Source organism: Sulfitobacter indolifex (genome assembly GCF_022788655.1).
Taxonomy (GTDB): Bacteria; Pseudomonadota; Alphaproteobacteria; order Rhodobacterales; family Rhodobacteraceae; genus Sulfitobacter; species Sulfitobacter indolifex.
The window spans coordinates 230,687-288,357 of sequence record NZ_CP084953.1 but is presented as its reverse complement, the minus strand read 5'-3'; the positions used below and the strand labels follow the sequence as shown (position 1 = coordinate 288,357).

The following is a 57,671-nucleotide window of genomic DNA, read 5'->3' as shown; positions in this document are numbered from 1 at the left end:
GCTTTGCTGGTTTTTCTCCATGCTCTATCATCGAGATTGTCGCCTGGCGTAGACCTGCCCGCTCGGCGAGCTTCATCTGTGTCCAGGCGCGCTTCTTGCGTGCCCGCTGGATAAGGGTGCCGACCTGTCTTGATGTGCGCGCTAAATCACTCATATGGTCATTATACGTCAAACCGCATAAAGCCTCAATATGCGTTATGTCGTATATTTTAGACTTATTCGCTCTGGCGTATATAAGATTTGACGCCCCCTCAGCTTGGTATCGATCGGGATGACGTGAAGGAGAGGTTGCGCCTATCCCATCCAGGGGTCTTTTATTGATATTAAGTAATCATCTGGACGTCCTAAGGTCGATATCCTGCTCGATGGGATGGGTGGTACTGGCGTCCGGAGCTGCGGCCGCCTGACATGTTTCCTAAAGGGGAGTGGCTATCTGACCCCTTCAGATGTCCTAAGTCTACACAAACCCCGTCAATTAGGAGGGTTGGTGTAGACTTGCGCTGCTGCTGTCGCCAAATGCTGCCTTCCGGGGCCGTCGCGAACAACTCAACGATTGGCCCAGACCCGACGGTGTAGGGCGCATCCCCCTTCAGTCGGGCATCTTGACTAATCTGAGATCACCGGGCTTTGGCGATGGCTTTAATATCAGCGCTGACCTGAGGGATAATGTCAGCGCTGATTGGGGCGGCCTCATGTCCCTTTCTGGGATTGGCCGCGGGCGTCCATGGGGAATGTCTGTACCTGTGCAACTAAGTTTGGCCGGGTGGGGTGTGTTGCTCAAATCTGTGTCTTCTATTGGCCTCGCAGCCAGCGCGTGGGGGAAGAGTTCATATCAGAAGCTTCGTCCAAACTGGCCAAGTGATTTCCGGCGAGAAAGACCGTGAGAGCCGAAAGCCCCCCTGAGAGGCCGATGCGCAGCTTGCGACCGAGATGCCCGTGCTGGCTCAATTTGCACCTATTTATCTCTGTGACCTGATCCATAATGTTCCTTTAACCAGAAAATATGAGAACTTTATGGCTGGCTGCGGGCGACAAGACTTTTTCGCTGGGAGCGAGCCGTACTGTCTTAGCCGAAGTCGAAACCTGTCTGCCTGGAATCACGTTTTGAAGCACGCGTGATTTTTTTGACGGGCTGTGCGGCGTCGAGGCGCGCAAAGGCCTGGGTCTGCGCCATGCGGTCGCGCCGCAGCTGCGCGCGGGTGGCAAGGAAGGATTTAACCGCAGCAAGGTCCTCTTTGGCGACCCAGTGGCTGATGCGCACCAACCCCTGTTCGCGTTTTTTCGCATCATGGCTGCGTGAGGTTGCAGCACATTCCTGGCGTTCGGCCTTTGTACGGCGGCGCTTGGGTTTGGTCTGGTCTGACATAGGCGTGTTCGGCATGCGCCGGCTCCTTATTGGGGTGTCTAAGAAGGAGCTACGCGCTGGTTTTGAGGTGGATAGGTGGGGAGGCGGCTTCTTATGTGGATAACCTTGCGGTCTGGCAGCGAGCAGCGCGGGTACGCTGGGGCAGGGGGCCTGCGGCAAACCCCGCTCTTCTTGACAGAGGAAGAACGGGGACAAGCGGCGCTGAAGGAAAATAAAACGCGCCCTGTTTACCGGGGCTGATGCATATGCGAGCGGCTGCCCGCAAAGGGGACCTGGATGTCCGCCGCGACCAGAAACGCCTTGTCCATCAAGGCATAATCGTACGGCGTGTGCGGAACGTCATCGTACTGTTTGTCGGTGATGTAGCCGTAAGGGGCTGCCTCTTCTTTAAAAGGCGATGTGCCTTCGATGCAAACCAACATTTTACCGTCCCCGGCACCAAAGACTTCAAGAGACTGGAGATCGTCGCCATAGCCGGCAATATCGGGGCGGCGCCAAATGAGGTCCTCATCTGTGATGCCCAACTCAAGGCGCCGCAGATTGCACACATCTGCAGCAGTCATCTTAAGCCAATCTGTGTCAAACCACCCCAACACATCCTCGATGAGGGCGGCCTGGGCGACGATGGCATCGGCCTTTGCCCCGGTCCCAAGGGCTTTTTCGAAGGCGTCCTTCTGACCCTTGTTCAGATCAAAGTTGGTGCCTTCATCAACCAAAACGAAGCTGACGTAGAGGTAGGGGGTGTCGTGCGTCGAAAGACTAACGTTCACGCTCCAAGTCTCATCGAGATCAATATCCGCGTCGAGATCAATAAGGGGGGAGTAGACCTGGATTTTGAAGTTGTCCCCCGGCATCTTGCAGGCTGCAGCCGCGCCGATATCCCCGTCCGCATCGAGCGACCAACTGCGGGATTTGAGGTTAGACCAAGTGGGCGCACCGTGTTTCGCGGCAGCTTCAGCAAGAGCTGCGGCCTTTGTTGTGAGGCCCTGTGCGGCCAGCTTTTTTGCTGCAGCTTTGATGTCAGAGATATTTTCGCCGGTGGTGAGCATTTTGAGGTTCGTCATTGTCGTTCTTCTTTTTGTCTGGCCGATCTGGCGTTTGGGTTTAAAGCGCTGCAAGGCGCCTCGGTGTAGGGATAAGATGCGAGCAAGGGTTTGCGGGGCAAACTTTTGGGCTCTAATAGATGTGGAAAACTTTGACGGCGTTACTGTAAGTGTATGATTATATGTGCGTATTTATTGTGCCCTTGAAGCCGGCGGCAAACGTGCGCGCCACGTCCCGTGTCATTCTTTAATAAAGAAATGTTGGATTTGAACCGCCGGGGAGGGGAGCGCAGGACCAGCCCGTCTGATTATGAGAGAGCCGCCGAGAGGGTACTTAGACAAACGGGGCGGGTATCTTCACGCCGTCACCGAGACGCCTAAAGCAGATCCGAGCTGGAGGCCAAGCAGGCGTGGGCACAGGTCTTGGCATGCGCCATCCATCCAATCGCCAAGGTTGACAGAAACAGAAGTTTCACGCCTGATTGTGCACAGGACGAGGAGAGATCCGATGCGTCTTCTTTTTGCAGCCCTTGCCTTCCTTGCCGGGACGTCCCTTTTGGCGGAAGATTTGGCTGACTATCAGTCACGAGATTTTGCCGCCGCTTCGCACAAAGCGCTCGCCGCGGGCGATCGTGCCAAAGCCATTGTCGCGGCGTTAAAGGGATTGCCAGCGGAGCCGGGAGAAGACGCGCTTGCGCGTTTCGATGAGGCCTATGATGCGCTTTTACGTGCGGCGGTATCTCGTTCTGTTCGTCTTGATTTACCCGTCCTGTCTGTGTTTGAGTTCGACGGGACGGGGACACGTCTTGCAAGTGTCGGGCTGTTTCCCTCGCCGGACGGCGAGCAGTCCCGCAGCGGACTGGCGCTTTGGGATCCGCGCAGCGCAAAGAAGCTGGCCGAGCTTCTTCCCATAGAGGCTCTGACCAGCGGTGCCTGGGGGGTACAGGCCCCTGCTTTTTCTCCGGACGGGCGCTTTCTTGTCCAGATGGCCCCGGTGGCGGGTGTGGCTGTGGTTTTTGATGCCTCAAAGGGGGAGGAGATCGCGCGCTTGCCGGGCCATGCGCCGGGCACACTCCCAAACTCGGGGGGCGCTGCTTTTTCACGTGATGGGTCATTGCTTTTGACACTCGGCGCATCGCCGACCGTTGCTCATTTGTGGGACACGACCGACTGGCAGCGCATCGCCAGCATGGAATTTGGAGAGTTCACGCTGCTCAGTCCCGTTGATGGCGGCCGAGACGGCGTTATGCATTTTGTCTCCGCCGATGTTGCGCAGGGCACCCCGCCCCCGGTGGCGCTTTGGAGCATCGCACGCGATGGCGCCAAGTTGGTACACCGCTTTCCAGATGAACCTTCGGGTCTGGGCGCCCATTGGGGGCGCCTTGCCACGGATGATAGAGATCAAGTGTTTGCGATGCCAAACGGCAATTTTGACTTGATCGTATTCGAGCGCGGGACGGGCGCCGAGGTGGCCAGATTGCCGGCCTCAGTTCTTGGTCAATCCGCTGTAACTGTTGCCCCATCCGGTAATGGGGTGCTTCTTTTATCTTCTATAGGCGCGATGCCTCGTCGCTTGATGTTTGATGGATCTGATGCGCCTCTCGAGCCCGCTGATAAACTCGTTGGCGTTCATGGGGTGTTCTCGCTGGGCGGCGAACTCATTGGGGGATCACCAGATATGTTGGGTTACCGCGGTGATGACATGCCTCGGGAGAAGGCGCTTTATCAGCGTATGATGTCCTCTTTGTCAGCGGATCTGCGGGCGGAGATTGCAGCTGAACAGGTGCAAACCGACTGAACAATGTGCCCGAGGGCCAAACTGATTGGGGGAATAGTATGATTAAACTTTTAGGGTTGGTCCTGGTTTCGTCTCTCCTGACAACGGGCGCCCGCGCAGAATGGACGCTTCGGCGCCCAAGCGCGGGCGATGATCAGGGCAGTGTTTTCGCCCTGAACGCGCAAGGTCATCGACTGACTATTGGATGTGGCAATGACGGGTTCATAGATATTTCACTCACACCCGATACCCGTCCTTCAGACCTGAAGTTCGTTGGGAAGGGGGCGGTCATCTATTTCCAAGTGGATGGAGCCCCAGCTCTGCAGATGCCTGCGACCTGCGGCGCGCAGGGGTGCTCTCAGGATTTTATGCTGGGGGGCGAGCCCTGGCCAGTCAGTCAAATGCGGGCAATCACATCCGCCCTGCGCAGCGGGTCTCGTGTAGACGTCTTGCTGGGTGGAAAAGTTATGTCGCGGTTTGATCTATCAGGCTCGTCAGCAGCTTTGGCGGAGCTTAAGTCTCGGACCCGATGTGAGGGCCTTTAACTGCCTTTTAGGGTTTGGAGTCTTTTGAGGGTTTCAATAGAGGACGCATCTAGGCCCGTTGCGCTGACACTGTTGTTGGGCGGCTTCGGAGAGTGAAGGTCAAGTTGCCTCCGCCTTGAGGCCGCCGGAGATGCGCTGGTTCCTGGCTTTGAGCGCTGTCATTGAGAGGGGAGGTTTGAGGCAGAATGCTCAACGGCGGCCGACCGAGGGGCTGATCTGCGTGCTCAAGCGGATTTGGGCGGTAATTATCCATTAAAAACAACGGTGTAACGCTGTAACGCCTGCGTAACACCTTAAGTAACGCCTGTAAGTCTTTGTAATAACTCTCATTTATAGATATATATCTATCTGTAACAGAAATATAGAAAAAGTGTACACATGAGACAGACAGGTCTATTTATCTCTATGTCTCCATATAAAGACATATATTTCTGTTACGCGTTACACTCCTTAAGTCATTGAAATCGTTCAATATGCTTGTAACAGAGGGTGTAAAATGACCATTTTGGCGGTTTTCGGTCAGAATAAATCTATTATTTACAACAGCTTGGACTGTAACGCCGGGCTGTTGCGGCCATGTTTGAAGTCCCGGCCGCCCGGTATGGTGGCTCTCTGATCGGCCCTTGGGATTCCAAACCGGCGGTCAAGTGAGGGCATTCTTGGGTTATCCACATAAAGGGCGGGGCTCTTGGCTATGCAGGCCCATGAGGGTGCCCTAACTTCTGTTGTGAAGAGGAAACTTTATGCACAGCACAGCGATCCAGATTGCCCAAGCCATCAATACCGACCCTTCGGTCTACATGCCGGCAGAGAGGCCCACGCCAAAGGGGACGGCACGCCAGCATCAGCTGAGGGCTGAGGCGCGTTTTGACGTTGGTGGCTATATGATGGAATTTGGCCGTGCGGCGGCTCTGTATTATCACAAAGACACTCGGGTAGGAGAGGCTGCGCGCTTGGCAAAGGCGGGGGATGCGCTGCTGGACTACCTCAAGTCCTACGCGGCTGAGGCGGATGAACCGCGCGACATCGGGTGGAAGGATCCGCGGCATGCTTGGTCCCGGTACCCGGTGGTGGCGGATGATACCAAAGCCCTAGCGCCTGTGCTGGCGCTGTTGGATATGCCAGGGGTGCGGTTTGTGTTCACGTCCCTTTATCTGGGGGCGGGCTTTGTCATGTCGTCCAAGCTGGCGCGGCTGCTGTCACCAGAAGAGCCCTTCGTTATCCTCTCGTCAGACCGCCGAGGCTGCAATGTGATCCAGAATGCGCTTGAGCAACTGCGGGGCAAGGGGGTCGATCTTGCGGCTTTCTTCAGGGAAATGGCGCAGCTGGCGGCGCTGGAGCAGAAGAGGGCTTAGAGGCCTTTAACCCAAAGCGGTCTTTGGTTGAGGAATGGGAGGGCGGACGACGGCACTTTCATGCCCTCATTGCTGCCAACTTCCGCCATAATTAGGGTGAACAATGAGCTCAGAAACACGCCATTGGAGCCAAAAATGACACGTTACTGGAAAAGCGATCTCATCCTCATGATCGGATATAGCTCAATTGCCGCAGTGCTCGTATTCGCCGTCCTATAAGCTTGGATGCGTGGACCGGACAAAGCGTGCGTTCAAGAGCGCGAGACGCGGGTCTCGTCCGGCATACCTCCTAAAAGGCGGGCGTCATGATCCGACTTGGTAAGTTCTATTTTGGTTGGGCAAAACCTGAGCGCGCGCTTCGGTATCTCCCGGAACTGATCATTTGTCTTAATGAGAAACAAGCACAGCGTATCCGTGGAACGCTCGCGCCGGACGCGCCTGTCCGCGTGGTGATCCCGCATATCTCTCAATTGAGAGGCAGGGTCTATGCGAAGGTCACGGTTTTGCCGGGCGTTGATCTGGATCAGGACGTCGGCGGCTCCGGCAGTCTGCGCAGCATTCTCGAGCACCGACAGTTAATGTGGGGGGACCGGGCCATTCTGATTGTGCTGTGATCCAAGCCTCGGGAGTGTCGAGAGGGAAGGCCTGAAGGGCAAGGACCTTTGCGGTCTTTTGCCCGGACAGTGTAGTTTGGCGCCATTCGCCATCCCCTCTCAGGAGGGGGAGATGTCTACGTGTTTTGGATCTTGCAAAAAGGGAGCCATCCCTACAGGAGAAAGCTGCCGTTGCGAAAACGGGCTTAGCCTGACGACAATATTGGGGTGTCTACATACTGTGTGGATTTGCCGCTGAGCCGTCTCACTTTTCAATTTGACAGTAAAGATCGTTCTTTAACCAAAGCCCAACAGATCCAGGTCCCTTACCAGAATCGCCCAACTTTGCTATGATCTGTGCCATTCAACAAATGGATGGGGGGAATTTCTGGTGAGATGTTTATTGGCTTTACCCTTTGTAGTGCTCGCCGGTTTGGAAGCTCAAGCTCAAGCCAGTTTCGATTGCAAACTTGCTGCAACGACCGTTGAAAAAACGATCTGCGCTGACGCTGCACTCTCGAAACTCGACCGACAAATGGCAGACGCATTCAGGAACGCCCGCAGATCTGCTTCAAAAAGCAAAAGTGCTTCAATCCTTGCAGATCAGAGATCCTGGATCGGCCAGAGGAACTCTTGCAGTTCGGATCGCAGCTGTCTCTTGGCCTCCATGCAGAACCGCATTGCAGATCTAAATGCGCCGAGGTCAGTTCAAACCGCTGGATTGACCGGCCTGTATTGTAACGATACCGGCATTATGGGCCTGCAAGAGCAGGGACAAAATCTACGCTTTGACTTCTTGTTTTTCTCAGGAAATTTCGCTTGTGGCACGCAAACCCTTACCGCGCAGCGAAGCGGTAGTGGCTGGTCCTCATCATATAATGGTTGCCGGATGACCCTTATGAAAGAAGGCGGGTCGATGGTCGTGCGCAGTGATACCGTCGATACCTGCAAAGCTCTTTACTGCGGAGCTGGGGCGGCAATATCAGTATTTCGCATGCCGCTGACCGGCAAGATACCAGGAGTGACAAATCCGTTCACCGATACGGTTGGAGAGCGCCAATGCTGATCGAAGATGCCGCGTGCGCCTCCTCAGCACTACATTTAGGACAAATGGCCACCCTTGGTTTTGGTCAACCGCTCCAAGGGCAGCATTCTGAGCTGTCAGGTCTTGCACTGATCGCATCAAAGGTCCCGCCTGATCAGGCGTGAGGCCCTGCAAGCGTCTGAGGATGCTTTCAAAGGTTTTCTGTTTCATGGGGCCCCTGCCTTTTGCGTGCAGAGTCCATACTGGCCTTTTTCTCAGAAACAGGATCAAACCAACACGCTAAGTAGACATCGATTTTGGAAAACCTTACTGCGCGAACGCTGCTGAGCGCAGCTTTGGTTCTGAAGCAACAAAGCTTTGTTTTTGCGGGCCCGTCACCCGGGCGATGGCCCGGTCGAAGGTTTTTTTGACGCGCTGTGTGGGGCTGGCATAGGGCTGAATGGGTTTGCCGACCGAAAGAGAAAATGCGATCTTGCCTTTGTGGCCAAACCGCAGGTCCATTTGCGTAATCTCGCGTTGGATGGCCTCTTCGACGGCCTCCCAGTTTGGAGGTTGCGCCGTGGTCATCACGCAAAGCAAGATCCCGCGGCCTTGGTGGGCCATCAGCAGCTGCGGGCAGTCAAGACTGCGGGCAATGATCTTCGTAGTGGCAACGATCGCTGTGCCCAGTTCTGCGGTGGAGCCATCGGCATAGAGCTGTGGGAAGGTATCGATTGTGGCTGCAAAAATATGACAGTCGTCCAGGCTGCTGCGAGACAGCTGGGAAAGATAGGCGCCGAGCGAAAAGGGCCCGATAAGCTGGGGGACATCTTTGATATGCAACGGCTGGTCTTCGTTGAACAAATGCACGCCTGGCAGTCCGATTTTTTGCAAGGCTCGGGCTGGGATCTGGGGGACGGCGTCAGACCTCTTCACCATCCGGTCTGCCACCCGCAGTCTCGATTTGAGATCGCCCAGCTCAAAGGGTTTTGTGACGTAGTCTGTCGCCCCGGCAACAAAGGCATGCCCCACGGAGAGGGCATCTGTCCTTCTTGTCAACATAAGGATGGGGGTGTCGAGATGGTCTGGCAGGGATCGGATCTGGCGGCATAGGGTAATGCCGTCAATGTCCGGCATCTCGATATCGAGCAGCAGGCAATCAAAATGCGCAGCACCTGCTGACAACAAATCCCAGGCCTCCAAGCTTGAGGATGACGTGGTGACTGTGATCTCTCGTAGGGGCTGCACTGTTGTCCGGATCAAATCTAGAATGATAGGATCGTCGTCGACAGCCAATATGTTCATTTGAAAAACCTCGGGTAATAAAACGTATTGAATATAAATCGCTCTCAATAGGCTAATGCAACCCTGAGGCGAAACTATGGCAGGAGTCCGAATTTTGAACACTTCTTCTAAAACAGGACAGTAAATCTGTGCACGCGATCTGGTCTTGTACATTGGACAGCTGGCAGATTGGCCTCGGCGATCCAGGCTGGGGCGGGTGGTTGATTGTGGCGCTTTACATAAGTACGGGGCTGCTGTCCTGGCGGGTGGCCCTCAAGGCTGCCTTTCCAGCCCCTTCGCGGGGGCGGGAGCGGGCGTTCTGGGGGCTTTTGGGGCTGATCTTGCTGCTCTTGGCGGTCAACAAACAATTGGACTTGCAGACCTTGCTGACCGATGCCGCCCGCTGCATGGCGCAGCTTCAAGGCTGGTATGAGACCCGGCGCCCTGTGCAGATCGGGTTCCTCTTGGGGGTATTCGTTCTGGTCCTGACCCTCTTTGCGGCGGTCTCTATCAGCCTGCGCGGCACGCTGCGGCGGAATGGACTGGCGCTCACCGGTCTGGTCTTTGTGCTGGGGTTCGTAGCGATGCGGGCGGCCGGGTTCCATCACATGGATCGGGTGATCAATATGTCGTTCCATTCCGTTCGGGTGAACTGGATGTTGGAGATGACGGGGCCTCTATTGATCCTGATGGGCGGGGTCTTGCGCTTGCGCCAGTCGGCAAAGCCAGAGGAAGCCGAACCCAGAACGTGGTCTGCACATTGATTTGTGAGCTGTAGCCGATTGCACCGCCCATATTTTCGACCAGCTCTTTTGAGATTGCCAGCCCCAGACCAGTGCCCTCTCGATCACGGGTCAGATGTTCGGCCTGTTGCGAAAAAGGCTCAAAAAGCCGTTTGCCGAACTCAGGGGAAATACCGCGACCCCTATTGGTTACGGAAATCAGGAATGCCTCTTCATCGATCCCTGCTTTGACGTCGACCGTCGTACCGCAGTCAGAGAATTTGGCCGCATTTGAGAGAAGGTTGGTGAGCACCTGCTTTAAACGTTGGGCGTCGGCATGGATGATGACGGGATGTTCCGGCGCATCCACCAAGACAGATACGCTGAACTTGTTCGCGAAGGGCTCATTGTCGACGACGGTTTGCTGGACGATATCTACGGCATCGACCTGTGTGATCTCGACCGAGAAATGCCCTGCCGTAAGCTTTTGGAAGTCGAGCAGATCATTGACCACTTGGGTCAACCGCTCGCTGTTTCTGCTGGCCATCCCCAAAAGCTTGTCCACCTGTTCGGGCGCGCCCTCTCCGATAACCCCGGCGAGCAGGCGCAGGGCACCATGAACCGAGGCGAGCGGGGTGCGCAATTCGTGACTGACCGTGGCCACGAAATCATTCTTCAGGGCCTCCAACCTCTTGGTCTCGGTGATGTCGACCATTTGAACGATGAGACGGCTGTCGCTGACTCGCTCCGGGCGATAGATCGATATTCTGATCGCAATATCAATAACTTCACCGTTGGGCCGTACGTATTTCTCCTCAACGCGGGAAATGCTGCTGTCTCCGTTGAAAAGCGCCTCAACTTCAGCCTTAAGGTTTTCCAGCGTCTTCTGCCCGGAAAGCTGCCAAAGGTTCTTTCGCTCAAGCTGCCCGGCGGCATAGCCGAACAGCGAATAACACGGATCGTTCAACAGCAAGAACGTCCCATCAAGAGACATGACGGCCATGGCAACCGGCGCGTTGGACACCAGCACCTCCAAGCCCGCCCTGCGGGCCTCCGCCAGCGCCAGTGCGGTTTCGAGCGGGGTGGTGTCAATCATCGTGCCGAGCACGCGCACTGGATCGCCCTGCTCATCTCGTTCCGTCACTCGAAGAATGGACCGCATCCAGCGCCAATCGTTGTCGCCAACGCGCATCCGAAACTTGGCTTCTGATCGTTCAACGCGCCCTGCGATGCATTCGGCGTCAAGTGCTTCCACCTCTTCCCGGTCGTCCGGATGGATCCGTTCGCGCCACTCGCGATCGGAATCTTTTCCGTTCGCATCGCATATGCCGAGCAGTTGATACCAAGCGTCAGATGCACGGCCCGCGCCTGTGCGAAGGTCCGACTCAAACACGCCAATTTGGCTTCCCTCAAGCGCCAGGTTCCAGCGTTCTTCCTGATCTCTCAACGCATACCAAGATTTGACGCGACTCGTGATTTCGTTGACGTTCACGATTGTAAATGGCCGACCCTCAGCGTCCTTAAACTGGCTCAGGTTTACTTCCCCGTAGCGCGCATCGTCATCCGATGGGAGGGAGATGATATTTTCGAAGTCCCCGATCTTAAGGTCGGTGATGGTCAGCCCGCCGTTAGACACCGACAAAGCCGGTAACAATTCAGCGATTTGTGCGCCGGTGGTTTTCGTCCATCTGTGCAGCAATAAGGCCTCTGCGCTTCGATTGCTAAAGACGACCAGGCCGTCCTGATCCACGACCCAAACGCCGAACGGACTGTTGTCGACGATTGATTGAAACATCGCTTCGGCATCATGGTGTTCTGTGCACACTACAGCTTGCCCATCAAAACAGTATCTATCCCCAAATAAGGTCGCAATCTTCGGACCCGAATGCTTCGGCCCAGTTTGACAGACCGCTGATGCAACCCGTGCCTATGCAGATGCATGCTAACTTCGATCCCGCATTCGTGCTACGTTTCCGATCCGCAGCGCGATGATCTTTGCACGGTGGGGAGATTGGGCATCACCGGCGCCGTATGAACATATTACCGCCGGGAACATGCGGCACCCTCAGTGAATAATGCCGCAAATGCCAAGATTTCCCATCTTGTTGGAGTTTAAGGAAACGACCCAGAGCGGTCCTTAAGACAACGCGCAGCTAAGGTTGGTCTTGAGCCCAAGCTGGCCGCGGGAGGGAGAGTAGACGCTGCATCGCAGCGTTCCGGAAGGTGCCATTGATGCTCTTTACCCAGGAGCCTACCTAACCGATACTAAACGGGGAATTTAGCAGGGTTCAGGAATAGATGTTCCACCGTAACAAGGTGAGCGATGAATAGGCGTAGGTTGCTTGTGACGCTACCCTGCATCGCCGTGGCTTCGTCTGGGTGGGGGCAAGATCGGCAGTTGGACACTTGGAGCGCCTGGAAAGCGGCGCACCTAAACGAGGCTGGCCGGGTCATCGACGAAGGCAACGACGATATCAGCCATTCCGAAGGGCAAGCATATGGCCTGCTTCTTGCGCAGGCCTTTGGGGATCGGGACGCGTTCAGACGTATCGAGGCATGGACCCAGAGTAAGCTCGCGACCCGGCCTGACGGGCTGATGGCATGGAAGTGGCAAGGCAACGAGGCCGATCTTAGAAACGCCACGGACGGTGACCTGCTGCGCGCTTGGGCGCTGCTGCGTGCCACGCGAGATTCCGGATGGGGCGAATATGAGGGTGAGGCCTCGCAAATCTGTCGCGGACTTATTGAGACCTGTCTCGCGCCTGACCCTCGGGTGCCGAGTGAGTTATTGCTCAAACCAGCCAGCCATACGACGGCAACCGACCAGTCGGTGATCGTGAACCCCTTTTATTACATGAGTCGTGCTCTGATCGAACTGGGGGAAGCTTTTGGACAGGTTGATCTGCTGCGCACTGCCGCGCATGGCGAACAGTTGTTGCGTGATCCCGCAGCCCTGCGGGATTGGATCGATGTCACCCCGAGCGGCATAAAAGCAGCAACAGACTTGTCCAACGCCTTTGGCTGGGACGCGCTGCGCATACCGCTCTATTTGTTCTGGTCAGGACGCCATGACCATCCGGCATTAGGGGCCGCCAGCACCCTTTTCGCGAGCGCGACCTTAGCCGAGCATGTCGCGACCGTTACCGCCCCATCGGGTCAGTTGTTAGCGCAAAGCGACGCGGCGGGTTTTCGTGCCGTGGCCGATATTGCCGCCGGAAAATCCCCGGCACAGCCACGCCCCGGTCAAGGCTATTACGCTGACACGCTTGCGCTTTTGGCGCAAATTGCATGGCGCGAAGGCATATAATCGCCACTTTCTCATCTTAAGATTCAATTTGCTGCGAGTTGGTCGAAGTCGCCTTGCGGCTGCAGCAAAAATACAATCCAACGTAGAATATTGGTTATACTGGAGATAACGCATGAAGTTGCTACGCCTGATCCTCAGCATCGTACTCATCGCGGTTGCACTATGGGTGATCATCGCCGAGCAAATGGCGGGGGCCAGTGCAAACGCCTTTGTCAATGCACCCGTTGTGACCATCCGGGCAAATACGGCCGGAGACCTTAGCCTGCCCGACACGCCCTTCGGTGCGCGTGTGCAAAAAGGGGAGACCATAGCCACCGTGGATGACCCGCTCGTCGACACGGTGCGTCTAAACGATCTGCGCATGGAACAAGGGTTCATTGAGGGAGAGATTGCCCGGCTTGAGGCTGACCTCGAAAGCACCCGTTCGTTGCGCGACAGCCTGATGAACCGCGCCGCGACCTTTCGTGAGGCCCGGGTGAAAGAACTGCGCACCCGGCTTGAACATGCCCGCTTTCGGTTAACCGTTTTAGAGGGAGGCGAACTGCCGGAGGAGGCAGATCAGGAAGTCTTGTCACTGGTTGGTGAACTGCCCAACCGCGTTCCAATGGAGCCGGGGCTGGCGCCGCTAATTCTCGACCACGCGCGGGAACGGGTCGAAGTGCTGGCGATCGCCCTTGAGACGGCAAAGGCCGGGGTTTTCCTCGGCGACGGCTACAACGACTCACCAAATGCAGAGCAGCGCGCGACCGAGTTAGAAACTGTGATCTCGCAGCTTGAGAACAGTCTTGGGGAAGCACAAGCGCGGCTTGAAACACTTACTGCACGCAGCCAGCGCGAAAATCTGCGGGTGAATGCCGCGGGCGGGGGAGAAATCGCCTCTCCGGTCAACGGGATCTATTGGGAGATCCTGCAAGCCGATGGGATCAACGTACAGCGGGGCGACCCGATCCTGCGACTGGTCAATTGCGATGCGACATTTGTGTCCCTGTCTGTCACGGAGCGGGTCTTCAACTCGCTGCAAATCGGCGATGCTGCCTCCTTTCGTCTGACCGGGCGTGAGAAAGTGATGGAGGGGACCGTGGCGCGTCTCGCCGGAGCCGGTGCGGCGACGATTTATCAGAATTTGGCCGTAGCGCCGTCGGAAAAACATTTGGAGCGCTACGACGTGGCGCTTTTGGTACCGGAACTAACCGCCGACCACGAACGCGGCTGCTCGATCGGACGCACCGGGCGCGCTTTCTTTGATGAGCGGCCCCTCAACTGGTTTCGGGCACTGCTGAACTGATGCTGCCCTTTCCGCATCTCGGCGAGATCGGCTCTGCCACCATGCATTTGCTGCTGGTGATCGGCGTGGGGTCACTGATGCCCTTGGTCGTTGATCCGCAACGACGTTGGCATCGGGCCGTACTGCTTAGCGTCGCGGGTGTTTTGGCGCTGCGCTACATGTGGTGGCGCGCCACGCAGACGCTTGCTCCAGCTGACTTCAGCCTCGATATGATGGGAAGCTGGCTCCTCTTCGGGTTGGAGACCTTTTCAGTGCTGGGCTCACTCAGCGCCTTTCTGATCCTCTCGCGCTACAAGCTGCGCAGCAAAGAGGCCGATGCCCATGCAGAATGGTGGGGCAATGAGGAGCCACGGGTTGCGATCCTGATTGCGACCTACAATGAGGACAAGGAAATCCTTGAGCGGACCATTGTCGGGGCAAAGTTCCTACGGCACCGAAGCAAGGAGATCATTGTTTGCGATGACAATCGCCGGGACTGGCTCCGGGAATTCTGCGCCGAACTGGAGGTGCGCTATATCCGGCGGCCTACCAATGAGGGACAAAAGGCAGGCAACATCAACCATGCGCTGGACCGTCTGGCGGAAGATACTGTGGCGCCTGATTTTGTCGCTGTGCTCGATGCGGACTTCGTGCCGCACCGGGGTTTTTTGTCGCGCTCCTTGGCCCTGTTCCACGATCCCGAGGTCGGTCTGGTTCAGACGCCGCAGCACTTTTTTAACCAAGACCCGATCCAGCATAACTTTAACCTCGGTCGGTCCTACCCGGACGAACAGAGGTTCTTCTTTGATCACATGCAGCCTTCCCGCGATGGCTGGGGCATTGCCTTTTGCTGTGGCACCTCTTCGGTTTGCCGCTGGACCGCGCTGCGCGAAATTGGCGGGTTTTACACCGAATCCGTGACCGAAGATTTCATGCTGACACTGGCGTTACAAAACGCGGGCTGGCGCTCTGTTTATCTGGCGGAACCCCTGTCCGAAGGGCTCGCGCCTGAGGGATTGAAGGAATATGTCACCCAACGCGCGCGCTGGTGCCTTGGACTGATGCAAATCGCACGCTCCTCGCTCGGGCCGCTGTCATCCAACAACCTGCGTCTGCGCGATCGGTGGAGCGTGCTGGACTCGATCCTGTTCTGGACCACCACTTATCCCTTCCGCATCGCCGCCATCATCTTTCCACTGCTCTATTGGTTCTTTGACATCATCGTGGTCGACGCGCGCCTGCCCGATGTCTTGAGCTATTTCGGCGCCTATTATTTTTGGATCTTGCTCACCCTGAACTTCTTGACCCGAGGCATGGTGGTGCCGATCCTAAACGACGTGAGCCAGCTTTTGGGGGCGATCCCGATCAGCCGTGCGGCCTTTACCGGGTTGGTCAAACCCCACGGGCACCCCTTTTCGGTGACGGCAAAGGGCGGTGACCGCTCGAAGGTCGTGGTGCAATGGCACCTGATGATGCCCTTCCTAATCGGGTTCATCCTGACGCTGGGGGGGCTGCTTTTCGGCATCGCCTTCGACCAATTCGCGACCTTTTCTGCCGGAGACGGCAAATGGGTCATCCTGTTCTGGAGCCTGTATAATCTGCTGGTGCTGGCGGTGACCTGTCTGGCTTGCATTGAACGCCCGCGCCGGGAGCTTCACGTCAGCGACAGGCCAGAGCGCGCGGTATTCTCGACTGACGGACGCCAGCATGAGCTTTGGATCACATCGCTGACGATGGACACAGTGCGCATTCGCGGTCTGCAAATCCCGCCCCAGACGCGGGGGCATCTGGTGATTGACGACATTCCGGGACGGATCGAAACCTATGCGATTGCCGAAGTCGCCGACGGACTGCGCCTACAGCTTTTACCGACAGAAGCTCAGCGCGAGGCCTTTTTCGTGAAATTCTACGCGGACGGCCTTGAGCCGGGGGTGACCGAGGTCAAACTGAGGAGTCTTGCCAGAGACATCTTCCGCAGCATCGGACCTCGGCGCGACTAAGTGGATCAGTAGGTGTTGACCGACATCCCGATAAAGACCTCCTGCGCGTCAAAGCGGTAGCCTCCGCGCAGGCTCGTCGGACCGTCATCCAAACGGTAGTTCACCGCGATGGACTGCTCAGAGTAAGTGTCGCTCCCACCCGCAGCTAGGTCGACAGACAAGCTCTTCCCATTGCCAATCTGGGCAAGGGCAAACCAGTCGTTCTCAATGGTGTTGAACTGACCGGACATGAAGACAAAGCCGAAGTCTGTCGGCTGATAACGCTCGACGATGAGTTTCGCACCAAAATCCAGACCGTTGGACGCATCACTGTTGCCTATGCTCGGACCAATCTTGATGGTCGCCACGTTTTCAATGGTGAAATCGCGGGTCGCATAAGCGCCCACGCTCCAGCCGCTCTCAAAAGTGGAATAGTTTGCACCGAAACTCATTTTGCCACGCGTCGCGCCCAGCACTGCGTCAGACGCATTTGGTGCCAGATCAAGTTGGAAAAACGTGCCATCCGCCCGAGCGCTGGTGGCGAAAAAGAAGAGTGTGCTGGTGATCAATAGCGTCTGGAGGGCCGGCTGCCTCGGGTTTGTCGTATCGCTCAAGATTTACGCCTCGTTGGGTTTTGCTTCCATGTTTGGTCCGAAGTCATATCACTCGGATCGCCATCTTTGATAGGCGTCACGTCTGCATTGTTCTCCAGCAATCGAAGCGAAGGGGGGCCGTCTGCCGTGGCTTGCTGGTTCAGGGCCAAGGTCGCTTGAATGCGGGCCAAGGCCCGCGACAAATCAACGGCTTCGCGCGAACTCCGGCTCTCCCGCGGGTAGCTAAACTCAGCTTCCGCCATCCCCGTTGCGGTGGTGACCAAATCTTCCAACGGGCGCAGCACCACCCGCGCGACGGTTAATGTCGCAATCAGGACAAAGATCGCGGCGATGGAAACCGCTATAACCGAGCTTTGCAGCAACTGCGGCACCCCATTGATCAACTTACTCGGATCCAGAACAGCAAAGACACGCCAACCGAAATCAGGCAGTTCATCGCTGACGAAGTTGGGCGAAAAGGCATAGAGCCCGTCGGCTTGGTCAAGCAATTGGAACGTTCCGGGCAAATCCTGTCCTAAACTTGCCTGCGCCACGGCAGCCTCGGGCAATTCGCGGGCCGTGTCGCGGGTATCCACGATTGTCTCACCTTCGCGGTTTTGCACCACCACGTCGATATTCAACCGCTCGCGGGCACGCGTCAGAAAGGACTGTACCCATGCCATACGCAGGCTGTAGGTGACGACGCCCGTCACCTCACCTGTCTGTTCATCGAAAACCGGCGTCGAAAGGTTGAGCAGCCGTTGCTTGCGGTCGTTGTCATCTGGTTCGAGCGAGCTGCTGGTAAAAACATTCCCGACGTTTGGCTGACGCAGACCTTCGCGGAACCAACGGCGCTCGTTCACATCTTGCCCTTCTCGCAGGCGGTTGGATCCCGATACGATCTTTCCCCCCAAATCGGCAAAACCCGACCAAGCGACCTGACCGCCGGTTTGGGCCACAGCATCCATGAACCCATCGATCTCGGGCTTAGAAGAATTGCTGATGTTACGCGCGACGGCGTGAAGACTGTCCCACTCACGCTTTAGCGCGGTATTGAAGCTCAAACCCATCGCGTCTGCACCGCGCAAAACGATGTCATGCCGCAACTGTTGCTGCGCTAAGTTACTGCGCTGCGTAACAGTATAAGCTACAAACAGCGCAGCGCAGAGCACCGAGACGATAAGAGTTGTCGCAATCCAGAAAAAAGCACGTGGCAAAGGCTTCTTTTGCAAACTACGCATTCTGCGTTCCTTTTTTACTTTCCGCCTTAGCAACCGGCGCTGACCTCCGTCTGAACGCAAATTCTTTGCGCCGCGGGGGCTCTATAGAATACCACTGCGTTTTGCCCTCCAAACATGGCATTTTGGTGGCGGCGAAAACATAAAACGGCAAACCTGCAGCGCAAAAAAGGCTGTTGGCGATTGTTCGCTGACAATGGACAGTTCGCTTCGAATAAATGGTCTTTCGAGAGCCAACTTCTCATCAAAAGACATCCATGGTGGGAAGTCTCACAAATGCTCGCTTTCGTCATTTATCTATATGGATCTCGCTCTTGCAGCGAATGACCGTCGCCCGCCGATTCTGTGGAAAAACTAACGTTTGCAAACGCAGAAATAGCTGTTCCAAATCCGGCGCGTGCGCCTTTCCTATCAGGCTTTGCGCGTTTGCTGCGGCGCAGGAAAGAACTTAGCCAGTTTCCGGAGGTTTTGGGCGGTTGCGGCGAGCAGGAATTCATCGTTTGCGCCCCATGGACCACGTAATCGGAGCCGCCCCAAGCCAAGGATGCGTTTGAGGTGCGCGAAGAGCATCTCGACTTTCTTTCGCAACCGCATCGAGATCGCATACTGCTTGGTCTTGGCAATATCACGGGGGACCTGCCGGGCATCTTCATGTTCTTCGCGGGTGATCTTGCGTGTATCGGCTTTCGGACAGCACTTCATCTTCGATGGGCAGGCCTGACGGGTGTGTTTCAAAGCCTGATACTTGGCGACGCCTTTGCCGGTGGGACCATGGTTTGGATCTGAGTAGTTGCGGCGGAATTGCTTGAGCGGCTGGCCTTCCGGGCAGATGTATTGGTTGTTCTCAGGGTCCCATTCAAAGTCGCCGCGAGACCAAGTGCCGTCAGTCCGTCCAGCTTTATCCAGCACTGGAATGTAGGGTTTGATGTTACGATCAACCAGCCATCCCAACATCGGCCCTGATCCATAAGCAGTGTCTGCGATCAGGCGTTCGGGATGCAGGTCGAACCTGGCCCTCACCCGACCCAGCATGGTTTTGGTCGAGCCGACCTCTGCTTGCCGGATTGATCTTGTCGCCTCGACATCGACGATCACGTCGTGATCCGTATCGATCAGGTAGTTGTCGGAATAGCTGAAGAATGCCGGTCCTTTGCGCGCCGCGGTCTATTGCCGGCAGTGCCTTGCGCAGTAAGGTCACGAGAGGTACTGGCTGGCTGGGTCGGAATGCGACGTGAACTTGGGCGTGACCTCTCTGGCTGCGCCGAAAGCGGCGCTCATCCAGCGTGTCGATACTCTCGAACCGCGCGGGGCGCATCGACCGGATTGATATGCCTCGCGTCTCAGTCCTCCTTCGGTGTCGAGTTCTGCTTGTTCGCATCTGCTTCTATGAGACTGGCATCTATTGCCATGCGTTGGCCGCTGACCAGGCCCTCTGCGATGCACCGCGCGACGGTCGTCTCGAACAGATGGCGCAGCAGTTCGCTGTCACGGAACCGGTCATGGCGGTTCTTGGAGAAGGTGGAGTGGATCGGGATCCTGTCGCTCAGATCAAGGCGACAGAACCAGCGATATGCCAAGTTTAGATGGACCTCCTCGCAAAGGCGCCGCTCGGACCGGATGCCAAAGCAATAGCCAACCAGCAGCATCCGGATCAGCAGTTCCGGATCGACCGACGGGCGGCCCGTGTGACTGTAGAAATCAGCAAGGTGGGCACGGATGCTGCTCAGCTCGACGAACCGGTCGATGGATCGAAGCAGGTGATCCGTGGGAATGTGATCCTTGAGTGAAAACTCGTAGAAGAGTGCCGGCTGAGCTTCCTGCCGCGGTCCCATCATCGCCAATCCTCCCCTCAATTACAGGAATTGAATCAGTAGTTCAGCTCTCGATCAAGAAAGAGTTATTCAACAAAATACGCCATCCTCGTAGCCCGCCGCTTCCGGTCCTAACCAGACCTTAATCCCGCTGTCGCATTGCTGCGATGCGGCCCGTTGATGCAGCCATCGGCGCATGGTGCAGCTTTTGGGTTACTCAGGTGTTTCTGGGCAGGCAAGGTGAGCCTCCGCAAAGATTTCACGAATGGCTGCTTGCAAGTCGGCGAAAACGATTCCTTTCGTTCTGAAAATTTGCACAAGCAGAGGACGTTCGCGGAGGCCTTCCCGAGGTATCGGGTGGGTTAACAGCAACTACGCATCAAGACACCGTCACGACTGATTTCCGTGCCGCTTTCTGCGATACGGAGGCACAGACAAGTAGCTGCGCCATATGGTACATCATAAGCGGCAAAACGATCGCAGCCAGGTCGGCAGGCGGAAAGAGCGCGGTCGCGATCGGCAGACCAGAGGCGAGGCTCTTTGTGGACCCGCAATAGAATAAGACCGCCCTGTCTTCGATCGCGAGGCCGCAGGCGCGTCCGGTCCAGACCATGAGGGACATGGTGATCGCGAGGAATGCCAGAACGGCGACTGCCAGCATCGCCAACGTCGTGAGCGGTAGTAAGGCCCATAGGCCCGAGACCGTGCCGGCGCTGAACGCGGAGAAGACAATCAGCAAAATCGCGCCGCGATCCACGATCAGTGTCAGGGTTTTGTGTTTGCGGACCGCTTCGCCGATCCAGGGCCTGGCGAGTTGTCCCAGTACGAAGGGGAACAGGATTTGCGTTCCGATCTTTATCACCGGGTCCAATCGGATTCCGCCCTCGCCGGTATGCAGGAATAATGCCACCAGCAGCGGCGTCAGCAAGACACCCACGAGGTTTGACACCGAAGCTGCACAGATCGCGCCCGGTACGTTGCCACCCGCCATCGCCGTAAAGGCGATGGAGCTTTGTACCGTTGACGGAAGAACGGCCAGGAAAAGGAACCCCAGTGTGACGGTGGCGCCAAGAAACGGCCCGCAGACGATGCTGAGCAACAGACCGACCAGTGGAAACATCACATAGGTCGCGGCGAGGGTCAGTCCCTGCAGCCGCCAATTGGTCAGGCCCGCCTTTACTGCGCCAGAGTCTAGCTTGGCACCGTAGAGGAAGAACAAGAGGGCCACGGCCCAGAATGTGATCTGTCCGAGCGCCAATGCCGCGAGACCCTCCGCCGGAGCCATAAGACCGAGTGCCATCGTGCAGAGGAGGAGGATCATGTAGCCGTCAATACCAACGCGATTGAGAAAGGTCATGTTGGGAAGGTCCTTAAAAGTTAACAGTTAAGTTTTAAAAGCCAGCGGTTTGGCTGTCCTTGCGCAGTTCCAAACCGGCGGCATATCCAACGTTCGGCAGGCGCCGCAGATGCGGGTCGCTCCAGAGATTGCAAAAGGCATCAGCGCCAAGCCCTTTAGTGGAGTCAGCAATGGCCAACGCCGCTGCGGCGGAAATCGCGGCGTCGACGGCGGTGCCCCTCCGCTGCAGGATGCTCAGTCCGGCATGCGGGGCCAACGGTTGTGCTGTGGAGACAATGTTTTCCACCCGCACTGGCGCGCGCCGCGAGACATCGACCGGATTATGCGTGAAATGCATGTTGAGCCCTTTTGGAGCGATGTGGTTTGGAACGGCGCGGACGGTAAGCGGTGGTGACGACTGCCCCCCGCCGGGCATGAGTTCTCTTACCCGGCCCTGCACGCAGCGAGGCGATCTAATATCCCTCAGGCCGCAGAGTACCTAACCGCACGCGCCTTTGGTTGATGCGCGCGGCGTAGGTATCCTGCAGCACCCCAAACCGATACCAACAGGGGAGACTCACGAAGGATCAGACCAGTTCGCCGACCTGCACGGTCAATTCTCCAAGCCCTTCAATGGCGCCCACCATGGTATTGCCAGGCACGACAGGCCCGACACCGTCGGGCGTTCCGGCCATGATGATGTCGCCGGGTTGCAGCGCGTAGTATTTGGACAAGGTCGCGATGATTTCAGGCGTCTTCCAGATCATCAACTCAAGATCGGAGTCCTGTCGTATCTCACCGTCGACCGTCAGCGAGATGCGGCCCGTGTCGCGATGGCCAACTTGGGACACAGGGTAGATCTCACTGCAGGGGGCCGAATGGTCGAAAGACTTTTTCAACTCCCAAGGCGCGTTCGGTCCCGTCTCGGTCTCCAGCAGACGGCGCCTTGTCATGTCGATGCAGACGCCATACCCAAAGATGTGGGACAGCGCCTCGTCTTCGGGGATGTTGTAGCCACCGGATTTCAACGCGACCATCAGTTCGATTTCAAAGTGGAAATCGTCGGTGCGCGGCGGATAGGGTACGACGCCACCGTTCTGAACGATGGAATCCGACGGTTTTTGAAAGATGATGGGGAAATCCCGCGAGGCTTCGCCACCCATTTCCAGTACATGTGCCACGTAGTTCTTGCCGATACAGTAGATACGGCGCACGGGAAAGCGGGCTGCGCTACCAACAACGGGAAGGGACACCTGTTCAGGAGCGGGAACGACGTAAGACTTTGAAATTTCCATGAGATTCCTCAATTGGTTGACTGGATTATGATCATCGATAGCGCATTAAATCTGATCTTACCAGAAAAAATGCATTATTCTTGACTGACGGAGTAAATAATGCACTCTGATCATTATCAAACAACAGAGAGGGACAAGACATGAGACGAACAGGATTAAAGCTGGCGACCGGCGTGGCCGCGATTTCCATGGCCGCGATGAGCTTTGCAGCACAGGCGCAAGACCTGACAGAAGTTACACTCGCCATTCCCAGCCCAAGCGGTCTGGGCTACTTCGCCCTCTACAACGCCATGGGCGAAGGCTACATGGAAGAAGAGGGCATCGAAGTTGAAGTTCAAAGCGTGAACGGCTCCGCGCAAGTGCTGCAGGTTCTCGCCGCAGGTCAGGCCGAGTTCGGACACCCCGGCCCCGGACCGCTTCTGAACGCGCGCGAGAATGGGGAAGATATCGTATATATCTACAACTACTTCTCAACGAGCCAGTTCAGCCTGGTTGCAGAAACCGGCTCTGGTTACACCCGCCCAGAAGACCTTCAAGGCAAGGTCGTGGGTGTTGGCACGGCAGACGGTGCCGAAGTGGCATTCGTTCGCTCGATCTTCGATGCTGCTGATATGCAGGAAGGTGAGGACTACAGTTTCATCACCATCGGCGAAGGCGGCATGGCGGTTGCGGGCTTTGCGCAAGACGCCATCGATGCCTATGCGTCTGACACGATCGGCATGGCGACGCTGCGCCTGCGCGGTGTCGATCTGGTCAACCTGACACCGGCGGAGTTCCAGACTTACTTTGGCAACGGCTATGCCGTGACCCGTGCGTATCTGGACGAAAACCGCGAGCTGATTGAAGGCTTTGGGCGGGCGCTGGTGCGCGGCGCGCGGTTCGGGGCGAATCCTGAAAACCTCGAAGCAACGCTGGACCACGCCAAGATCGGCAACCCCCAGCTTCTGGAAGACCGCGACTTCGCACGTGCGCTGCTGCAGACCTATATCATCCGGACGGCACCGGCCCATCCTGAGCACGGCTATGGCTACCAGCATCCGGACTCATGGCAGAACTGGCACGACGCGCTTGTAACATCGGGCGATCTTGAAGCGCCGATGGAAAATCTGGCAGATGCCTACACCAATGAATTCATTGACGTGTGGAACGCGGAATGATCGCGCAGAAAATACAACAGCCGGCCGGGGGTGAACCCCGGCCAGTTTACCAACTGAGCAATGTCTCGAGATACTTCAACAACAAAGAAATCACCGCCCTTGACGGCGTTGGCTTCGAAATTGCTCAAGGAGAATTTCATTCCGTGATCGGGTCGAGCGGCTGTGGCAAGACCACCCTGCTCAAGATCATGGCGGGCCTAATGCCGCCTTCGGAAGGTCGTATTATGCTGAACGGTAGGCCGGTGCTTGGTCCGCGCGACGATATCGGAATGATGTTCCAGCACGCCACGCTGTTTCCGTGGCGCACAACGATTGAGAATATCCTGCTGCCGATTGAAATTCGCAGCGGTCGCAAGGCGGCGATGGCAGCACGTTCGCACGCCGAGGAACTCTTGCGGGTGGTGGGCCTGGGCGGTTTCGAAGACATCTACCCCACCTCTTTGTCCGGCGGCATGGCCCAGCGGGCCGCAATCTGTCGCATGCTGATTTCGGAACCGGATATGTTGCTGCTGGACGAGCCGTTCAGCGCGCTTGATGAAATCACCCGCGATTTCATGAATATGGAGCTGCAAAAGGTTTGCATGGAGCGCAATGCGTCGGCCTTTCTCGTTACGCATTCGATTTCCGAAGCAGTGATTCTGTCGGATGTTGTGCATGTCATGTCTGCAAGGCCGGGCCGGGTCATCACATCGATCAAGATCGATCTGCCCCGCCCCCGTACGCTCGAGATGATAACCCTGCCCGAATTTGGCGCCTATGCCACCACGATCCGCAACCTCCTTGATAAGGGCGCATTCCTATGAGCACATCAGAAGTGGAACTGTCACAGGCAGTCGAAACCGATCTATATCCCGGGGATACCGTCTGGCAGGAAAAGGCATCATGGTCGGCCCGGGTGCCGCGCTGGCTCTCAATGGCGGTTATAATGGCAGTCTTTCTTGGGCTATGGCATCTGGTGACCTCATTGGGGATTGTTTCCCGTCTCATTCTGCCAACAGTGCCCGATACCTTCGCCGACATTTTCTTTGTGGGCAAAAGCCTATTGTCGGGAAATTACATGCTCGCGGCCTTTTGGGTGACCACGCAAGAAGTGCTCGTCGGCTTCGTGATCGCGGTTTCAATCGGCGTTAGCCTGGGTGTGCTTGTGGGTGAAACCACCATCGGCGAACGGGCCGTAATGCCTTATATCGTCGCCATCGACACGATGCCAAAGCTTGCGTTCGCACCGCTTTTCGTATCCTGGCTGGGCTTCGGCATCGGCTCCAAGGTCGCTTTGGCAGCCTTTATTTCTGTGTTTCCAATCGTGGTTGGCACTGCAGCGGGTCTGCATGCCGCCGATGCAAACAGCCGGATGCTGTTCCAAAGTATCGGTGCCTCGCGGATGCAGACTCTGATAAAGCTCAAGATCCCATCGGGCCTGCCCCAGTTCTTCACCGGTCTGAAAATTGCCTCGATCAGTGTCGTCGGCGGCGCGGTTGCGGGCGAGCTTCTGGGCGGCGGTCAGGGTTTCGGAGAGCTGATCCGGGCAGCGGCCGCACAATTGAGCACCGCGCGCGTCTTCTCGTTGATAATCTATCTCAGCCTGCTGGGTGTGTTGATGTTCGGATTTGTTTCATGGATGCAGCACAAGTTTGTTTTCTGGCACCGCAGCAGTACCACTCGGCCGCCTGAAAAGTGATACTCATGCCCGAACAGACTCCGAAAGGCCGATAAATGTCAGACACGGATCGCAAAACAACCCGCGCGACGCAGGTTTATGACCGTCTGCGCCGTGAAATCCTGACAGGGCATTTCCGGCCGTTGGAGAAACTGCGCATCGATGCCATCGCCGATGAATATGGTGCTGGCAACAATGCGGTCCGCGAGGCGCTCTCCCGCCTCGCGGCAGAGCGCCTTGTGGATCGCCAGGAACGGCGCGGCTTCACCGCGCCTGCGATGGACCTTGAAGCCTGGCAGACCCTGGCGCGGACGCGGTCTTTGGTGGAATCGCTTGCCCTGCGTGAATCGATGCTCAACCGCACCGATGCCTGGGAAGAACGCATTGTTCTCGCCTATCACCATTTGGCAAAGGCCGGCCGCGCCGAGGGCTTTCAGCAGGATCTGCCCAAATGGAATGTCGAACACCGCAATTTCCACCGAGCCTTGATCGCGAACTGCGGATCGCACTGGCTTCTGGATTTCTGCGCCCAGCTAACAGATCAGGCCCAGCGGTATATCTATGTCTCCAACCTTTACCGCGTGTCGCCGCGGGATGGTCTGGCAGAGCATCGCGAACTGATGGAAGTCGTTCTTGATGGCGAGATAGCGCGCGCAGAGGCCGCCCTCGTCGCCCATTACGAGAAGACACTCGTTGCACTGGAAGAACTTTTCCAGATTGAGGAATTCTTGACAACTTTGGTTGCGGACGCGCCGAGGTGACGGTCACGTCCGACTTGTTGATTTCCCCAGGTGCTTCCTGACCCCACCGGAATCTGTCAACAAACACTCCAGACAGGCACACTTCCAGTAGAAGGTTACAAAGCTCAACCAAATAAAGGCGAAACTCACCATAGCCTTGACGCGATCGGCCCAGAGCTGACCTTCATGATTGGTGCGACGAATGGCAGGTACGAGCATTCTGGATCGGTAAGTCAGCCAGCATTAACCCGCCCATACCGGCATTGCGGGTGACTATGGCGATATCCATTTCCGGTGGGAACCAACCATAATTCTGGAACGTAATGGATTCTGCGGGCAGCTATCTTTCGAGAAGCTTTTCAGATCAGAGAGAGCACGATATTCACCTTTAAACCGCCGCGATCTCTGTTCGAAAGCTTCAGTTCACCCCCATGATCTTCAACAATTACCTGGGCACTCCTGGGACGGTAAGGTCCGCATTCGGCCTGACTCCCGCGATAAAAGGGGCGAAGCACGAGTGCCATTTCTTCTTCCGGAATGCCAGGCCCTGTGTCCATCACTTGGATCACGACATTTCGCCCGTCCCCATAGGCACTCACACGAGCTTCGTTGCCGTATTTCAAAGCATTATCTCTCAGGTTGCTCAAAGCTCGTTTGATCGCGACCCGTTTTACCCTGATTACAAGCCCATCTTCGCAATCCCAATCGACCGGCGATCCGCCGTCAGCAAGATCAACCAGTGCCCTATATCGAGCGGCTCAAATGTGTTGAGCCAGTTTCTTCCGGCAAGCTCTTGCAAGAAGGGCATGAGACGGCCAAACCGAAGATGAGGCGAAGGCGACGTTGGCGCCTATATCGCGTCCGCAGACCGTTTGTGAATTAAGGGTATACGATGCACATCGAACAAACCGCCCTGGCTGGGGTCTTGATCCTCACCCCCGTTCGCCACGGCGACGCGCGCGGCTTTTTCAGCGAAAGCTGGAATGCCAAGACCTTGGCGGATGCTGGGCTTGATTATCATTTTGTGCAGGATAACCACTCTCTCTCTGAGGCGCCAAACACCCTGCGCGGCCTGCATTTTCAAACCCCGCCGCATGCGCAGGCAAAGCTCGTCCGCTGCGGGCGCGGCGCGCTTTTCGATGTGGCTGTGGATATCCGCCATGGCTCGCCAAGTTTTGGGCAATGGGTGGGCGTGGACCTCAGTTTTGAGAATGGACGTCAACTGTTGATCCCGGCAGGCTTCTTGCATGGATTTGTCACCCGGGTACCGATGACCGAAATCATCTACAAATGCACTGATACCTATGCCCCTGATTGCGATGCGGCGGTCCGCTGGGATGATCCTGAGATTGGCATTGACTGGGGGCTTCAAGGGCAAACGCCGATCCTGTCTAAGAAAGACGCCAGCGCGCCTCTTTTGTCCGAGATTGTCCCGCATTTTACCTATGAGAGCGCCGTATGAAGCTGCTTGTCACCGGCGGCGCCGGTTTTATTGGGTCTGCCGTGGTACGGCTCGCTCTGGCGCAAGGGCATGCGGTGGTGAATCTCGACGCGCTGACCTATGCGGCCTGTCTGGACAACCTCGCGGGGGTCTCGGATCGGCCTGGCTATGCCTTTGAGCATGCGGACATCCGAGACGCACAGGCTCTGGTCCGCATTTTCACCGATCATACCCCCGATGCGGTGCTTCACTTGGCGGCCGAAAGCCATGTTGATCGGTCCATCGATGGTCCGGGCGCGTTCATCGATACGAATGTGACCGGCACCTATACGCTGCTGCAGGCGGCGCGGGCCTATTGGGAGGGGCGTGGCCGCCCCGACGGGTTCCGGTTCCATCATGTCTCCACCGACGAAGTCTACGGCAGCCTCGGGGCTGAGGGGTATTTCACGGAAGAGACACCCTATGCGCCCAACAGCCCCTATTCGGCGTCCAAAGCCGCGTCTGATCATCTCGTCCGCGCTTGGGGAGAGACCTATGGCATGCCGGTGCTGCTGAGCAATTGCTCCAACAATTATGGGCCGTATCATTTCCCCGAGAAGCTGATTCCGGTGGTTATCCTCAACGCGCTCTCGGGCAAGCCAATTCCAATCTATGGTACGGGCGAGAACATACGCGACTGGCTCTACGTTGAAGACCATGCCGAAGCCCTGCTAACGGTTCTCACCAAAGGGGCCGTGGGGCGCAGCTATAATATTGGCGGCAACGCCGAGGCGCGCAACATCGATTTGGTGCGTCAGATCTGTGCTCTTTTGGATGAGTTGCGCCCCGCTAGACATGCCTATGCTGACCTCATTACCTTCGTCGAGGACCGACCCGGCCATGATGCACGCTATGCTATTGATGCCAGCCGCATCCGCACCGAACTGGGCTGGCAGCCTTCGGTCACGTTGGAGGAGGGGTTGCGCCACACGGTTGCATGGTACCTCGACAATCCCGCTTGGTGGCAGGCGCTGCAGGCGCGTGAAGGGGTCGGTAAAAGGCTGGGTCGGGTATGAGCTTGCTTGTCTTTGGGTCCACCGGGCAACTGGCTGTTGCGCTACGCAAACATTCAGATGATGCGCGATTTCTTGACCGCGCCGCAGCCGATCTAGCCCATCCCGAAGCCTGCGCTGCGGTGATCCGCGCGACACGGCCCTCTGCGGTGATCAACGCTGCGGCCTATACAGCCGTGGACCGTGCTGAAGAAGAAGAGGTTTTGGCCACACGCATCAACGCTGAGGCGCCCGGAGCCATGGCACGCGCCTGCGCTGAACTGGAAATTCCCTTTTTGCATGTCTCGACGGACTACGTCTTTAACGGCAGTGGACAAAGCCCCTGGCGCCCCGACGATCCAATCGCCCCGATCAACGCCTATGGGCGCAGTAAGGCCGCTGGCGAAGCGGCTGTGCGCGCGGCTGGCGGGTCCCATGCAATTTTGAGGACATCTTGGGTGTTTTCTGCGCCGGGCAAGAATTTTGTGACCACCATGCTGCAGCTGAGCGAACACCGCGATGCCCTGAAGGTGGTCGATGATCAGATCGGTGGGCCCACCCCGGCGCTGTCTATCGCCGAAACACTGCTGCAGATGGCGGGCGCGATGAAGGCAGGGCAGGCCGGCGGCACCTATCATTATGCAGGGGCGCCTGCGACCTCTTGGACATGTTTCGCGCGCGAAACATTTACCACGGCGGATCGGGCGGTTGACGTGGCGGGCATTCCGACCTCAAGTTACCCAACACCCGCAAAAAGGCCGCTGAACTCTCGTCTCGATTGCAGCACCTTGCAGAAGGATTTTGGGATCAGCCCCCCGGACTGGCGTTTGGCGCTGAAGGATATCGTGAAGGAACTGACATGAGCGCACGCAAGGGTATCCTGCTGGCAGGCGGGTCTGGTACGCGGCTGTACCCGATCACCTTAGGCATATCCAAGCAATTGCTCCCGATCTACGATAAACCAATGATCTATTATCCGCTGTCTGTGCTGATGCTGGCAGACATCCGAGAGATCGCCATTATCACCACGCCTCAGGATGCGGATCAGTTCAAACGCAGCTTGGGCGACGGCGCCCAATGGGGGCTGAACCTTACCTATATTGAACAATCCAGCCCAGATGGGCTGGCGCAAGCCTACATCTTGGCCGAAGACTTCTTGAACGGCGCAGCGTCGGCAATGGTTTTGGGTGACAATATATTTTTCGGCCACGGGTTGCCTGAAGTGCTGGCTGCAGCTGGTGCCCGGGAAGAGGGGGGCACGGTGTTTGGGTACCGTGTATCAGATCCGGGGCGCTATGGGGTTGTGGATTTCAATGCCGAAGGCCGCGTACAGGCGATTGTGGAAAAGCCCGCCGTACCGCCTTCCAATTACGCCGTAACGGGGCTCTACTTTCTGGATGGAACCGCCTCAAAACGCGCGCAAGCTGTAAAACCTTCAGCCAGGGGCGAGTTGGAGATCACCGCGCTCTTAGAGATGTATCTCAAAGACGACGCACTTTGCGTGCAGCAAATGGGCCGGGGTTTTGCTTGGTTGGATACAGGGACCCACGGCAGCCTATTGGATGCGGGTAATTTCGTGCGCACGCTCTCAGAGCGGCAAGGGCTTCAGATGGGCAGCCCGGAAGAAATCGCGTTCAACAAGGGGTGGATCGACGCCGAGCAGTTGCGCCACCGCGCGGAGAGTTTCGCCAAAAACAGCTATGGTGCCGATCTCCTTCAGTTGCTGAAGTAGTTCTGCCGTGGGCCCCAGGCTAGGCGTCTTATGTACTATCCTTGATAGGGCCAAATCATCGCGAGCCTTGAGCGCCTACCGGCAGTAAGAGATGTTCTGAGCGGACTTTCTTGATGGGGCGCGGGGGGCGGAGCTCTTCAGTTCATTGGCGCTGTGTGTATTGCGACTGTCCGACCCGGCGCTTGCCGCGCGGAGGTGCTGTCTCGGATTATGCGCAACAATCTCTTCGAGAAAGTTTCGGCAAATATCGCGGTTGATGTTAAGCTATCCGCGATACAGCACTGGAGTTTTGCTTATGCTCAAGTTCAGATACATCCTACCGGCGATTACTCTGATGATGGCGCAGACCGCCTTCGCCGAGCCAAATCTTGCCTCCTATTACACCACCATTGGTAGGGAAGACTTTTACAATTCGAACGGTGGACCGCTTAAAGATGTCGGTGCGGTCGTCCAGCAGGATCGCGTAAATTTCCACCGCTTTGGTCTGCGGCACTCAGGTGATGAAGCCGATCCCTACTTTGGTGACCAGACCATGCGCGCTAAGATCCCTGAACTGGTGCGGGCGGGCGGTGTCGACCAGTATCTTAAAAAATTGCTTGGAAGCGGTTGGCCGGGCCATAGCCAGACTTGGCTCATCCAGATCTGCGGGACGCCCGGCCGGGTCACCCACCTGCGGATTGATCCGGCGGATGGGGATGGCTATTCGGATTGCTGAAGTATCACGGAGGATGACATCCTCTACATTTTTTGATTGGGAGGGTCAGTTCGAGTTCGGCCAACATCTTCAATTATATCGATTTCTGGTTTACCCGCTTGGATAGCTCAGCGGCACTTTCCTTACGCTCGCTATAGCGGTCGAGCAGGCAATCCTTATTGTCGCGGGTGAGCAGCATGAACTTCATCAACTCTTCCATGACATCGACCATCCGGTCATAGAACGGCGAGGGTTTCATACGGCCCGCTTCGTCAAACTCCAAAAATGCCTTCGGGGTGGAGGACTGGTTTGGGATGGTCAGCAGACGCATCCAGCGGCCGAGGATGCGGAGCTGGTTCACGGCGTTGAAGCTTTGCGAGCCGCCGCTGACCTGCATGACAGCCAGCGTTTTACCCTGTGTGGGGCGCACGCCGCCAAGCGACAGCGGAATCCAGTCAATCTGCGTTTTCATGATGCCGGTCATCGCGCCGTGCCGTTCGGGCGAACGCCAGACCATGCCCTCGGACCAGGTGACAAGATCGCGCAGCTCTTTCACCTTTGGATGATCGGCCTCCGCGTCGTCTGGCAGGGGAAGGCCCGACGGGCTATAGGTGCGCGTTTCCGCCCCCAGTCGCGTCAGGATACGGGCGGCTTCCTCGGTCATCAGTCGGCTGAACGAGCGCTCTCGCAGCGATCCGTAGAGCAGTGCGATACGCGGAGCATGCGTTGCTCGCGCAGGTGCCAACAGCCGATCCGTGTCGATAGCTTGGAAATGGTCTTCTTCGAGGTTTGGTGTATCAACCAATGCGGCGTCCTTCCGTGTCAATCAGCAGCGTGCCGTCTTCTTTCGACAGCGGACCGGGTGGCGACCGGTCCAGAAGATCCAGAACCGTCTCGCTCGGGCGGCACAGACGCACGCCCTTGGGCGCGCATACAATCGGACGGTTGACCAGAACAGGGTGCTCCAGCATGGCCGCGTTCAGTGTCTCTTCGTCCACGGCGGGATCGAGCAGGCCGAGTTCCTCCGCCGGGGATTTTGTCGTCCGCAGGGCGGTGCGGGGCGTCAATCCAGCCGCGGCGAACAGCCCCAGAAGCTGCGGGCGGGTCCAGCCTGTTTCAAGGTATTCGATCACCATAGGCATCTCGCCTGACGCCTTGATGATCGCCAGTACATTGCGCGAGGTGCCGCAGTCGGGGTTGTGGTGGATAACGACGCTCACGAGGCACCGTCTTCCTTCGGAAACCAGTGCTGCGTCCGGTTAGCGAAGGCGACAAGCGACAGCATCACGGGCACCTCGACAAGGACGCCGACGACAGTTGCCAAGGCCGCGCCAGAGCCCAAACCAAACAGACTGATCGCGACGGCGACGGCCAGCTCAAAGAAGTTGGACGTGCCGATCATCGCGCAGGGCGCGGCGACGTTGAAGGGGATGCGCCATGCCCGCGCTGCAAGATAGGCCACAAAGAAGATCCCGTAAGACTGGATCAGCAGCGGCACGGCGATCAGCACGATAACGAGCGGGCGGTTGAGAATGACCTCGCCCTGAAACCCGAACAGCAGCACCACCGTCACCAGCAGCCCGAGTATCGAGAAAGGCTGCACACGGGATTTGAAGGCATCGACTGCCGCCTCTCCGCCCTTCGCAACCAGATTGCTGCGCGTCAGATACCCGGCCAGCAGGGGCAGCAGGACGTAGAGACCCACCGACAACAGCAGCGTGTCCCACGGCACAACGATGTCCGTGACGCCCAGCAGAAAGGCGACGATAGGCGCAAATGCGAAGACCATGATCACATCGTTTACGCTGACCTGAACCAACGTGTAGGTCGGATCGCCCCGCGTGAGGTTTGACCAGACGAAGACCATTGCGGTGCAGGGCGCGGCCCCCAGCAGGATAACACCCGCGAGGTAGGCCTGCGCGTCGTCCGGCGGGATCAGCCCCGCGAAGACATACTCGAAGAACAACACACCGAGGGCGGCCATCGTGAAGGGTTTGATCAGCCAGTTGACGACCAAGGTCACGACCAGCCCCTTGGGCTTGTCCCCGACCTGGCGTAGGGCGCCAAAATCCACGCCGACCATCATCGGATAGACCATTGCCCAGATCAGAACCGCCACCGGCAGATTGACCGAGGCGATTTCCAGCGCGGCCAGAAAAGAAAAGAGACCCGGAAAGATGTTACCCAGCAGCAGCCCGCCGCCGATGGCAAGTGCCACCCAAACGGACAGCCAGCGTTCGAAGCTTCCCAAACCCGCCGCAGCGGGGAGCGATGTATCGGTCATATTGGGCAGGTCTCCATTTTAAGCGTCTTGCGTCTTAGCAAGGACAAGCGAGCTCATTGAGGACGGGCTGGCACAGTTCAGGGCGTCCGCCGCAGCAATCTTCCATAAGGAAAACCAAGAGACCCCGCATCCCATCCATGTCGGCGAAATAGCGGATGCTGCGGCCTTCGCGCTTGTTGCGGATCAGACCGGCGCGGGACAGAATGCTCAGGTTGGCCGACATCGTGTTCTGACGAACGCCGAGGGTGTCGCTTATATCGCCCGCCGTCATGCCGACCTCTCCGGCCTTGATGAGTAGGCGAAATACGTCGAGCCGAGTAGACTGGCCGAGAGCCGCAAATGCGTCGAGGGCGTGATTCTCATCCATATATCCGGAATTATTGATATATCAAATGTAGGTCAAACGCTTTTTTGGGGATTTGGGGGTTTCTAAGGTTCTCAGCTTTGTAACGGGCACAAACAACCTCGATTGATGCTGTACAAAGCCCCCGCTTAACGTCCGAGAAGTTGATGAAAATTTGGTGGTCTCCGAGGCTCGTGTTCTTGAACAGAAGCCGTCTTTTCTGTGTTCGCTTAGCGGCTCTCTCGGGGCCCGTCCAGGAATGCCAGCGGCTCGGCAACTGGTATGGGGTATCGGAAGTGCCCCGGCTCAGCGCATCCATTGCGATGCCTTGATACTTCCTCGGTTCACTTTGTTTCCTACCGGGCCCGCGAGTCCGAACGCGACCGGTTGCGCCACCTTTTTCATTGGATCGAAGCGAGCTTATAAAGACGCGCACGGTTGTCTCGCGGACATTTCGATTCCCGCCTAAGGCTTTGCCTACCGAATGGTTAAAAGTTCAGGCGTTTTAGCAATCAGCTGCGCAGGGCAGGTCTAACCCTCAAGAGCCAAATAAAGCCGAGGGTCAAAAGTAAGAGCACCGCACTGCCCGGGCTGCGTACAAAAATAGTTGGGTCTCCCTCAGATACGATAAGTGATCGGCGCAAGAATTCTTCCAGGTAGGGGCCGAGGATTACCCCCATTAGTGCTGGCACAACAGGGTAGGAAAAGATGCGGAGCAGAAAGGCTAATACGCCAATTGCGAGGGCCATCCACATTTGGAAAAAGGAGAAGGATGAGGCATAGACCCCCACCATCGAAATCATGCCGATAAATGCGTAGAGTAGACCTCGATTTATCTGCGACAGACGTAAGTAGATCGGGCCGAATGCAATGACTGATAGAAACACAAAGATCGCCGCAACAAAGAGTGCCGCGAACATTGGGGCGATGATTGCAAAATTCTCACCCAAAAGCGCAGGTCCAGGAACAAGGCCGTGGATGAGCAGCACGCCGAAGATGATGGCGGTTACCGCGTCGCCTGGAATCCCCATCGTGAGCAAAGGAATAATCGCACCGCCGCACATGCCGTTGTTGGCAGATTCAGAGGCCGCCAACCCCTCGTAAGACCCTTTGCCGAACTTCTCGGGATGACGAGAAGAACGTTTCGCTTCGGCGTAGGCGATGAATGAGGCCATTGATGCGCCACCGCCTGGCAACATACCAATCAGAACGCCAATAATTGCGCTTTTGATATAGGTGAAAAATCCGACCTCGCGGATCAATGTCCAATTAGGGAGGAAATCTCTCCGTTTTGGACGTAGTATCTTGGCGACGGCTTCAGGCTCTCCAACCTTGGTGGGCATAGATGCTTGTGCGATGAGCTCGCAGGTGGCGAAAAGACCGATGACTGCGGGTAAAAGGTTAATGCCCTCAATCAGATGATAGCTGCCGAAATCAAAACGGCCGACTGGCACCATCGGATCGATCCCGACGGTGGAGATCATTAAACCGATTGCCATGGCCAACATGGCCTTAAGTAACGACCCCGACGCAACAATCGTGACGGTGACCACCGCGAGTAGAACCAAGGAGAACTTATCCGGCGTTTGGAACAGCAAGGCCAACGCACTGATTGGCTGAGCGAGCGCGATTAGGACAACCACCCCTACGAGCCCACCGATGGAGGACGAAAAAGCACTGAGGCCAAGGGCCTGCGTGCCTTTGCCAGCTTTCATCAGTGCGTGGCCGTCGAGTGTTGTGATGGCGCCTGACGGAGCGCCGGGAATATTTAAGGTGATGCCGGTGATCGATCCCGCGTATATCCCCGCCATATAGATAGAAGCTACCATGACCAGCGCGTCTTTAACTTCCATACCAAAGGTAAAGGGCAATAAAAGCGCTATGGCGAGCGTCGCAGTAAGGCCGGGAATTGCGCCAAACGCCAACCCCAAAAGAAAACCACCGACAAGATGAAGGAACGTGCCGGGGTTGGCGAGTGCGAGGAATCCATCAGCAACTTGACCGATCATTTTAGAACTCCCACAATGGCAAGTAGAGGCCAAATAATCTAACGAAGAAGAGCCAACCGGTAACCGTGATGAACAGCGCGATGATTGCCGATGAAAGGGCAGAAGCCCCCCACTTCCCGTTGCGCTCAAAGTTAAAATAAATCGCAATCAGGAAAGTGTATACGGCAGTCGCCGTCATGTAGCCTGTATAAACAAAAGCCAAGATATAGAGTGCCGTAAGCCCTACCGCAATGACAGGACCGAGTATGACAATGCGAGGAATGTTATCCGATGTTTCGGCTGCTGCAATTATATCTTGCTGGGCGCTGAATTCCTTCAGGATGATAAGGAAGGTCGCCACATAGACAAATCCACATAGGATAATTGGTAAGAACGAAGGCCCCGGCTCGCCATTCACGAAAGGTCGGTCCATTCCAAGCAACTGGCTTGCATAAACAGTATTTAGCACCGCCAATCCAAAGGCGAAGAGAACCTGGCCTCGGAGTAATTTTGTCATGTGTCGACCCTCGTCTGGAAGCTATTTGGCCATGTCGCGAAAAGGCCGGAGCGTTGTCTCCGGCCTTTGTAGGTCAGTTCTTGTCTAGCACGCCTTCGGCTACCAACTTATCCATCAGCGCAAAGGCTTTCGCCTGCGAAGAGGAGATATAGGCTTCAGTTTCTTCACCGTTCATCCAAACGGCCCCCATTCCGGTTTCCTCGGCTTTCGCAAGGAAGGCGTCGTCTTGAAACACCTTCTCAAAAGCGGCTTCTAAAGTGGCCTGCTGTTCAGCATCTACAGCAGCCTGCGTGGCGATTAGCCGAAAGCCGCCCCATACGACGTCGTAGCCAGCTTCCTTGAAGGTCGGAACATCAGGGAAATTCGGGTCGCGTTCGTCGGCCATAACCGCCAAAACGCGGGCTTGTCCTGATTCCACTGCAGAATAGGCCGCCGAGATGCTAGTCGACGCAGCATCGGTTTCGCCGGACAGCAAAGCTTCACGTTGGGGGCCAGAGCCTTTAGGGTAAGGGACGTGAAGAAATTCCACATCAGCCTGTTGCTCGAAGTCAAGCGCAGGCAGGTGCCACACACCGCCAGTACCTACGTTAGATATCTTGATAGTCCCCGGCGCTTCCCGAGCGGCTTCGACCATCTCACCGAGCGTTGTCCAGGGCGCATCAGCACGCACAACTAGTGCAGTCGGATGCACCGTGACCGATCCAAGATAGGCCAGTTCTTCGGTGTCGTAGCCCGGTACTAGTTCGTAATAGGGAACAGTGATGACGCTATCCCATGTAAGCGACCCAATTGTGTAGCCGTCCGGGCGAGACTTCATCAAACGCAACGTGCCCACGCCACTCTGGGCGCCTGTCACGTTTTGCGTATTCACACCCACGCCCAAAGGCTTTTCGGCAAAGCTCATGAAGGTGCGCATGACGGTATCCGTGCCGCCTCCCGCGCTCCATGGCATGATATGCATAATGTCTTTTTGTGGATAGTCCTGTGCCAGTGCGGCTGACCCGAGCCCCATGACGATAGTAGCAGAGGCCACAGCGGATTTGACCAAGGTGAATATTTGCATTTATTTTTCTCCTGTTGATTGTTCGGTTCTAAAGGCGATGGGACGTCGGCTTTAATAGAAATACGGCAGCTTCCTTTCGCGGGCGACGTCGACCCACGGAGGAACAAAGGGGATAATCTTATCTTGGGAAGGGACCATCATCTCAATAAAGTTCGCGCCCGGGTTGTTTATTGCTTCAGCCAAGGTCGCTTCGATTTGATCTTCTGATGTGATCCGTGCCGTCTCGAACCCGAACCCTTCCGCGATCTTGATATAATCAACAGCGCCGAAATCGGTGGTCCAGGGGGCATCAACATCATCCAGCAAGATGGCCTCGGCCCGGATCCAGCCGTAGTTATCATTTCTGGTCAAGATGACGGTAATATTTTTATTACTGCGCTTGATTGTCTCAAAGTCTCCCAACACAAATGCGATAGAACCATCACCCGTGAAGGAAATTACTGGACCGTCATTTGCAAATGCCGCACCGATCCCGGCAGGCACGGAATAGCCCAAGGCTCCCATAGAGTAATTCGTAATATAGCGCCGACCGGCCTCCCGCACGGAAAGCAGTGCTGAAGGGTAGATTGCACTTACTCCTGGTTCCGCCGTGACGATCGCATCGGTCGGAAGCAGTTTGTCCAGCGCTTGCGTGAGCTTAACTGGAGAAACAGTTCCCGCAGGCATTTCAATGTTAGAGTTAAATACTGCATCCAGCGCAGTGCGCTTCAGCTCGGTAAGATCAACTTTGTTTCGTGTGAGCGTAGGGTGCTCGTCACGGATGACAGCTGTCATGTATTCAAGGCTGGCGCGCGCATCTCCGACCATGCCAACCTTCAGCGGGTAATTGTTACCGACATGCGCTTCAGCAATATCAAGGTGCATGAAGGTGGTACGTTCCGGATCACCGTACAGCTTCCAATGATTGGTCCCACTCGAGTCTGTGTTTGAACCGATGAAGAAAACGCAATCCGCTTCCTTCACATAGGCATTGGAATATTCCATTCCGCCACGCGCGCCTACAACCCTGAGCGCAAGGGGATGAGTTTCGGGAATAGTTCCCTTGCCCGGAGTAGTGGTGCCCACCGGAATTTGCAGTAGCTCCGCCAGCTCAAGAACCGCATCCGTCGCTTTGGAGATCAATGCCCCCTGACCACAAACGATCACTGGCTTTTCGGCGGAGAGCAACGCCTCAACTGCTTTGCGTATCTTCTTGTGATCAGCCACTGGACGATGTGATGGATAGAATTGGTAATCTTCTTCCGCGTAGAGATCGGTGATCTCAGCTTCTTCGTGGAACACATTGATCGGCACACGAATATGAACCGGTGCCGGACGTCCCGACGTCGCGACCCGGAAAGCCCGGCGCAGCAGTAGCGGAATGTCTTTCACATTGGTTAGATAGAATGACTCCTTGCAAATACTTGCGTACATCGCAGTTTGGTCGACCCCGGTAAGCCCATGCTTCTTATCTTGGTTTATGGGCACATCAGAGCTGAAATAGATGACAGGAACAGAAGAAAGAAACGCTTCGGTTATCCCCGGCGTGCAGTGGGTCACGCCAGGGCTCGGCGCTTCCAGTACCGCTGGCCTGCCGGTTATCTTCGCATAGGCCTCAGCGGCATAAGAGGCAGTGCGCTCGTCTCGGGTAAGGACATACTCGATGGTCGAAGATTTCTGCCATTCTTTATACCAGCCGATAGTGGTCTCACCCGGAAGGCCAAAAACATGACTAACGCCATGCAACTCAAGCATTCTCAAAATGACTTCTGCCCCGTTCATGTTCATTGCTTGCCTTCCCAATACGAATTTGCAGCCTGTTCTGTATACAGAGCGAAACACAGGTCTGAACGCAAATCAATTGATTTTTTCTTATGGTCCTTCTACTATCGGCTTTGATGTAGATTTGAGCGGATTCCGGAATCAGATGCAGACAGCCCCAGCCACCGTCGAGCGCAACTATCTCCAACTGAAAGAGATGGCGGTAAACTATGACCTTAAGCCTGATTCCCGGTTGAACGAGACTGAACTGGCTAAGAAATTAGCGACCAGTCGAACGCCACTGCGGGAGGCTCTCAACCGCTTGGTCGCCGAAGGGTTCTTTACCTTCCGCAGTGGCAAGGGGTTTTTCTGTAGGTCGCTTAACCCTATAGGCATCATGCATCTTTACGAAGCGCGTGCGGCAATTGAATGCGAGGCCGCAAGTTTGGCCGCCCATCGAGCTGATCCAACCAAGCTAACAGAGCTTGAGCAGTTCTTGGATGAATCGAAAGCCAACTACACCCCGGGTACATCTCCTACCGAACTGCTGCGCATGGACGAAGCCTTTCACGTTGGGCTGACCTCATTGACCGGCAACACAGAGATGATCCGCCTTCTTGAGAATGTGAATGACCGGATACGCTTTATTCGGCTCATCGACCTTAGAACACTCGCAGAGAAAAACGGTGGCGAAGTCGTGACTATCCGTCCTCACGCCGAGATTTTGCGGGCTGTCAAACAGGGTGATAGCGAAGCTGCGCGGCAGGCGATGGTTCAGCACCTTACAAAAAGGCTTGAGGCGGTCACCGAGAACGTTCGCAATGCGTTTGCGGAGCTCTACACGCCAGACGACTGACCGTATCAGCCTTTAATACGTAAGGCTGCTTCCGCGAATACCCACTGGAGATCTTCTAAAATGTTCCACCCCGTTACCGGCATTGATCATTGCGTCGCTCTGACCCAGGACCTTGACAGCACAGCTGAAAAGTATCGCGCAATGGGCTTTAGGCTCTCCCCCAGAGGTACGCATTCTAAGGCAAAGGGTTCAGCAAACTACACCATCATGTTTCCCCAAGATTACTTTGAATTACTTGGATTTCTTGCTGAGACTGAGGTTAATGCCCCACGGCGTAAGATGTTGGCCACGATGGGGGAGGGATTGCATGCGATTTCCTGCAGGATCGAAAATGCCGATGCTGCTGCAAATGGTTTGGCTGACCTTGGCTTAAAAACGCAGGAGCTCAACAGTTTTTCACGCCCCGTCCAACGCTCTGATGGTTCGGAGAATATTGCTTCCTTCTCCACATTGACCTTTTCTCCGAGCGAGGTGCCCTTCGGCTCTGTTTTTATGTGCCAACATAAGACACCAGAGGTGGTTTGGATGCCCGAACTCCTTGATCATCCGAACGGCGCCTGTGGCCTCGATGCGGTGCTCGCTATATCAGATACCCCGGAACAGGATGCGCTGGCATTTGCTCGGCTTTGGGCCCATGGCACCGTCTCAGAGAGCGAGGGATGCTTTAGTGTTGAAACGGGTCTAAACTCAGCAGCACTTATGCTATTTACTGCTGAGAACCTCGCAAAACTCTTTCCTGACGCAAACTTTGAATCGACAGCGCAAGGTGCATTCGCCGGAATACGGATCAAAACAAGCGATAGCGAAAGGCTCAAAACATTCCTAAGTAAGTCGCAGATCCCCTACTCTTTAAGTTTAGATGGTGTTTATCTATGCCCTCAAAACGCCTCAGGAGTTCTGTTGGAGTTCGTTTAGGCCCAGGCCGAACGGTTCTTGGTCTGACAACGTCTGCGGGTTCACCGATATCGATACCGACACCAAGCGGCCGCTGCCCGGCCGATGAAGCTCGACTTTTTTGATTTCGCAAAGCTGAAGCCAATTTTTTTCAGATAGGCGCAGTTTTTGCCACGGAGATCGCCTACTGCAGAGCAGAAGACGCGGCTCAATTTTTCAAGGGGGCCATTTCCCCCAGCAAAAGCCGTCGCGACGATGCTGTGTCTCGCTCGAACGGCAGCGGAAACCGAACTGGTTGGACGAACAGCAATGCGGGATCATGAGGCAGACGTATGGTTCAAAAAGCCCTACATCGAGCATGCTCTGGTCTGCAATGTACGCGGCTGTGCGCTCTCTTTGATCCACCTCGGAACTGCACATCAAATCCCGACCGATAGAGACTGATCACAGTCGAATAAGTATGTGCACAAATAAATCAAAGTTTGAGAGCGCACATCCTTTTGATACATCCAAGCAGATCAAGTGTTTCGAATGATATGTAGGGCTATATCAAGATGAACTATTGAGCATTTGGATGCAGAAGCGCCAAACTTGCCGATGCGTGATGAAGTCAGATCGGCCATCGAGACCCACATGAAGACGGTGCCAATCTTGGAAAAGCTTTCATAGGACGAGAGGTTCCCGTCTCACCAGCAAAGCAGGGCGACAAGTGCGCCTTAGCTTTCGGCGATTGGTATGTTTAAGATTTTTTAGGCGCTCTCAAACAGGTCACTTGTTCGTTCTGTGATCCTTGCTGCGGTCCAGCTGTCCTGCGCGCAAAGGCGCCCAAGTCGGCGCCGTTTAATCACCCATCTACCAAAACCTGTGGCCTCAAATGAATGTGGAATGATACGTAGAGGCTCAAAGCATACGCACTTCTAAAGCTTGTCTGTCCATGAGCGTGTGTCAGGATACGCGCGAACGGGAGAAGCCTTAAAGATGATGCAACTGGACCCAAAGTGGGAATTTGTTTCCGACACTGTCATGGGCGGTGTCTCAAGTGGGACTGTCACCAAAGAGATAACTGAGGGACGCGAAGCGACTGTTTTACGCGGCGAGGTTTCGCTGGAAAACAACGGCGGGTTTATCCAGATGGCATTCGATTTGCGCGAAGATGGGTCGGAATTGGATGTGAGCGCGTGGGAAGGGCTGGAGGTGGCCGTCTGGGGGAACGGCGACACCTACGACATCCGTCTGCGCACCGCTCAGCTTGCGAAACCCTGGCAGTCTTTTCGCGCCGATTTCGTGAGCGAACCGAAATGGCGAAGCGTGAAGATCCCCTTCGCATCCTTGACCGCACATCGGGTAGACGCAGCGTTTGATCCATCATGCCTGAGGCGCATCGGTATATTAGCAATAGGACATGAATGCGAGGCTCTCGTCGCCGTCTCCAACATCGGCTTTTACACCTCGACCTGACGGCGCACATGCAACCTGACTTGCCGCATTTGGTAGCACTCTGGCGGTTCGGCAGGCGCTGGAACATCTGCGCGCCGCTCCGATCAGCGACGGTGAGAAAGGGCAGCTGCCCCTTTTAGAGGCCTCCGCATTATTTTCAGCCCCTTTTTGCGGTGAAGTCTTTCCACCTTGGGCGTGGCGGCGGGGAGCGTTCTGTGTGCTGACCCCACTTTCGTGCTCTCTTCCGAAACTCGCGTTGATGTGTTTCGTCAGCCGAAATGATCCCGGAAATCGGTTTCTTCGCCAGGGCTGAGGATCGAGAACATCAGAACCGTTCAGGGTGCCGCATGACTTTGGGACGGCATCCTTTGACGTCCCCCATACGGACCTTTGCGAACTGGCGCGCGGAGTTTTTTGCCCTCCACGATGGGGCGGGCCATCGGGCCATAGATCTTTGCGATGTCTTCAATCGATCCGGCTTCTGCGAAGACGGGAAAAGCCCGCAACAGATCGCTGCGCGCCTCTTGGCCCAAGGCTTCAAAGGCATTGGCACCGGGATAGAAGCTTTCCGCTGCGACATTTTCGGCAAAGATGATCTGATGGGCGTCGAACATGAGGTGGATATAGGTCACCTGTTTTTTGCCATGCGCAATGCGCGCCCGGGTGCCTTTGGCCTGCGTCAGATGGACCGCTCGGGCGAGCCGGTCCGCATCGATGAGAATGGCGTGCTGGCGCGAGACCAGAAGATCGCGGGTGGCCCCAAAGCTGCCTTTGGGGATGAGGACAGGGCGCAGTGTATCGTTTGCCGTGAGTGCAGCGTTATCAACTTCGCGCTGCCCGATCCAGCGAATGGGCTGCGGGCCGTTGTCCAGGGTGCAGACCAGATCACCGACCTGAAGGTCGGTGATCTGAACCTCGCCCTTGGGCGTGCGAATGGCGGTGCCTGCGGTAAAGCAAACGACCCCGGTGTTCTCGGATGTGAAGAAGGAGGAGCCGCCTGGGGCTTTGTTGAAAAACAGCGACCCGTCGCCAAACTGGGTGTTGTTGCTATAGTCGGCGCTGTCCTTGTTGGATTGGTTCAATGTGTAATCGTCGGCGTAGTCGGCGTGGAGTTCGCGGATGTTGTCGTAATAGCCGCTTAGGTTGATGAAATCGTTGTTGGTGCTGTCCCCGTCCGAGAGGGTCCCGGTGTTGCCGGCGTTGAAATCGGTGATCGTGTCATGGCCGTCGCCGACATTGTAGAGAAAGGTATCATCGCCCAGACCACCGATCAGCGTGTCATTTCCTTCGCCCCCCGTCAGGGTGTCGTCAAAGGAGTTGGACAGGTTGGCGTTTGCCAGATCGATGGACGTATTGCCGGTATCGGGACCTGAGAGGCTTACTTTCAGGGTCTCTTCGGCGGCCTTGTCGAAGTAGAGGATCTCCACAAGGTGGTCGCCTTCGGTGAGCGAGGTGGTGCGGCTGGCGGTCTCTTCAGTATGTACCCGGTCATTATGAACCAGAAGAACACCATCAACGTAGATCTGCGCGCCGTCATCTGACGTGAGCTCGAACGTATAGGTCCCACCTTTGCTAACACTCAGCGTGCTGGTTAGCTTGACCGCGAATGTATCGCCATTCCCGCCGTGGTGGGCGTCAATCGCGGTCGGGTTGATGCTGTCCACAGCACCTTCGCCATCGGGCGTTCTGTCGTTCTCAGTCCCGGAGGTGAAGCCGGCATCGGCAAGGGAGTTGAGCGACGCGGCATCGTCCAGCTCGTAATATTCATAGGCGAAGAGCAGCTTTGGCTCGACCAGACCGTCCACTTCAAAGTCGCCCATGAGCCTGTCGTCGCCGCTGCCGCCATCCAGGCTATCGTTATGGATGCCGCCGATCAGCGTATCGTTGTCGGCGCCGCCTTCCAACGTGTCATCGCCCGAAGAGGCGACAAGTCTGTCGTTGCCGGCCCCCCCGACGAGGCTGTCATCGCCTGAGGAGTTGTGCAGAACGTCATCGCCGTCGCCCCCGTCCAGCGTGTCATCGCCGGTGCCTGTGTAGAGCACGTCGTCGCCCTCGCCGCCCTCAATATAATCCGAGCCGCTGCCGCCCATAATCGTATCGGCCCCACCACCCCCGAAAATGCTGTCATTGCCGGTGCCGCCGGAGAAGAGCTCATTGTTGAGCGAGCCCACGAGTTCATCATTGCCACCGCCGCCGAAGATTTTGCCGGCAGAGGTGAGCAGGGCGTTCTGGAAGTCACTGGTGTCATCGGATTCGAAGAACCCCATGCCTTCGAGCGTTTCGGGATCAAGCTTTGTGGCATCCACGCCGATCAGCGTGACGGTTGAGCCATCGGGGAGGTGCAGAACCGCATCCCCGCTGCCATCGCCCTTGGTGTCGGTAATTCTGACATCATTTGTCGAAAGGCCAAGCGTTTCCAGATAGTCATGTGAGGAGAGCACCAAGACATCTTCGCCGATCTCGAAATCCTCGATGGTGACATGCTGTGCCAGATCTTTGAGATCGCTCTTGTCGATCTTCGGCGCGCTCAGGCGGTCTTCGAAGTCATCGTATTGCTCTTTGATCTCATCTTCGACGGCATCCTTCACACGGCTTGCGGCGGTTTTGCCGTAAAAGGGTTTAACGAGGTCCTCGAGGTGCTCAGCAACATCCTTCGCGTCAAGATGGCCGTTGGGGTTGGTAAGCACCATGTTGGTAAGTGTCGTTTCCACCAAGAGTTCGATGGCAGTATTGGTCAGTCCCCCAAGATAGGAGGGCAGGGCCGCCAGCACGGCTTCGCCAACGGCGGCGATATCGAGATCAGATGCGGCTAATTCATCATGGTCACGATCATCGTCGTCGTCGCTGAAAACGCCTTCGGCTTCTTTCTTCGCTGTCCAAGCGGTCAGTTCTGCGAGGTTTTCCCGGATGAGGGCATCCAGGACGTCTTCTGGCGTGCCGAGTGCGGAATAATCCGCGGCTTCAATCACGAAGCTGTCTTTGCCCAGTCCCCCGGTAAGCGTGTCGTCGCCCGCACCCCCATTCAGAGTGTCGTCGCCTGCGCCGCCGAGCAGAATGTCATCATCCGCGCCGCCATTGAGGCTGTCGTCGCCGAGGCCACCTTCGAGTATGTCTTTGCCTTCCCCGCCGAACAGCGCGTCAGCGCCATCGCCGCCGAGCAGAATGTCATCGTCCTCGCCGCCCTCAAGGCGGTCATCGCCAGCACCGCCGTCGAGATGATCTTTGCCCTTGCCGCCCAGAAGCGTGTCAATCCCGGCCCTCCCAAACAGAGTGTCGTCGTCTTTGCCCCCATCAAGCAGATCTGCGCCGTCCCCGCCGATCAGTGTATCTTCACCGTCCGCCCCGTAAAGCTTGTCGGCCCCGGCACCGCCATCGAGACGGTTGTCCTCATCGTCGCCGGTCAAGACGTCGTTGAACCGCGAACCGGTTAGGTTCTCAATATCGGTGAGCGTATCGCCCTGCGCGTCGCTGCCCGTCCCTTTGCCGGTGGTCAGGCTGACCGTTACCCCGCCGGTGGAGGTGCTATAGTCTGCAGTGTCGTTGTCCTTGCCGCCATCGATGATATCCGCGCCATAACCGCCTGCGAGCGTATCATCGCCGTCTCCGCCATAAACGGTGTCATGGCCGATGCCTGCGTTGATGGAATCGTCGCCCTCGTAGCCATAGACCACTTCGTTGTTGCCGTCGGTGCCGTCGATCTGATCTCCGTCAACGTCGGTGAAGCCGACGTCCATGATGTCGTCGCCCTCGGTGCCGTCGACCTCTATCAAGAAGGGGTTCTGGTAGTTTGCATAGGTCGTGGAGCCGATGTTGTTGCCGCCGACTTTGATGTAGTCGGTTCCGGGCTCAAGCAGTGTGTCCGAGGCAAATCCCCAGACATCATGCACATTGCCATGCTGCGACATGACGAAGATCTCAATGACGGGCCCGGTGGCCACGCCATTGTCGTCCAACGCCTGAAGCTTGATGATGGATTCGCCCTCAATGCGGGTGCCCGCATCGACCAGCCCGGCCCCGTCGACAACGATGTGATGCGCGGTTTGATCATCTTCCAGGATGTCCGCGTTGCCACCGGTATCCTCGATCGTCACCTGCTGCGGCGCGAACCCGTCGTGATAGGTGTATTTTGTGCCTGTGGGCGAATGCGAGTTGTTGTAGACCGTGTCGCCCACGTTCTGCATGGTCGAATAGATCACGGTCAGCGCTTCGCTGTCGATCGCATAAAGTGTGCGGATAACCATGTAAAACTCCATAGGCAAAACGGGCTTAAGATCGCAAGATCGTCGATCACTATGGCGGTAATGGGGCGGAACTGGGGTCGCGTCCTGCTAAGAGTATGTCGCGGCAAAGCAAAACCATTGGCGGGTCCGGAGCAGGACGCCTGAGGAGGTGCCCCGTTCAGACGTCTCATTTGCTGCCAAAATCTTTATGGCCTTCGCCCGGCTGCGGTGATGCTGCGTGCAAAGGGTTTGTTTTTATGCGGCACGTCCGCGTCCCCTCTGACGTAGGTTTGAAGGAGTGACGCCTGCTTTGTCCGGGTGCGCTGTCACGGTCCCTGCGCGCTTTTCTCAGCTCAACATGCCATGGATTTTTGATCTTGGTTTGCCCGCTCATTTTGCCTCGGGGATCAAGCTTTGGCACCTTTTAAATATGAGCTTTGACCAACCGCGGGTCTTTCAAAGAGGCCACTTTGATCCGCCATGTTTCCGGGATTTATACCTGACCGATGCGAACCGGGCCGCCGCTTGGAGCCGCGCGCGTTGCGCGGACCCCCAGTGCGGTGTCCCGGTCAGGTTATCCACATCTCTTGGGGGTGCGGACCATCCTTCTTCTTTGGATCAGTTTTGCCAGAACATAGGCTTTGAGGCATGCCGATGATCAAGGCCCCCCGGCTGGGCCCAATTTGGAAAGAACCGCAATGCCACCCTGTGACAAAACCAAGAGACCCGAACGGCTGAAGGTCAATGTGTCACCTGCAGAGAAAGAGCTGCTGATGCAAAGGGCCGCCGCCGCGGGTCGCAGTCTTTCGGACTACCTTAGGCATGTGGGGCTTGGCGCCAGGGCAGGGGCTTCGGCGGTGCAGGTTATGCAGATGGTCGGGTTGCTGGAAGAAGGTCTGGCACTGCTGGAGCAGATCGCAGATCAGCAGGACGTCGCGCAGAACGACGGCTTGGTGATTTTGGCCCGGTTGCACCGGATCGAGCAGCTTCTTGTGATGTTGGCCCCGGTGCCTTTTGTCGCCAGGACATCGGCATGTTGATCGGTTGGTCGCCTCATCAGAACTCTACAGACCTGCATCAGCCCAGTGCCTATTTGCTTGACAGTAAGGTGATGAAGGCCGTCGGGAAGGCCCGGGTTTTGGAGGTCAGAGAGCCCGCGCCTGAACTTCTGCTGGGCCAGCCCAGCGTCGTACAGAGCGCGATCTCCGCCCTGCGCTTCGAGCAGAAGTACCGCGTAGCGACCCTCTCCTTTGCCCCGACTGATATTGATGTGGCCGCGTTTAATGCGGGGGAGGTCACCGCGCGCAAAGCGGGAGCAGTGGCGATTGATCTCTTTTTGGAAGTCGCCTTTGCCGGGGTGCCTGAGCCAAACCGCCCGCCGGTTTTTGCGGGCACTCATACGCATACTGGGCGTTTGGAAATCAACATTGTGATGCCGCGTTTTATTTGGACGCCAGCCGGAGAGCTGCGCAGCTATAACCCGCATCCGCCGATGCACGGCAGTCGAGATGCTTGGGATGCTTTGGGCGATTTTCTGAACGAGACCTTTGGTTGGGAGAACCCGAGATCCCCAGAAAAGGCGCGTGGGATCGCGGGACCTGACTGGCTGGAAAAACGGGTGACGGCAGCGCTGCGGCATAATGTGCAGTTCACCACGGCAATGCCAAAGCTCTTCATGTTGCAGGGCGCCAAGAGGATCGCAGCCTCCCACCAAGGCCGGGACCGGGCGGGGTTCTTGTCTTTGATGGCAAAGGTGGCGGCCGCGGTGAAGTATCACCTCGAGCTGAGGCCGGGGGGAGCCATCGCTTTAGTTTCAGAAACAGACCCGCATCCGCTCGTGTTGCACGGCACATGCCTGGAGACAGGTGCTGAAGCCGCGAGAACTTTGCCCCGGCTGTGCGTACGAAGTGCTCTGTCAGCGCAGTGGCGCCGGCGCGCGGCTTGGAATGCCTCCCGGTACGCAAAAGATGCCTGGACCCTGGCCGAACCCAGCTGGGCCGGGAGGGCCCAAGCGCCGCAGCGCGACCTGCCTTCATGCCACCCCGCCGTGCCCAGACCCGTGCAAGCGCCGCAGCGCTTTGCCACCGTCGCGCGCCGTTTCGCGGCAGAGCTGCGCCGCCTGCGTGAGCACTTGGCGCGGACCACGGCCCTTAGCCTGATCGGGAGCTGCCTCGCCGCCTTTGACCGCCGGGCTTTACGCTGCATTACAACCAGATTGGAGACACTTTCTTATGACCACAGCACCTCACACCACGGTACCCGCGGAGGTCTTGATGAAAGACCTTTGCAATCTTCTTCAGCAGGTGCTGGGCCAGCACGCCGAGCGGGAGGTGGCCGGACAGATCACGGCGTTCGTCTCGGAGGTGAGCGGCATTCGCCACGCGATGGAGCGGCACAGCCGCGCGCTCGAAGAGGCAGCCCTGACGCTGAAAGAGGCGACAGCGGGGACAGGAGAGCAGCGGATGCTGGGGCAGGAGATCCAGGCGATCTCCCACGATATCGCTTGGATCAAGGCGCAGCTCTCCCAAGACGCCTTCGCGCCATAGACATGATCTGCGCGCTGCGGGGCGCGGCACGGTCTGTCTTTGCGCCGCGCGGCATCACCATAGGCATGGACCATGAGAGGGGCTTTAACGTGGCCGGGCCGGAGTGGGGGATCGTCCTTGAGCGAAGCGGAGAGATCACTGGGGGAGGCAAACTGTCTCAAGAAAGCTATGAGCAATTTTTACACGCGGTCTGCGACCGGCTGCAAATCTCACACGTCGCACTGCAGCCCCGGGAAGAGAACGACCTCGCGTTCTCGCCCAGCTTATGAGCGCCAAGTGATCTTTATGCTAAAAGCTGCGGAGGGTTGGGGGCGGCGCATGATGGGTCATCACAGGCGCAAACCTTGATGGTCCGGTTCGGAAGCCTCGGTTCCGCGAGAGAGGGGGGCGATGTTTGTCCGGCTCTTTGACGCTGGGTGCGCAAGAGATTTGATCCAAGTTTTGCCTCGATCATTAATTTGATCTGCGAGAAACGTCATATGAGGAAAAAACTCCAATGGCCGAAGTATTCTATGAAGAGGAAGGGGTCCAAATCCGGCCGCGCCATCCTGGAATCCCGTTTAGCATGTCGAATGCTTCGTCACTCGACACGAGCGCCATGCCCATCTCGAGTGCGGTCACTCCGATCATTCGGTCGAACGGGTCTGGATGGTCCCACTCCATAGATCCCGCAAGCATGGCCATCCGTGCCGTATAGGGCGCGATCTTAAACCCATTCGTTACACAGATACGATCAAGGTGCGGAGCGTATGGTTCCATTTCTGGCCACCGCCCCTTCCTGACCTTCATCGTCATTTCGTGGAGGGAGCACGGCGGGACGTAAACCGCCGGTACATCCTCCAGCACGCGTCGAATTTCAGGCGTGATCCGACGAGAACCGATCAGCCACCATGCAAGGATTTGGGTGTCGATAACGATCTCATTACTCACTCGCCCCACTCCGCGAGTTCGGCTGCGCTCATAGGCTCCATGAAGTCGGGTACGCTATCTTCGGGCACTAAACCCGCCAGTGGCCCAAACCGCAGCTGCGATGACGTTACTGGGACCAAACGCGCGGCTGGCACTCCACCGCGCGCAATCACGACATCTTCACCCGCATCCACGGCGGCAAGAAGCTCAGAAAGCTTTGACTTCGCCTCGGCTACATTCATCTGCATGGCTCACCTATATGCTACATGGTCTTGGACTTAGACCATGTGAGGCGAATGTCAAGGCGCCGTGAGGGTCGAGACATCTTCTTCTTGGTGGAGGCGAGAAAACCCTTCTGCTTCTGCAGCCATAATGCGGCGGTAGGTTGTGATAACTTGCGTCACTACTTTACCTATATCTAACGACGAGCAAGGCGATCTGATGCCAGATGTCAGCAATGGGGCTTGCCTGGAGAGGTTGATTTGAGGCATGCTGAGAGCATGACCTATAATCCGCGCACCAACCACGTCGCTTGCCCCCGAATATCTAGCTGACTGGCTAGATATAATCGGGGAGTGCGCTGGTGCGGCGATGGGATTTATAGCCCCGTTGAGCAGTAGATGACTGTTAGAGTGAGAGTTCAATCCTCTCCACTCCTACCATTTTCTTACTCTCGAGGGGACTATGACCCAAGCAATAGCATTGGCAGCCGTATAAGACGCGATCACTGCTAAGTACCCCGCCAGATCAGTCGAAATCACCGCACAGGTGCATCACATCCGCCCCGACGATGTCGCACATATCGACGTCTATGGATGTGATGACGCAATGACGCGACGAGCGATCAGAGCCGAGGCAGTGCAGTTGCTGCAACAGCTTGGTATCCATGTCGAGCTGGTCGGGGGGCATGACGTATATACGGTATCGGCAGATTACTCTGATCCCGCGTCCGTGCAAAACTACGCCAGCAGATTGCATCCCAGGCTGATCACCACGGCGGATTTTTTGAGGGCTTACAGCGAAGGTCGCGTGACCCGAGATGTCGCTATGGACGGCATCGGCGTAAAAAACTGCTGCGACTTTCGTCGTGCTTTGTTTGATTGCGGATTTGGTCATGCGACCATCCGAAGAGAGATCGAACTCGCGTCACTCACTGATCCGACGCCAGCGGGGTGGCTCTATGTCGATCTCGAAGGCCTCAATCCACGTATCATCGCCCACACAGAAGACAGGGATACGTATGTCGCCTACGCCCAGAGGCTCCGTGCTATTTTGCGAGCGTTGCATGGGGAGTTCCGCGCGGGTCCTTCAGTGAGCATGCGGGGTATGAAATTCCAAATTAACACCGCAATCTTTTCGCGCGAGCAAAGGGCCGCAGCCCGTCCTGCGTTAGCTGTTCGCCTTGCTGACGCCGGTTGCTCTGATGATGAGATTGCCAAGTTCCTCTGCCCTGAAACGATCTCCGAATATGCAATGCGCATTATGCGAGACGATCCCGCTCCGCCTGCGCGCATCCCGAAGCCTCGGAAGCGTCAGCCACCTCCCCAGCCTCCAATCTACGATTGTGACAGCGATGACTGACGAGTTGTTTTCCCCCGGCATCCCACACATCGAGGTGCGGAGTTGGGATTGTGGACATACTATCACGCGGAAGCTTGACGATGTCCCATCTGGGATCACGCAGCACAATTTTGAACGTCGCTCGATCTGTCAGTGCGGCACTGGATGGCCTCAGGTGAGGCGGTACCCGCGAAAGTCGTCTACATGGATGTGATTGCGCCATCATCCCCGGCATTCGAGTCCGGCCGCTTGGAGTTTGGGTGTCATGTGCGCATCGAGACGTTGATCTATGCGATGACGGCGGCAGGCATTGAGGGTGCCGAGCGCCTAAGAAACAAACCCGCCGGCTGGATCGGCATCTTTGAGGCTCTCGGCGCGCATCTAGCACAGGACCCAAGCAACTACTCGATCAGCGATGCCAAAGAGGAGTTCGGCATGCTGTATCTCAAGGTGATCGACAAGAGAACAGGGCGCGCAGATACGGATCTCTTGCGGTGGTGCGCTGAGCAGAGCGCCGTGCGCTGCATGGTCTACGGCTCCCCGGGACGGATCCGCTCGGAGCTTGGATGGGTCATGACGCTCTCAGACGCAGCATTCGATATTTTGGTAGATACGCCCAACGAGCAGTTCTTGCGCTTGGTTTACCCTGTGTGGCGTATGGATAAGGATGATGTGATCGAGATGATTGTGGCCCGTTTCGCCACGCCGGCCGCGGCTTATGTCTGGTATTACTCTGAGTCCCTGTCCGGTTGTGGGGGCCGCACTGCGATGCAGCTCGTGCAGGAGGGTAAGGCGCAGCAGGTCTTGGACTACCTCGACGCCGTCGATGCGGGAGTCTTCGAATAATAGGGCAGGGCCGCCCGCGGGTGGCCCTTTGATCCAGCCTCCACTTGGTTATCTCGCTCGCGCGTGGACCTTACTAGAGGCGGGGATACGCTGTCGCAGCTGGTCTGTCGTCTCGTACACTACCATAGCATATTGCGTTTTACGCATCACGCAACGTTGAGGTGCGCTCCCCTGATAAGGGAGCGGTTTGGGAAGGATCAAAAATATGTGCAAGACGACTGATATCATTCGCAGCAGATCTGATAAGCGCCATAACGCGGCGCTGTCGGCGTGGTATGCGATCAAGTCTGATCTCGAAGCCGTAGGTCTGAAGGCGAAACTTTTCGGCTCTCTGGCGAATGGTGACTTCAGGGGTCATTCCGATATCGATCTGGTGATTAGATTGGGAGACAGCGGGATGTCCAGGTCTGCTGTTGATCGTATCGTCAGCAAGGCATCACCTGATATCCTAGTGGACTTGCTTTTCGAAGAAGACCTAACGCCGTCAGACTTGGAAACCTTCGTTGGCACCTGGGCGTAGTGTGTTACGCTCCTGCTGGACCCAAATGGGTCTGCACCACGATCGCGCCTCTGAAGAGCGGATTCCGGCGTTGGCAAAGTCGCCAGCAATCAAGCAATGCACGCCGTGCATGCCGTCAGTTGACCCGCAAATTGCGGCCAGCCTTGATGTCCTGCGCACCGACCTGGAGAATTCTGAGAAAAGACACTGGAAACGCTGTTCGTTATCTCTGGCATCGCAGGTAGCGTTGGCGCGTTTCACGTTGCTTGGCGTGCTCACAACAAATCCTACAAGGCTACTGGGCCCGATGAAGCGCTCGTGAGGCGCTTCGTTGAGGCCGCCCCACTAACTCTGATGAAAGACATCACATGATGCGTATCGCACCATCTCAGATCTGCCCAAAGGCGTCTAAAATCCGGGAGGCGGGTTTTATGTTTAGTGATTTTTTGTGAGGCGTGAATCTCGCAAAGGTTGTGCGTCGGGCCCCCTGAAAGTAGGCATGAAAGAGGCTTCAAAGGGCGTTCTCATGCCGCGCACAAGCTCCCCGGTCGCGCTGGCGTCAGTTCCAGATGGCTTCGTGCTCCCAGCCTTCCGGGAACCCGGCGGTCTGGGGGCGGATCTCGTATGTGAGGTTCTGGGCCAAGATCATGTCGCGGAGACGAATGTGCCACTCCGTGCGCGGATAGTACTGCCGCAGCATGAAGATCATGATGACGATTGCGCTGTAGATTTTCTTCGTCGGCGCATCGTCCCCCATCCTGGGCTGGCGGAGATGGTCTAACTGCCCGAAAGTTGTCTTAGGTGGGACACCTGGGCTGTTGACGAGGGGCTTGTTCCACGTCCGGGCGTGATGTGCGCAGCTGTTGCGGACGTCGTTGAGCGCTGTGATCCATGAAGCGAAGGTCTTCATGGGGAGGTCTGAGTGGATACGCGCCGCGATTGCCATTTTGTTCTTGTCGGACAGGTGGGCGATGATGTGGGTCAAATTGCCCCAGGTCCATGTCCCGGCCTCAATCCAGATCGGTGGAGGACCGAAGTACTTCAGTGCGAAATGCTTCGCGAAGTCCTCTTTCGAGCTTCTGAAGTGTTGATCTAGGCCAGCTATGAAGAGCTCAAGAGGCGTGCTGCCGTCTTCGCCCTTTTCGCTGAAGCGATCTTTGTATGAGCGTCTGTCGCGATGTGCATAGGGGCCCCGCTCTCCAAGAACCTCAATCATCGCGGTTCTGACTGCGATCTCAATGCGCTCGATCGCGTCCAGAAGTTCGATACGGAGGGCTTTATCGAAGAGGTAGAAGTCGATTGCATGATCGAACGTCGTACCCTTTTTGAACTTGTCGCACCGAACCTTCTTCTCTGCCTCACCCTCCGGCGTCGGGATCAGACAGAGGTCACGGTACGGATACGCAAAAGCGCTGAGCCTATAGTATCCGATGCGGTGCAAGGAACGCTCTGCATGGCCCCTATCAGGGATTTCCATACCTCTCATCAACATGATGTCGATGCAATCACTGATCGACTTGTGCTGCTTTAGGTACTTCAATGTTAATACGGCAATGTCCAGAAAGTAGAAGACCGGGCTGTAACGAGGCGACTGAGGCCAGGTCAGGGAGCACCGGTCATAAGGCAATAAAGGACAATAGTGTCGGAGGCGACAATGTCAACATTGGAAGTAGGGCGGGTAACGCGGGCGGTAACCTATCCCACCAACCCCCGCCTATAATACATTCAATATAAATAATATGGATCAATATAAATAATATGGATGCCCTGTTTCTCGGTGCGGACAAGCGTCGGACTTGAGATGTTACACAGCTTAACACCACGGTTGTCATTCATAGATACCAACACCGCGTCTTTCGACCGCTGCCGCCAGCCCACGGGCCAGCTTTGATACCCTCCCGATCAACGGTCCTCCTCTCCCCGGCCAGTATAACTCCGGACTTTCCTACCCCCGTATAGACCACGACCGGCTCAGTCGGGTGAGCTTCGCAAACTAGCTTACCCACCCATTGGGCCGTGTCGTAATATGCGAAAAACTTATTCTCAGGTCCGGGTGTTTTTAAGCCCTGCATGGATGCTGCTTGTGAGCCGGAGCCGCACGCGGCCGTATTTGACGAGGTTTTCCACAGTCCTTTTACGCATCCAGGCCTCAGCAGCTTTCTTTAAGGTTTCCGCACTTGGTACCTTGCGGAAGTGCAGCAAGACTTGGAGAAAGCCAAATGAGTACGACTACGGATACAAGCTTGGAAGCGGCCCAGGCGGTGCTTAACTATCTGAGGGTAACGTTCCCGAAGTGCGTTCTCACGAACCCTAAGACTTTTGATCGCTTTATGCTGGAGGCGATGGCCTTCATGGAGAACGGCCCCCTGGAGGTGCGCAAAATTCGTGCGATGGTGGACTTCGTGTGCGACGCAGGGTTGGACCCTTATGACGATGGCTATGAGGACTGCTATGAAGAGTACGTTTGTCCCTGATTTCTTTCCTGCCCATGCACAGCTAGCTCTCCCGTCTCGGCCAGCCTCGGGCTGGCGGTGCTGTCTGGCCCAAGCGATAGGCTTTACCGACGACCCCTCCAGGGGCAGGTTCCGACCTGGAGAGGGCTAGTTACAGGACGTTGCTGCATTTGAATTCTTGCATTTGGGGTGTTGTTGCCCAGGATTGGGGCAAGATTTTTAAACCAAGGAGAATCTTGTGAGAAGTAATCTTTCAGGAGAACGGATTGCTATTCAGTTGGAATTATAACGGCTCATCAGTACTCATTTTAAGAAAGCTTTCAGTCCAATGATTAGAACTGGTCGCCGCTATGCCTTGATTTCCCCTTGCCGTAACGAAGCAGAGTTCATCAAGCGAACTTTAGACAGTGTGATTGCGCAGTCTGAGCATCCCGCGCAGTGGGTTCATGGTGGACGACGGCTCCATTGATGTCGGACAGTCGGCTCTAACGGTTAGGATCGTTGAAGCCTCTTTGACTACGGCTGTAACAGGTGCCGCGGGCGGGTGCTCAGACGTACCAGATGCCGTCATCGACGGCTGCGGCGACTTTGATGATATTTTCCTGCGAGTCTGAGAAGTGCTGCAGCATCACAGATCGGCTTAAGCCGTTCTCTTGTTGATCCTGCCAAAAATCAAATCCGCTTTGATCCGGGTCGCGGTCAAGAATGTTGTTGTAAAGCAGGGTTAGGAAGGCGTCGTTATCGACATTTGCCGTGCCACCATATTTGGTGTCGAACTCTTCGGAGCGAATGAAGTGCCCTGCCATTTCCTCGTGGGTGACGGTGCCCGTATCGAAATGCCGGATCCAGAACCCCAATCCTTCAGGATCAGGAGCGCGATCAAAGGCAGCTTGATAGAGCCTGTAGGTGGTGCCGGCATTTCCATCCGTGTCAAAGGCGAGAGACCCGTTATCAAACTGCAGCCGTTCGACGTTTTGCAGCTCCTGCGTGAGGCCTGTGGCAGCAGCGTAAACTTCGATATTAAGCGCATTGTCATCTGTCACGCTGTAGAGGCTCAAAGCGCCTTCAAAGCGGACGGTGTCAAGGCCGTCCTGGCCATTGATGACATCTGCGGCATTTGTGGCCACCAACAGATCGTCTTGCGCGGTGCCCCACAGCCTGGCGCCATACATAAGCTGCGCGCCTTCGATATCATGATGTGTCAGATCGGGCTGGGATTTGAGAGTGGGATACATGATGGTGTCGGGATCATCGGTATGCAGCAGGCCCATGGTGTGGCCGATCTCATGCAGGGCCGTGGTGTAGAGGTTCACGGCCCCGCCGGGGGCTGTTTTGCTCGTGGACCAGTTTTCTGCCAGATCAAACCGGATTTCTGCCTCGGTGACGCTGTAGAGCGTCGAGCTTGTTTTGCTCAAGTAGGACTGCGCCGTGCCGATCACGCCGTAAGCCCCGTCAATACTGTCCCAGCCGAGACGCAGATCGCTTTGAGCGCCGTCGGCGACCTCGACAAAATCGATGTTTATGACGTTTTCCCACGCCTGAAACGCATCGCGGATCAGCGCTTGGTAGGTCGGGTTTGATATGTCACCCGCAAAAGCAGAGCCGGCGCCCGGGGAGGCGAAACTCCAGGTGACGGTGCCACCCGAATGCCCCTGTTCTCCAAAGCCCCATTTATAGTCAGCCAAGGTATAGCTCATGTCGTGAGGGCCTCTTTTTATGCGTTGCAACGGATCGTTCTGGTGGGGGAGAACCGGATGCCTTGAAAGAACCCGGGAGGTGCGCAAAGCAGCATGAGCCGCTTTGTCTTTTATTGGGGGTGCTCAGTACCCCGGCACAGGTGGTGGGACAAGGGAGCGACGCTGGTTTAGAGACTCAGACGCGGGTGTTGGCGCAATGTCGCCGAAGGGGGCCTTGGGGGTTCTGAAGGCAAAGCGGTGTCCTCATGCAGGTCATCTACCAGTACGTTGGAAATTTGTTGTGTCATCGCAGGGGCACGGGTGTGTTTGTTTTGTGCGCCTTGAACCGCGCATCCATGAACGGGGCTGGAAGTACGGCTGTGCGGGAATTATGATTGGTTTACCTGTCCTCAGGCTGTCTTTCATTGCTAACTTGCGCGTCCAAAGGATTTTTCATGACCCATATTGTGCACCCAATCCTGTTGGCCGGAGGGTCTGGCACCCGGCTTTGGCCGCTGTCGCGCAAAAGCTATCCTAAGCAGTTTGCCAAATTGATGGGGGAGCGCAGCTTGTTTCAGGCGTCGGCCAAACGGCTGGCTGGGGAGGGGTTTGCGGCCCCGGTGATCCTGACTGGCGCGGATTATCGATTTGTGGTGACAGAACAATTGGCCGCAGTGGAGATCGCGCCTGCTGGCATTCTTATTGAGCCTGAGGGGCGCAACACCGCGCCTGCGATCCTTGCTGCCGCCTTGGAGCTTGCCGCCCGCGCGCCCGAAGCGCTGATGCTGGTGGCGCCCTCGGATCACGTGATACCTGAGGCGGAAAGCTTCCGCGCGGCGGTTCAGGCGGCGACCAT

The 57,671-nt window shown here is 56.5% G+C and carries 50 protein-coding genes and 3 pseudogenes (2 of these 53 running past the window's edge); 27 read left to right on the top strand and 26 right to left on the bottom strand.

Features of this window, described 5'->3' with window-relative positions; translation table 11 throughout:
* The 3 genes from DSM14862_RS18750 to DSM14862_RS18740 form a co-directional block, all read right to left on the bottom strand.
* On the bottom strand, positions 1–154 hold the 5' portion of the coding sequence (locus DSM14862_RS18750) for a helix-turn-helix domain-containing protein (RefSeq protein WP_007121501.1). 98 nt of this gene lie to the left of the window's left edge; only the first 154 of its 252 coding nucleotides appear in the window; the start codon lies at positions 152–154; the stop codon falls past the left edge of the window.
* 912 nt (positions 155–1,066) lie between these two features.
* Positions 1,067–1,381 (bottom strand): hypothetical protein, encoded by a 315-nt coding sequence (locus DSM14862_RS18745; protein WP_243254577.1) that lies wholly within the window; start codon positions 1,379–1,381, stop codon positions 1,067–1,069.
* Positions 1,382–1,593: 212 nt separating this feature from the next.
* Complete coding sequence (locus tag DSM14862_RS18740) at positions 1,594–2,430, bottom strand: hypothetical protein (protein WP_007121548.1); 837 nt, start codon at positions 2,428–2,430, stop codon at positions 1,594–1,596.
* A 433-nt stretch (positions 2,431–2,863) separates the two neighbouring features.
* Between DSM14862_RS18740 and DSM14862_RS18735 the strand changes: the two genes are divergently transcribed.
* The 4 genes from DSM14862_RS18735 to DSM14862_RS18720 all read left to right on the top strand — a co-directional run bounded on the left by DSM14862_RS18735 (position 2,864) and on the right by DSM14862_RS18720 (position 7,745).
* Positions 2,864–4,207 carry a WD40 repeat domain-containing protein gene (locus DSM14862_RS18735; RefSeq protein ID WP_243254576.1) on the top strand — a complete coding sequence of 448 codons (1,344 nt, stop codon included), beginning with the start codon at positions 2,864–2,866 and terminating at the stop codon, positions 4,205–4,207.
* Positions 4,208–5,474: 1,267 nt separating this feature from the next.
* Positions 5,475–6,086 carry a hypothetical protein gene (locus DSM14862_RS18730; protein ID WP_007121166.1) on the top strand — a complete coding sequence of 204 codons (612 nt, stop codon included), beginning with the start codon at positions 5,475–5,477 and terminating at the stop codon, positions 6,084–6,086.
* Positions 6,087–6,391: 305 nt separating this feature from the next.
* Entirely contained in the window at positions 6,392–6,700 is a 309-nt protein-coding gene (locus DSM14862_RS18725) for a phospholipase D-like domain-containing protein (RefSeq protein WP_007121168.1), read from the top strand.
* A gap of 382 nt (positions 6,701–7,082) precedes the next feature.
* Positions 7,083–7,745, top strand: a complete 663-nt coding sequence (locus DSM14862_RS18720; RefSeq protein WP_165481297.1) for a lysozyme inhibitor LprI family protein — start codon at positions 7,083–7,085, stop codon at positions 7,743–7,745.
* A 68-nt stretch (positions 7,746–7,813) separates the two neighbouring features.
* Here DSM14862_RS18720 and DSM14862_RS18715 read toward each other — a convergent pair.
* The 3 genes and pseudogenes from DSM14862_RS18715 to DSM14862_RS18705 form a co-directional block, all read right to left on the bottom strand.
* Positions 7,814–7,934: pseudogene (locus tag DSM14862_RS18715) on the bottom strand (IS1595-like element ISTme1 family transposase); the annotation flags it as partial.
* 96 nt (positions 7,935–8,030) lie between these two features.
* Entirely contained in the window at positions 8,031–9,161 is a 1,131-nt protein-coding gene (locus DSM14862_RS18710; protein WP_083804602.1) for a response regulator, read from the bottom strand.
* Positions 9,162–9,608: 447 nt separating this feature from the next.
* Entirely contained in the window at positions 9,609–11,534 is a 1,926-nt protein-coding gene (locus tag DSM14862_RS18705; RefSeq protein ID WP_007121171.1) for a PAS domain S-box protein, read from the bottom strand.
* A 498-nt stretch (positions 11,535–12,032) separates the two neighbouring features.
* On the opposite strand from DSM14862_RS18705, the gene DSM14862_RS18700 reads away from it, so the two are divergent.
* From DSM14862_RS18700 to DSM14862_RS18690, 3 genes are all read left to right on the top strand, one after another.
* Positions 12,033–13,016 carry a glycosyl hydrolase family 8 gene (locus DSM14862_RS18700; protein ID WP_040701988.1) on the top strand — a complete coding sequence of 328 codons (984 nt, stop codon included), beginning with the start codon at positions 12,033–12,035 and terminating at the stop codon, positions 13,014–13,016.
* A gap of 112 nt (positions 13,017–13,128) precedes the next feature.
* Entirely contained in the window at positions 13,129–14,301 is a 1,173-nt protein-coding gene (locus tag DSM14862_RS18695; RefSeq protein ID WP_007121173.1) for an HlyD family efflux transporter periplasmic adaptor subunit, read from the top strand.
* A complete protein-coding gene (locus DSM14862_RS18690) occupies positions 14,301–16,280 on the top strand; it encodes a glycosyltransferase (RefSeq protein WP_007121174.1) in 1,980 nt (659 codons plus the stop codon). Before DSM14862_RS18695 ends, DSM14862_RS18690 begins: the two co-directional genes overlap by 1 nt.
* A gap of 5 nt (positions 16,281–16,285) precedes the next feature.
* Here the strand turns inward: DSM14862_RS18690 and DSM14862_RS18685 are convergent, their stop codons facing one another.
* From DSM14862_RS18685 to DSM14862_RS18660, 6 genes and pseudogenes are all read right to left on the bottom strand, one after another.
* Entirely contained in the window at positions 16,286–16,873 is a 588-nt protein-coding gene (locus DSM14862_RS18685) for a hypothetical protein (RefSeq protein WP_243254575.1), read from the bottom strand.
* Complete coding sequence (locus DSM14862_RS18680; RefSeq protein WP_243254574.1) at positions 16,870–18,093, bottom strand: cache domain-containing protein; 1,224 nt, start codon at positions 18,091–18,093, stop codon at positions 16,870–16,872. Before DSM14862_RS18680 ends, DSM14862_RS18685 begins: the two co-directional genes overlap by 4 nt.
* Positions 18,094–18,501: 408 nt before the next feature.
* A pseudogene (locus tag DSM14862_RS18675) lies at positions 18,502–19,925 on the bottom strand (IS1182 family transposase).
* A gap of 355 nt (positions 19,926–20,280) precedes the next feature.
* The gene (locus DSM14862_RS18670) at positions 20,281–21,258 is read right to left on the bottom strand and encodes a bile acid:sodium symporter family protein (protein ID WP_007121422.1); all 978 of its coding nucleotides are present in this window, start codon (positions 21,256–21,258) and stop codon (positions 20,281–20,283) included.
* Positions 21,259–21,292: 34 nt separating this feature from the next.
* Positions 21,293–21,595: a gamma-glutamyltransferase gene (locus DSM14862_RS18665; protein WP_007121423.1), complete on the bottom strand. Its 303-nt coding sequence runs from the start codon at positions 21,593–21,595 to the stop codon at positions 21,293–21,295.
* 229 nt (positions 21,596–21,824) lie between these two features.
* Complete coding sequence (locus DSM14862_RS18660) at positions 21,825–22,532, bottom strand: fumarylacetoacetate hydrolase family protein (RefSeq protein ID WP_243254573.1); 708 nt, start codon at positions 22,530–22,532, stop codon at positions 21,825–21,827.
* Between the two features lie 140 nt (positions 22,533–22,672).
* Between DSM14862_RS18660 and DSM14862_RS18655 the strand changes: the two genes are divergently transcribed.
* Genes DSM14862_RS18655 through DSM14862_RS18640 form a run of 4 tightly spaced genes read left to right on the top strand, consistent with a single transcriptional unit; the run spans position 22,673 to position 26,107 of the window.
* Positions 22,673–23,689, top strand: coding sequence for an ABC transporter substrate-binding protein (locus DSM14862_RS18655; RefSeq protein WP_007121469.1), 1,017 nt, complete (start codon positions 22,673–22,675; stop codon positions 23,687–23,689).
* Positions 23,686–24,492, top strand: coding sequence for an ABC transporter ATP-binding protein (locus DSM14862_RS18650; protein ID WP_007121470.1), 807 nt, complete (start codon positions 23,686–23,688; stop codon positions 24,490–24,492). The genes DSM14862_RS18655 and DSM14862_RS18650 overlap by 4 nt, the downstream gene beginning before the upstream one ends.
* Positions 24,489–25,367 carry an ABC transporter permease gene (locus DSM14862_RS18645; RefSeq protein ID WP_007121471.1) on the top strand — a complete coding sequence of 293 codons (879 nt, stop codon included), beginning with the start codon at positions 24,489–24,491 and terminating at the stop codon, positions 25,365–25,367. Before DSM14862_RS18650 ends, DSM14862_RS18645 begins: the two co-directional genes overlap by 4 nt.
* Positions 25,368–25,402: 35 nt before the next feature.
* Positions 25,403–26,107, top strand: coding sequence for a GntR family transcriptional regulator (locus tag DSM14862_RS18640; protein WP_007121472.1), 705 nt, complete (start codon positions 25,403–25,405; stop codon positions 26,105–26,107).
* A gap of 338 nt (positions 26,108–26,445) precedes the next feature.
* Here DSM14862_RS18640 and DSM14862_RS18635 read toward each other — a convergent pair whose 3' ends face one another.
* Complete coding sequence (locus DSM14862_RS18635) at positions 26,446–26,745, bottom strand: ATP-binding protein (RefSeq protein ID WP_279291303.1); 300 nt, start codon at positions 26,743–26,745, stop codon at positions 26,446–26,448.
* Positions 26,746–26,978: 233 nt separating this feature from the next.
* Here DSM14862_RS18635 and rfbC point away from each other — a divergent pair, with 233 nt between their 5' ends.
* The 5 genes from rfbC to DSM14862_RS18610 all read left to right on the top strand — a co-directional run bounded on the left by rfbC (position 26,979) and on the right by DSM14862_RS18610 (position 31,005).
* Entirely contained in the window at positions 26,979–27,548 is a 570-nt protein-coding gene (gene rfbC / locus DSM14862_RS18630; RefSeq protein WP_007121512.1) for a dTDP-4-dehydrorhamnose 3,5-epimerase, read from the top strand.
* Positions 27,545–28,582: a dTDP-glucose 4,6-dehydratase gene (gene rfbB, locus DSM14862_RS18625; RefSeq protein WP_007121513.1), complete on the top strand. Its 1,038-nt coding sequence runs from the start codon at positions 27,545–27,547 to the stop codon at positions 28,580–28,582. The genes rfbC and rfbB overlap by 4 nt, the downstream gene beginning before the upstream one ends.
* Positions 28,579–29,421, top strand: coding sequence for a dTDP-4-dehydrorhamnose reductase (gene rfbD / locus DSM14862_RS18620; RefSeq protein ID WP_243254569.1), 843 nt, complete (start codon positions 28,579–28,581; stop codon positions 29,419–29,421). Before rfbB ends, rfbD begins: the two co-directional genes overlap by 4 nt.
* Positions 29,418–30,290, top strand: coding sequence for a glucose-1-phosphate thymidylyltransferase RfbA (gene rfbA / locus DSM14862_RS18615; RefSeq protein ID WP_243254568.1), 873 nt, complete (start codon positions 29,418–29,420; stop codon positions 30,288–30,290). Before rfbD ends, rfbA begins: the two co-directional genes overlap by 4 nt.
* A gap of 295 nt (positions 30,291–30,585) precedes the next feature.
* Positions 30,586–31,005: a hypothetical protein gene (locus DSM14862_RS18610; RefSeq protein ID WP_007121014.1), complete on the top strand. Its 420-nt coding sequence runs from the start codon at positions 30,586–30,588 to the stop codon at positions 31,003–31,005.
* A 73-nt stretch (positions 31,006–31,078) separates the two neighbouring features.
* Here the strand turns inward: DSM14862_RS18610 and arsH are convergent, their stop codons facing one another.
* From arsH to DSM14862_RS18570, 8 genes are all read right to left on the bottom strand, one after another.
* Positions 31,079–31,789: an arsenical resistance protein ArsH gene (gene arsH, locus DSM14862_RS18605; RefSeq protein ID WP_007121015.1), complete on the bottom strand. Its 711-nt coding sequence runs from the start codon at positions 31,787–31,789 to the stop codon at positions 31,079–31,081.
* The gene (arsC, locus tag DSM14862_RS18600) at positions 31,782–32,204 is read right to left on the bottom strand and encodes an arsenate reductase (glutaredoxin) (RefSeq protein ID WP_007121016.1); all 423 of its coding nucleotides are present in this window, start codon (positions 32,202–32,204) and stop codon (positions 31,782–31,784) included. Before arsC ends, arsH begins: the two co-directional genes overlap by 8 nt.
* Positions 32,201–33,268 (bottom strand): ACR3 family arsenite efflux transporter, encoded by a 1,068-nt coding sequence (arsB, locus tag DSM14862_RS18595; protein WP_007121017.1) that lies wholly within the window; start codon positions 33,266–33,268, stop codon positions 32,201–32,203. The genes arsC and arsB overlap by 4 nt, the downstream gene beginning before the upstream one ends.
* A gap of 34 nt (positions 33,269–33,302) precedes the next feature.
* A complete protein-coding gene (locus tag DSM14862_RS18590) occupies positions 33,303–33,635 on the bottom strand; it encodes an ArsR/SmtB family transcription factor (protein WP_007121018.1) in 333 nt (110 codons plus the stop codon).
* Between the two features lie 488 nt (positions 33,636–34,123).
* Positions 34,124–35,620 (bottom strand): tripartite tricarboxylate transporter permease, encoded by a 1,497-nt coding sequence (locus DSM14862_RS18585; RefSeq protein ID WP_243254567.1) that lies wholly within the window; start codon positions 35,618–35,620, stop codon positions 34,124–34,126.
* Between the two features lies 1 nt (position 35,621).
* The gene (locus DSM14862_RS18580) at positions 35,622–36,116 is read right to left on the bottom strand and encodes a tripartite tricarboxylate transporter TctB family protein (RefSeq protein ID WP_007121020.1); all 495 of its coding nucleotides are present in this window, start codon (positions 36,114–36,116) and stop codon (positions 35,622–35,624) included.
* A 73-nt stretch (positions 36,117–36,189) separates the two neighbouring features.
* Entirely contained in the window at positions 36,190–37,179 is a 990-nt protein-coding gene (locus tag DSM14862_RS18575; protein WP_243254566.1) for a tripartite tricarboxylate transporter substrate binding protein, read from the bottom strand.
* Between the two features lie 51 nt (positions 37,180–37,230).
* Positions 37,231–38,940: a thiamine pyrophosphate-binding protein gene (locus DSM14862_RS18570; protein ID WP_007121022.1), complete on the bottom strand. Its 1,710-nt coding sequence runs from the start codon at positions 38,938–38,940 to the stop codon at positions 37,231–37,233.
* Here DSM14862_RS18570 and DSM14862_RS18565 point away from each other — a divergent pair.
* The 3 genes from DSM14862_RS18565 (at position 38,921) to DSM14862_RS18555 (ending at position 42,127) form a co-directional block, all read left to right on the top strand.
* A complete protein-coding gene (locus DSM14862_RS18565; protein WP_083804590.1) occupies positions 38,921–39,775 on the top strand; it encodes a GntR family transcriptional regulator in 855 nt (284 codons plus the stop codon). The two genes, DSM14862_RS18570 and DSM14862_RS18565, sit on opposite strands and share 20 nt — an antisense overlap.
* A 60-nt stretch (positions 39,776–39,835) precedes the next feature.
* Positions 39,836–40,690: a VOC family protein gene (locus tag DSM14862_RS18560; RefSeq protein ID WP_040701949.1), complete on the top strand. Its 855-nt coding sequence runs from the start codon at positions 39,836–39,838 to the stop codon at positions 40,688–40,690.
* A gap of 957 nt (positions 40,691–41,647) precedes the next feature.
* A complete protein-coding gene (locus tag DSM14862_RS18555) occupies positions 41,648–42,127 on the top strand; it encodes a CIA30 family protein (protein WP_322790854.1) in 480 nt (159 codons plus the stop codon).
* A 314-nt stretch (positions 42,128–42,441) separates the two neighbouring features.
* Here DSM14862_RS18555 and DSM14862_RS18550 read toward each other — a convergent pair whose 3' ends face one another.
* The gene (locus DSM14862_RS18550; RefSeq protein WP_050770469.1) at positions 42,442–46,347 is read right to left on the bottom strand and encodes a Hint domain-containing protein; all 3,906 of its coding nucleotides are present in this window, start codon (positions 46,345–46,347) and stop codon (positions 42,442–42,444) included.
* 677 nt (positions 46,348–47,024) lie between these two features.
* Here DSM14862_RS18550 and DSM14862_RS18545 point away from each other — a divergent pair.
* The 3 genes from DSM14862_RS18545 (at position 47,025) to DSM14862_RS18535 (ending at position 49,141) form a co-directional block, all read left to right on the top strand.
* Positions 47,025–47,366, top strand: coding sequence for a plasmid mobilization protein (locus DSM14862_RS18545; RefSeq protein ID WP_007121027.1), 342 nt, complete (start codon positions 47,025–47,027; stop codon positions 47,364–47,366).
* 1,233 nt (positions 47,367–48,599) lie between these two features.
* On the top strand, positions 48,600–48,872 hold the full coding sequence (locus tag DSM14862_RS18540) for a hypothetical protein (protein WP_243254539.1): 273 nt from the start codon (positions 48,600–48,602) through the stop codon (positions 48,870–48,872).
* A 2-nt stretch (positions 48,873–48,874) separates the two neighbouring features.
* Positions 48,875–49,141, top strand: coding sequence for a hypothetical protein (locus DSM14862_RS18535; protein ID WP_040701952.1), 267 nt, complete (start codon positions 48,875–48,877; stop codon positions 49,139–49,141).
* 241 nt (positions 49,142–49,382) lie between these two features.
* Here the strand turns inward: DSM14862_RS18535 and DSM14862_RS18530 are convergent, their stop codons facing one another.
* Entirely contained in the window at positions 49,383–49,802 is a 420-nt protein-coding gene (locus tag DSM14862_RS18530; RefSeq protein ID WP_243254540.1) for a type II toxin-antitoxin system VapC family toxin, read from the bottom strand.
* Positions 49,799–50,029 (bottom strand): type II toxin-antitoxin system Phd/YefM family antitoxin, encoded by a 231-nt coding sequence (locus tag DSM14862_RS18525; protein WP_243254541.1) that lies wholly within the window; start codon positions 50,027–50,029, stop codon positions 49,799–49,801. Before DSM14862_RS18525 ends, DSM14862_RS18530 begins: the two co-directional genes overlap by 4 nt.
* Before the next feature lie 520 nt (positions 50,030–50,549).
* Between DSM14862_RS18525 and DSM14862_RS18520 the strand changes: the two genes are divergently transcribed.
* The 3 genes and pseudogenes from DSM14862_RS18520 (at position 50,550) to DSM14862_RS18510 (ending at position 52,707) form a co-directional block, all read left to right on the top strand.
* Positions 50,550–51,362, top strand: a complete 813-nt coding sequence (locus DSM14862_RS18520) for a hypothetical protein (RefSeq protein WP_007121490.1) — start codon at positions 50,550–50,552, stop codon at positions 51,360–51,362.
* A gap of 693 nt (positions 51,363–52,055) precedes the next feature.
* Positions 52,056–52,187, top strand: a pseudogene (locus tag DSM14862_RS21890) (antitoxin Xre/MbcA/ParS toxin-binding domain-containing protein); the annotation flags it as partial.
* Positions 52,188–52,392: 205 nt separating this feature from the next.
* A complete protein-coding gene (locus tag DSM14862_RS18510) occupies positions 52,393–52,707 on the top strand; it encodes a nucleotidyltransferase domain-containing protein (protein ID WP_007121492.1) in 315 nt (104 codons plus the stop codon).
* 538 nt (positions 52,708–53,245) lie between these two features.
* Here DSM14862_RS18510 and DSM14862_RS18505 read toward each other — a convergent pair.
* Complete coding sequence (locus DSM14862_RS18505; RefSeq protein WP_243254542.1) at positions 53,246–54,163, bottom strand: Abi family protein; 918 nt, start codon at positions 54,161–54,163, stop codon at positions 53,246–53,248.
* A gap of 742 nt (positions 54,164–54,905) precedes the next feature.
* Between DSM14862_RS18505 and DSM14862_RS18500 the strand changes: the two genes are divergently transcribed.
* Positions 54,906–55,160 carry a hypothetical protein gene (locus DSM14862_RS18500; RefSeq protein ID WP_007121439.1) on the top strand — a complete coding sequence of 85 codons (255 nt, stop codon included), beginning with the start codon at positions 54,906–54,908 and terminating at the stop codon, positions 55,158–55,160.
* A 527-nt stretch (positions 55,161–55,687) separates the two neighbouring features.
* On the opposite strand, the gene DSM14862_RS18490 is transcribed toward DSM14862_RS18500, so the two are convergent.
* Complete coding sequence (locus tag DSM14862_RS18490) at positions 55,688–56,836, bottom strand: DUF4214 domain-containing protein (protein ID WP_007121440.1); 1,149 nt, start codon at positions 56,834–56,836, stop codon at positions 55,688–55,690.
* Between the two features lie 434 nt (positions 56,837–57,270).
* On the opposite strand from DSM14862_RS18490, the gene DSM14862_RS18485 reads away from it, so the two are divergent.
* Positions 57,271–57,671, top strand: partial view of a mannose-1-phosphate guanylyltransferase/mannose-6-phosphate isomerase gene (locus DSM14862_RS18485; RefSeq protein ID WP_243254543.1) — the 5' portion only. 1,048 nt of this gene lie beyond the right edge of the window; 401 of the gene's 1,449 nt are visible here — the first part of the coding sequence; it begins with the start codon at positions 57,271–57,273; its stop codon lies off the right edge, out of view.

Bases quoted from the DNA above. Each gene is read 5' to 3' on its own strand.
- DSM14862_RS18510 (WP_007121492.1), top strand. From the start codon at position 52,393: ATGTGCAAGACGACTGATATCATTCGCAGCAGATCTGATAAGCGCCAT.
- DSM14862_RS18665 (WP_007121423.1), bottom strand. From the start codon at position 21,595: ATGCATTTCACGCATAATCCGGTCGATGTCTCGCGGCGCGCGCCAGTG.
- rfbB (WP_007121513.1), top strand. From the start codon at position 27,545: ATGAAGCTGCTTGTCACCGGCGGCGCCGGTTTTATTGGGTCTGCCGTG.
- DSM14862_RS18490 (WP_007121440.1), bottom strand. From the start codon at position 56,836: ATGAGCTATACCTTGGCTGACTATAAATGGGGCTTTGGAGAACAGGGG.
- rfbD (WP_243254569.1), top strand. From the start codon at position 28,579: ATGAGCTTGCTTGTCTTTGGGTCCACCGGGCAACTGGCTGTTGCGCTA.
- arsB (WP_007121017.1), bottom strand. From the start codon at position 33,268: ATGACCGATACATCGCTCCCCGCTGCGGCGGGTTTGGGAAGCTTCGAA.
- DSM14862_RS18505 (WP_243254542.1), bottom strand. From the start codon at position 54,163: ATGGAAATCCCTGATAGGGGCCATGCAGAGCGTTCCTTGCACCGCATC.
- DSM14862_RS18730 (WP_007121166.1), top strand. From the start codon at position 5,475: ATGCACAGCACAGCGATCCAGATTGCCCAAGCCATCAATACCGACCCT.
- DSM14862_RS18550 (WP_050770469.1), bottom strand. From the start codon at position 46,347: ATGGTTATCCGCACACTTTATGCGATCGACAGCGAAGCGCTGACCGTG.
- DSM14862_RS18580 (WP_007121020.1), bottom strand. From the start codon at position 36,116: ATGACAAAATTACTCCGAGGCCAGGTTCTCTTCGCCTTTGGATTGGCG.
- DSM14862_RS18745 (WP_243254577.1), bottom strand. From the start codon at position 1,381: ATGCCGAACACGCCTATGTCAGACCAGACCAAACCCAAGCGCCGCCGT.
- DSM14862_RS18500 (WP_007121439.1), top strand. From the start codon at position 54,906: ATGAGTACGACTACGGATACAAGCTTGGAAGCGGCCCAGGCGGTGCTT.
- DSM14862_RS18725 (WP_007121168.1), top strand. From the start codon at position 6,392: ATGATCCGACTTGGTAAGTTCTATTTTGGTTGGGCAAAACCTGAGCGC.
- DSM14862_RS18655 (WP_007121469.1), top strand. From the start codon at position 22,673: ATGAGACGAACAGGATTAAAGCTGGCGACCGGCGTGGCCGCGATTTCC.
- DSM14862_RS18670 (WP_007121422.1), bottom strand. From the start codon at position 21,258: ATGACCTTTCTCAATCGCGTTGGTATTGACGGCTACATGATCCTCCTC.
- DSM14862_RS18555 (WP_322790854.1), top strand. From the start codon at position 41,648: ATGATGCAACTGGACCCAAAGTGGGAATTTGTTTCCGACACTGTCATG.
- DSM14862_RS18590 (WP_007121018.1), bottom strand. From the start codon at position 33,635: ATGGATGAGAATCACGCCCTCGACGCATTTGCGGCTCTCGGCCAGTCT.
- DSM14862_RS18610 (WP_007121014.1), top strand. From the start codon at position 30,586: ATGCTCAAGTTCAGATACATCCTACCGGCGATTACTCTGATGATGGCG.
- DSM14862_RS18690 (WP_007121174.1), top strand. From the start codon at position 14,301: ATGCTGCCCTTTCCGCATCTCGGCGAGATCGGCTCTGCCACCATGCAT.
- DSM14862_RS18585 (WP_243254567.1), bottom strand. From the start codon at position 35,620: ATGATCGGTCAAGTTGCTGATGGATTCCTCGCACTCGCCAACCCCGGC.
- DSM14862_RS18680 (WP_243254574.1), bottom strand. From the start codon at position 18,093: ATGCGTAGTTTGCAAAAGAAGCCTTTGCCACGTGCTTTTTTCTGGATT.
- DSM14862_RS18525 (WP_243254541.1), bottom strand. From the start codon at position 50,029: ATGCAGATGAATGTAGCCGAGGCGAAGTCAAAGCTTTCTGAGCTTCTT.
- DSM14862_RS18575 (WP_243254566.1), bottom strand. From the start codon at position 37,179: ATGCAAATATTCACCTTGGTCAAATCCGCTGTGGCCTCTGCTACTATC.
- DSM14862_RS18535 (WP_040701952.1), top strand. From the start codon at position 48,875: ATGATCTGCGCGCTGCGGGGCGCGGCACGGTCTGTCTTTGCGCCGCGC.
- DSM14862_RS18640 (WP_007121472.1), top strand. From the start codon at position 25,403: ATGTCAGACACGGATCGCAAAACAACCCGCGCGACGCAGGTTTATGAC.
- DSM14862_RS18650 (WP_007121470.1), top strand. From the start codon at position 23,686: ATGATCGCGCAGAAAATACAACAGCCGGCCGGGGGTGAACCCCGGCCA.
- DSM14862_RS18710 (WP_083804602.1), bottom strand. From the start codon at position 9,161: ATGTACAAGACCAGATCGCGTGCACAGATTTACTGTCCTGTTTTAGAA.
- rfbC (WP_007121512.1), top strand. From the start codon at position 26,979: ATGCACATCGAACAAACCGCCCTGGCTGGGGTCTTGATCCTCACCCCC.
- DSM14862_RS18695 (WP_007121173.1), top strand. From the start codon at position 13,129: ATGAAGTTGCTACGCCTGATCCTCAGCATCGTACTCATCGCGGTTGCA.
- DSM14862_RS18540 (WP_243254539.1), top strand. From the start codon at position 48,600: ATGAAAGACCTTTGCAATCTTCTTCAGCAGGTGCTGGGCCAGCACGCC.
- DSM14862_RS18700 (WP_040701988.1), top strand. From the start codon at position 12,033: ATGAATAGGCGTAGGTTGCTTGTGACGCTACCCTGCATCGCCGTGGCT.
- DSM14862_RS18565 (WP_083804590.1), top strand. From the start codon at position 38,921: ATGACTTCTGCCCCGTTCATGTTCATTGCTTGCCTTCCCAATACGAAT.
- DSM14862_RS18545 (WP_007121027.1), top strand. From the start codon at position 47,025: ATGCCACCCTGTGACAAAACCAAGAGACCCGAACGGCTGAAGGTCAAT.
- DSM14862_RS18560 (WP_040701949.1), top strand. From the start codon at position 39,836: ATGTTCCACCCCGTTACCGGCATTGATCATTGCGTCGCTCTGACCCAG.
- DSM14862_RS18570 (WP_007121022.1), bottom strand. From the start codon at position 38,940: ATGAACGGGGCAGAAGTCATTTTGAGAATGCTTGAGTTGCATGGCGTT.
- rfbA (WP_243254568.1), top strand. From the start codon at position 29,418: ATGAGCGCACGCAAGGGTATCCTGCTGGCAGGCGGGTCTGGTACGCGG.
- DSM14862_RS18660 (WP_243254573.1), bottom strand. From the start codon at position 22,532: ATGGAAATTTCAAAGTCTTACGTCGTTCCCGCTCCTGAACAGGTGTCC.
- DSM14862_RS18645 (WP_007121471.1), top strand. From the start codon at position 24,489: ATGAGCACATCAGAAGTGGAACTGTCACAGGCAGTCGAAACCGATCTA.
- DSM14862_RS18740 (WP_007121548.1), bottom strand. From the start codon at position 2,430: ATGACGAACCTCAAAATGCTCACCACCGGCGAAAATATCTCTGACATC.